This is a genomic window from Pseudomonadota bacterium (assembly GCA_011049115.1).
Classification (GTDB): Bacteria; Desulfobacterota; Anaeroferrophillalia; order Anaeroferrophillales; family Tharpellaceae; genus DSCM01.
The window spans coordinates 1-44,820 of sequence record DSCM01000083.1 but is presented as its reverse complement, the minus strand read 5'-3'; the positions used below and the strand labels follow the sequence as shown (position 1 = coordinate 44,820).

General features: G+C 54.0%; 49 protein-coding genes, 1 tRNA gene and 1 other RNA gene. 25 read left to right on the top strand and 26 right to left on the bottom strand.

Going from position 1 to position 44,820, the window contains the following annotated elements:
- From ENN66_07030 to ENN66_06945, 18 genes are all read right to left on the bottom strand, one after another.
- The coding region (locus ENN66_07030; GenBank protein ID HDS16352.1) for an NAD-dependent epimerase/dehydratase family protein at positions 1-249 on the bottom strand (249 nt) is incomplete at its 3' end.
- A 209-nt stretch (positions 250-458) separates the two neighbouring features.
- Positions 459-1,508: a glycosyltransferase family 4 protein gene (locus tag ENN66_07025; protein HDS16351.1), complete on the bottom strand. Its 1,050-nt coding sequence runs from the start codon at positions 1,506-1,508 to the stop codon at positions 459-461.
- Between the two features lie 50 nt (positions 1,509-1,558).
- Positions 1,559-1,756 (bottom strand): DNA-directed RNA polymerase subunit omega, encoded by a 198-nt coding sequence (locus ENN66_07020; GenBank protein ID HDS16350.1) that lies wholly within the window; start codon positions 1,754-1,756, stop codon positions 1,559-1,561.
- Positions 1,725-2,372 carry a guanylate kinase gene (locus tag ENN66_07015; protein ID HDS16349.1) on the bottom strand — a complete coding sequence of 216 codons (648 nt, stop codon included), beginning with the start codon at positions 2,370-2,372 and terminating at the stop codon, positions 1,725-1,727. The genes ENN66_07020 and ENN66_07015 overlap by 32 nt, the downstream gene beginning before the upstream one ends.
- Positions 2,362-3,309, bottom strand: coding sequence for a YicC family protein (locus ENN66_07010; GenBank protein HDS16348.1), 948 nt, complete (start codon positions 3,307-3,309; stop codon positions 2,362-2,364). The genes ENN66_07015 and ENN66_07010 overlap by 11 nt, the downstream gene beginning before the upstream one ends.
- A 29-nt stretch (positions 3,310-3,338) precedes the next feature.
- Complete coding sequence (locus ENN66_07005) at positions 3,339-4,406, bottom strand: hypothetical protein (GenBank protein HDS16347.1); 1,068 nt, start codon at positions 4,404-4,406, stop codon at positions 3,339-3,341.
- Between the two features lie 51 nt (positions 4,407-4,457).
- The gene (gene argH / locus ENN66_07000; protein ID HDS16346.1) at positions 4,458-5,864 is read right to left on the bottom strand and encodes an argininosuccinate lyase; all 1,407 of its coding nucleotides are present in this window, start codon (positions 5,862-5,864) and stop codon (positions 4,458-4,460) included.
- Between the two features lie 151 nt (positions 5,865-6,015).
- Positions 6,016-6,723: a YggS family pyridoxal phosphate-dependent enzyme gene (locus ENN66_06995; protein HDS16345.1), complete on the bottom strand. Its 708-nt coding sequence runs from the start codon at positions 6,721-6,723 to the stop codon at positions 6,016-6,018.
- 66 nt (positions 6,724-6,789) lie between these two features.
- Entirely contained in the window at positions 6,790-7,380 is a 591-nt protein-coding gene (gene maf / locus ENN66_06990; GenBank protein HDS16344.1) for a septum formation protein Maf, read from the bottom strand.
- A gap of 2 nt (positions 7,381-7,382) precedes the next feature.
- A complete protein-coding gene (gene lgt, locus ENN66_06985) occupies positions 7,383-8,147 on the bottom strand; it encodes a prolipoprotein diacylglyceryl transferase (protein ID HDS16343.1) in 765 nt (254 codons plus the stop codon).
- The gene (lspA, locus tag ENN66_06980) at positions 8,128-8,703 is read right to left on the bottom strand and encodes a signal peptidase II (GenBank protein HDS16342.1); all 576 of its coding nucleotides are present in this window, start codon (positions 8,701-8,703) and stop codon (positions 8,128-8,130) included. The genes lgt and lspA overlap by 20 nt, the downstream gene beginning before the upstream one ends.
- Before the next feature lie 12 nt (positions 8,704-8,715).
- Positions 8,716-9,927, bottom strand: a complete 1,212-nt coding sequence (locus tag ENN66_06975) for an argininosuccinate synthase (GenBank protein HDS16341.1) — start codon at positions 9,925-9,927, stop codon at positions 8,716-8,718.
- Between the two features lie 171 nt (positions 9,928-10,098).
- Complete coding sequence (argF, locus tag ENN66_06970; GenBank protein HDS16340.1) at positions 10,099-11,043, bottom strand: ornithine carbamoyltransferase; 945 nt, start codon at positions 11,041-11,043, stop codon at positions 10,099-10,101.
- Entirely contained in the window at positions 11,021-12,232 is a 1,212-nt protein-coding gene (locus tag ENN66_06965) for an aspartate aminotransferase family protein (protein HDS16339.1), read from the bottom strand. The genes argF and ENN66_06965 overlap by 23 nt, the downstream gene beginning before the upstream one ends.
- A gap of 73 nt (positions 12,233-12,305) precedes the next feature.
- Positions 12,306-12,620, bottom strand: a complete 315-nt coding sequence (locus tag ENN66_06960) for a YbaB/EbfC family nucleoid-associated protein (protein HDS16338.1) — start codon at positions 12,618-12,620, stop codon at positions 12,306-12,308.
- Positions 12,621-12,856: 236 nt separating this feature from the next.
- Entirely contained in the window at positions 12,857-14,809 is a 1,953-nt protein-coding gene (gene dnaX, locus ENN66_06955; protein ID HDS16337.1) for a DNA polymerase III subunit gamma/tau, read from the bottom strand.
- Between the two features lie 65 nt (positions 14,810-14,874).
- Positions 14,875-14,974: signal recognition particle sRNA small type (gene ffs, locus ENN66_06950), an RNA gene on the bottom strand.
- A 153-nt stretch (positions 14,975-15,127) separates the two neighbouring features.
- A tRNA-Ser gene (locus ENN66_06945) sits at positions 15,128-15,217 on the bottom strand.
- Between the two features lie 351 nt (positions 15,218-15,568).
- Here ENN66_06945 and ENN66_06940 point away from each other — a divergent pair.
- The 12 genes from ENN66_06940 to ENN66_06885 all read left to right on the top strand — a co-directional run bounded on the left by ENN66_06940 (position 15,569) and on the right by ENN66_06885 (position 26,704).
- Positions 15,569-16,252, top strand: a complete 684-nt coding sequence (locus ENN66_06940) for a nucleotidyltransferase family protein (protein ID HDS16336.1) — start codon at positions 15,569-15,571, stop codon at positions 16,250-16,252.
- Between the two features lie 129 nt (positions 16,253-16,381).
- The gene (locus tag ENN66_06935) at positions 16,382-17,431 is read left to right on the top strand and encodes an XdhC/CoxI family protein (GenBank protein HDS16335.1); all 1,050 of its coding nucleotides are present in this window, start codon (positions 16,382-16,384) and stop codon (positions 17,429-17,431) included.
- Positions 17,432-17,434: 3 nt separating this feature from the next.
- Entirely contained in the window at positions 17,435-17,935 is a 501-nt protein-coding gene (locus ENN66_06930) for a (2Fe-2S)-binding protein (GenBank protein HDS16334.1), read from the top strand.
- Between the two features lie 2 nt (positions 17,936-17,937).
- On the top strand, positions 17,938-18,807 hold the full coding sequence (locus ENN66_06925; protein HDS16333.1) for a xanthine dehydrogenase family protein subunit M: 870 nt from the start codon (positions 17,938-17,940) through the stop codon (positions 18,805-18,807).
- Positions 18,808-18,897: 90 nt separating this feature from the next.
- Entirely contained in the window at positions 18,898-21,195 is a 2,298-nt protein-coding gene (locus ENN66_06920; GenBank protein ID HDS16332.1) for a 4-hydroxybenzoyl-CoA reductase, read from the top strand.
- 34 nt (positions 21,196-21,229) lie between these two features.
- The gene (locus tag ENN66_06915; protein HDS16331.1) at positions 21,230-21,544 is read left to right on the top strand and encodes a hypothetical protein; all 315 of its coding nucleotides are present in this window, start codon (positions 21,230-21,232) and stop codon (positions 21,542-21,544) included.
- Between the two features lie 275 nt (positions 21,545-21,819).
- Entirely contained in the window at positions 21,820-22,644 is an 825-nt protein-coding gene (mutM, locus tag ENN66_06910) for a bifunctional DNA-formamidopyrimidine glycosylase/DNA-(apurinic or apyrimidinic site) lyase (protein ID HDS16330.1), read from the top strand.
- A 96-nt stretch (positions 22,645-22,740) separates the two neighbouring features.
- Positions 22,741-23,301 (top strand): isochorismatase family protein, encoded by a 561-nt coding sequence (locus ENN66_06905; protein ID HDS16329.1) that lies wholly within the window; start codon positions 22,741-22,743, stop codon positions 23,299-23,301.
- A gap of 87 nt (positions 23,302-23,388) precedes the next feature.
- The gene (locus ENN66_06900; protein ID HDS16328.1) at positions 23,389-24,189 is read left to right on the top strand and encodes a class I SAM-dependent methyltransferase; all 801 of its coding nucleotides are present in this window, start codon (positions 23,389-23,391) and stop codon (positions 24,187-24,189) included.
- 73 nt (positions 24,190-24,262) lie between these two features.
- Entirely contained in the window at positions 24,263-24,562 is a 300-nt protein-coding gene (locus ENN66_06895) for an ACT domain-containing protein (protein ID HDS16327.1), read from the top strand.
- A gap of 28 nt (positions 24,563-24,590) precedes the next feature.
- Positions 24,591-25,964 carry a PFL family protein gene (locus ENN66_06890; protein HDS16326.1) on the top strand — a complete coding sequence of 458 codons (1,374 nt, stop codon included), beginning with the start codon at positions 24,591-24,593 and terminating at the stop codon, positions 25,962-25,964.
- 56 nt (positions 25,965-26,020) lie between these two features.
- On the top strand, positions 26,021-26,704 hold the full coding sequence (locus tag ENN66_06885) for a TIGR00730 family Rossman fold protein (protein HDS16325.1): 684 nt from the start codon (positions 26,021-26,023) through the stop codon (positions 26,702-26,704).
- Positions 26,705-26,867: 163 nt separating this feature from the next.
- Here the strand turns inward: ENN66_06885 and ENN66_06880 are convergent, their stop codons facing one another.
- Together ENN66_06880 and ENN66_06875 are read right to left on the bottom strand one after the other, a co-directional pair.
- Complete coding sequence (locus ENN66_06880; GenBank protein HDS16324.1) at positions 26,868-27,071, bottom strand: CooT family nickel-binding protein; 204 nt, start codon at positions 27,069-27,071, stop codon at positions 26,868-26,870.
- On the bottom strand, positions 27,064-27,483 hold the full coding sequence (locus tag ENN66_06875; protein ID HDS16323.1) for a DUF3842 family protein: 420 nt from the start codon (positions 27,481-27,483) through the stop codon (positions 27,064-27,066). Before ENN66_06875 ends, ENN66_06880 begins: the two co-directional genes overlap by 8 nt.
- A gap of 418 nt (positions 27,484-27,901) precedes the next feature.
- On the opposite strand from ENN66_06875, the gene ENN66_06870 reads away from it, so the two are divergent.
- From ENN66_06870 to ENN66_06810, 13 genes are all read left to right on the top strand, one after another.
- Entirely contained in the window at positions 27,902-28,777 is an 876-nt protein-coding gene (locus ENN66_06870; GenBank protein ID HDS16322.1) for an ATP-binding protein, read from the top strand.
- A gap of 126 nt (positions 28,778-28,903) precedes the next feature.
- On the top strand, positions 28,904-29,506 hold the full coding sequence (locus ENN66_06865) for a nitroreductase (protein HDS16321.1): 603 nt from the start codon (positions 28,904-28,906) through the stop codon (positions 29,504-29,506).
- A gap of 142 nt (positions 29,507-29,648) precedes the next feature.
- Positions 29,649-30,035 (top strand): dinitrogenase iron-molybdenum cofactor biosynthesis protein, encoded by a 387-nt coding sequence (locus tag ENN66_06860; protein HDS16320.1) that lies wholly within the window; start codon positions 29,649-29,651, stop codon positions 30,033-30,035.
- Entirely contained in the window at positions 30,026-30,382 is a 357-nt protein-coding gene (locus ENN66_06855; protein HDS16319.1) for a dinitrogenase iron-molybdenum cofactor biosynthesis protein, read from the top strand. The genes ENN66_06860 and ENN66_06855 overlap by 10 nt, the downstream gene beginning before the upstream one ends.
- A 175-nt stretch (positions 30,383-30,557) precedes the next feature.
- Positions 30,558-30,842: a hypothetical protein gene (locus ENN66_06850; protein ID HDS16318.1), complete on the top strand. Its 285-nt coding sequence runs from the start codon at positions 30,558-30,560 to the stop codon at positions 30,840-30,842.
- A 123-nt stretch (positions 30,843-30,965) separates the two neighbouring features.
- Complete coding sequence (locus ENN66_06845; protein HDS16317.1) at positions 30,966-31,817, top strand: (4Fe-4S)-binding protein; 852 nt, start codon at positions 30,966-30,968, stop codon at positions 31,815-31,817.
- Positions 31,814-32,692: a (4Fe-4S)-binding protein gene (locus ENN66_06840; protein ID HDS16316.1), complete on the top strand. Its 879-nt coding sequence runs from the start codon at positions 31,814-31,816 to the stop codon at positions 32,690-32,692. The genes ENN66_06845 and ENN66_06840 overlap by 4 nt, the downstream gene beginning before the upstream one ends.
- Positions 32,693-32,799: 107 nt before the next feature.
- Complete coding sequence (locus tag ENN66_06835) at positions 32,800-33,099, top strand: DUF59 domain-containing protein (protein HDS16315.1); 300 nt, start codon at positions 32,800-32,802, stop codon at positions 33,097-33,099.
- Positions 33,096-34,055 carry a radical SAM protein gene (locus tag ENN66_06830; GenBank protein HDS16314.1) on the top strand — a complete coding sequence of 320 codons (960 nt, stop codon included), beginning with the start codon at positions 33,096-33,098 and terminating at the stop codon, positions 34,053-34,055. The genes ENN66_06835 and ENN66_06830 overlap by 4 nt, the downstream gene beginning before the upstream one ends.
- 29 nt (positions 34,056-34,084) lie before the next feature.
- A complete protein-coding gene (locus tag ENN66_06825) occupies positions 34,085-34,522 on the top strand; it encodes an iron-sulfur cluster assembly scaffold protein (protein ID HDS16313.1) in 438 nt (145 codons plus the stop codon).
- A gap of 23 nt (positions 34,523-34,545) precedes the next feature.
- Positions 34,546-35,022, top strand: coding sequence for an ATPase P (locus ENN66_06820; protein ID HDS16312.1), 477 nt, complete (start codon positions 34,546-34,548; stop codon positions 35,020-35,022).
- A 137-nt stretch (positions 35,023-35,159) separates the two neighbouring features.
- Entirely contained in the window at positions 35,160-36,380 is a 1,221-nt protein-coding gene (gene glgC / locus ENN66_06815) for a glucose-1-phosphate adenylyltransferase (GenBank protein ID HDS16311.1), read from the top strand.
- 134 nt (positions 36,381-36,514) lie between these two features.
- Complete coding sequence (locus ENN66_06810) at positions 36,515-37,795, top strand: phosphopyruvate hydratase (protein HDS16310.1); 1,281 nt, start codon at positions 36,515-36,517, stop codon at positions 37,793-37,795.
- A 74-nt stretch (positions 37,796-37,869) separates the two neighbouring features.
- Here ENN66_06810 and mqnC read toward each other — a convergent pair whose 3' ends face one another.
- The 6 genes from mqnC to ENN66_06780 all read right to left on the bottom strand — a co-directional run.
- Positions 37,870-38,916 carry a dehypoxanthine futalosine cyclase gene (mqnC, locus tag ENN66_06805; GenBank protein ID HDS16309.1) on the bottom strand — a complete coding sequence of 349 codons (1,047 nt, stop codon included), beginning with the start codon at positions 38,914-38,916 and terminating at the stop codon, positions 37,870-37,872.
- Complete coding sequence (gene mqnE, locus ENN66_06800) at positions 38,913-39,995, bottom strand: aminofutalosine synthase MqnE (protein HDS16308.1); 1,083 nt, start codon at positions 39,993-39,995, stop codon at positions 38,913-38,915. Before mqnE ends, mqnC begins: the two co-directional genes overlap by 4 nt.
- A 220-nt stretch (positions 39,996-40,215) precedes the next feature.
- Positions 40,216-41,046 carry an MBL fold metallo-hydrolase gene (locus tag ENN66_06795; GenBank protein ID HDS16307.1) on the bottom strand — a complete coding sequence of 277 codons (831 nt, stop codon included), beginning with the start codon at positions 41,044-41,046 and terminating at the stop codon, positions 40,216-40,218.
- A gap of 109 nt (positions 41,047-41,155) precedes the next feature.
- Positions 41,156-42,106 carry a TAXI family TRAP transporter solute-binding subunit gene (locus ENN66_06790; GenBank protein HDS16306.1) on the bottom strand — a complete coding sequence of 317 codons (951 nt, stop codon included), beginning with the start codon at positions 42,104-42,106 and terminating at the stop codon, positions 41,156-41,158.
- A 102-nt stretch (positions 42,107-42,208) separates the two neighbouring features.
- Positions 42,209-43,015 (bottom strand): phosphoribosylformylglycinamidine synthase I, encoded by an 807-nt coding sequence (purQ, locus tag ENN66_06785; GenBank protein HDS16305.1) that lies wholly within the window; start codon positions 43,013-43,015, stop codon positions 42,209-42,211.
- A gap of 6 nt (positions 43,016-43,021) precedes the next feature.
- A partial coding sequence (locus tag ENN66_06780; protein HDS16304.1) for a phosphoribosylformylglycinamidine synthase occupies positions 43,022-44,820 on the bottom strand: 1,799 nt, incomplete at its 5' end.

Genomic DNA, 44,820 nt, shown 5'->3' with positions numbered 1-44,820 from the left:
TTCATCGGGTTTTTCATGACTGATAATTTGCAGCACACTTCTGAAATCGTGAATTGAAGCCGACCTGAGACACACGTCATTCTTGATGCCCAACCTCTCCAGATTAGTAAAGCTCGCCCCGAATACATCACGTGAGACCCCGACAACCTTATAACCTTTTTTTATCAGAAAATCGGCCAGAAAAGTTCCATCCTGCCCCGACACTCCAAAAATAAGCGCAGTTCTTTTCACTTTCTGATCCTTACTCATTACTCTTTTTCCCTTTTCACCCATTCATATACTTTCATCGTCACAATGCGAAACTTGCGGACATGCATGTTGTAACTTTTCAACTAAGCTGAGCAATCAGTGGGCTCGCTCCCAATTTCCAGCATAACTCCGGCCAAGCCTCCTGATTTTTTGGTCTTTCACCTTTCTCTACAGGCTCAAATCAGCTACGCAGAATATTGAGATTCTCTTTATGAGATGTTATTCCTTCGGCTCAGCGCCATTCGATTTTTTACCCACCAGGCGTATCCCAGTTGTAACCCCAGGCAGGCTCCGATAGGGAGCATAATCTTATTCCCCGCCAGCAAAACCACCATCCCTTGAGTTATAGCCATGCCGAAATTCGTCATGGTTACGGTTCTCTGACTAAATCCACATTGCGCAAACTGCTGGTAAAGATGGCTGCGGTGAGCTTTAAAAATATTTTCCCGACGCGCCAGCCGTCTGACCAGAGTAAAAACCGTGTCAAAGATAAAATTAGCCATGAGCAGCGGCATGAGAATTAAAGCCGACACAGAATGGCTTTTACTCCAGGCGGACAGGCTCATGGTAGCCAGGATGAAACCAATACTGACGCTGCCGACATCGCCCATGAAGACTTTGGCCGGCGGAAAATTAAATGCCAAAAAACCCAGACAACCTACGACCAGAACAAAAGACAGGTATCCTAGATAATAGTCCCCCGTGCTGAACTGGACGATACCAAAAAAAAAGGCGGCAATCAGTCCCTGACCAGCCGCGATACCGTCTATGCCGTCCATGAAATTAACGGCATTGGCCAGGCCGACTATCCATACCGACGCCGTCAGCCAATAAAACCAGGCCTCAGGACAAACCCAGCCGCCGCCGTTCACCTGCCCGGTTCCGCCAAGCAGGCTGAGAAACAGCAGCGCCGCCGCAACTTGAACCAGAAGCCGGAACAACGTCGGCAGTTCCCTGATATCATCCAGCAGAGAAACCACGGCAACCAGCAGCAGCGGCACAACCATCGCGCTTAGCTCTCTCTGGCCGACCACATACCGTCCTCCCCAGCCCTGAGAAAGAAGGACCCCGGTAACGAAGCTCGTCACGATACCAACCCCGCCGCATTTGGGTGTCGCCTGAAAATGTGAAGAACGTTCATTAGGGTGATCCAGCAGGCGGACATAATATAGAATCACCCAAGTGATCGACAGGGACAGAAAGAGCAGGCCGCCCAACGATACAATTTGCAGCTTCAGAATATTCCAGTTGAAATTCACCGCATTCCCTCAAGCAGCAGCTGTTTCACGTGAAACCACAATCCTGGTTATCAATCCTGATTTATCACAGACCATACTCGCTTGGCGGCAATTTCTCGCAAAGCCATGACTATCGGACGATTTTTATAATTATCCAACAATGATTTTTTCTGCGCGACAATCTGTTTTGCCCGCTTTGACGCTAAAGATATAAGCTCGAAACGATTTTCCACATTCTCAAGACAATCTTCTACCGTTATTCTCGCCATAATCACACTCCTCAAACAGCCTAAAAAGCCTTACAGACCTGATTCTTTCCGACAAAACAATGGCTTGCATTTGCAACCTTGAGACGGAAAGAACATCATTGACCAAAATATAATCATACTCATGGGCATGGCGCAACTCAGTTTCCACCGCACCCAAACGGCGCTCAAGATCCTGCGGTTCATTCTGACCTCGAGCTTCCAGCCGGCGACGCAACTCCTTCATTGAAGGAGGCATAATAAAAAGAGAAACAATATCCAACCCGGCAAGATCCTTGATCCTTTTAAATCCCTGAACATCGATGTCCAGCACCACATCATTGCCGGTACGGATCAGAGCATCTACCGCCGCCTTGGAAGTTCCATAATAATGGCCATGAACACAGGCCCACTCAAGAAACATATCCCGATTACACATGTCGATAAATTGCGCCTCATCGACAAAAAAATAATCAATCCCCTCGGTTTCTGTGGCCCGAGGGGGGCGGGTGGTGTGTGAAATTGAATAAGACAAACCCGCCACATCCTGAAACAATAAACTTAACAAGGTGCTCTTGCCACAGCCGGATGGCGCTGAAACCAAAAAGATAAACGATTTGTGCGTTAAATCAAATAACATTCTGGACCTGCTCACGCATCTTTTCAACTTCATTCTTAGCTTCCAGCACCAACTTAGTAATTTCAAGACAGTTTGCCTTTGAACCAATCGTATTAACTTCACGCAACATTTCCTGCAACAGAAATTCAAGCTTCTTGCCTTTACGTAGAACCGGCTCGACAATTTCCGCATCGAATTGTTGCACATGCGATTTAAAACGGAGAAGCTCCTCGGCAATATCCGCCTTTTCGGCCAACAATGCCACCTCCTGATGCACTCTGAACGGATCAAGCTCCACGCCTTGGCCCGAAAGAATAGAAGTCAGCCGGTTATGAAGGCGCTCAAACAAAACCGCAGTCAACCCGTCTGCCCGATTCTCGATAGAAACTATAAGGTCGGATAAATTAGACAAACCACAAGCAAAAGACGCAGCCAGGTTTTTCCCTTCCGCCAATCGAGCCGCGGCCAGCGCCTGCAAGGCCTCATCAAAAACCAAAAGGACTTCTTCATGCGTCACCGGCAACGCCGCCTCGGAAGTATCATAAGCTTCGCGTCGAGAGAAAACGGAGCTGAAAAGCGCTGGCAAAAGGATATCAGTCTGTCGCTCACAACCAAGATCGGCAAGCACCGCCCGGGCCTCACGATAAAATCTGGAAATGTAATCCACATTCAGCAGTGAATAATCAACGGAAACCGCAAACGCATCAGAAGAGTCAGCCACAGCCTCATGATAAAGAAACACATCTACCTTGCCCCGTTCTAGACTCGCTGTGATCTTTTCCCTCAGCCTGGCCTCCAGCCCGGCAAAAGAATGCGGCAAGCGAAAACGTACATCCAGAAAACGACTGTTAACCGATTGCAAGACAAAACGAATTAAAAAACGATTAATCCTTCGCTCGGCTTCGCCGTATCCGGTCATACTGGCAAGAAAGGAAGTTCCCGAAGCTTGGTCCGTCATAAAATAATTACCGTCGCCACTTACGCAATCTAGCGCAAATCAACATTTACCTCATCCGTTGAAAGGCTTTCATTGCGCCGCATTGAATTATCGAACGCTGTCACCCTGTAAGAAAATTGCTGACCCTTCATAACCCGACAATCGGTAAAGGTCTTCACTCCCTGAGAAAGTACGGCGATACGGCTTTCAATGCCACTCGAAAGATCACGACGATAAACATTGTAACCTAAAACGTCCGCGGAAGAAGAAAGCGACCAAAGCAGTTGCACTGATCCTTCAAAATAAAAAGCGGTCAGACTTTCCGGAGGTTCGGGAGGAGTAAAATCTCCAGCGGCAACCATCACCGATTCGGAAAACCGACTCTCAAAGGAACTGGTACCCATGGTAATCAGGGCGGTGACCGCATAGCGGTATTGATCCCAGTCACGCAGACCGACATCGTAGAACCGAGGCTCGACCACCGGCTCTCGGCTGACGAGGGTGTAGGAGGATAAATCATCGGCTCCGGATGCACGATAAACCCGGTAAGATAGAGTTGCCGTCTCCGTCATCGGCAAAGCCGGCGGCCGCCAACTCAACTCAACCGACGAAGCCGAAGGCAGAACCTGAACCGACTCCGGCGGCATAATCTCAGGCAGATAAGCTGCAGCAACCTTATTTGAAAGCGGACCTTCCCAACCAGCCTGACTTCTAAGTAAAAGAGCGAAAACACCGACCGTATTAATTTCAAGCTCAGGTAACGGCAAACAGAGCGAGTTTCCCCTAACGAAAGCCGGAGCCGGAGACTTCACCTTCAGCTTCAGTATATCGGAAAAACCTTCATCACAAAACAAACAACCTTCCTGGCCGGTGTAAACCGTCTTTGCTTTAACAACGTAGATCAGCTCATCAGGAATATCGCCTGTCTTTAAAGCGGAAGGAATCGTCCAGGACAAAAGCCGCCGCCCCGGTAATACCTCAACCTGCAAATCTTCAATCTGCGGAGGGACAAAACTCAGAGCCGGCAACGGCTCAGCGCGCTTGCCGCAGGAAAGCAACAACATTCCGCCAAGCAAAAGCGAAAAAATCAAAGCAAATAAAAATGAGAAATTTTTCATATTCTTCAATTATATATCAATTAACCGATAACCTATGATCAATTCAACCTCTCAACGAGCCCCAAGAGATTGTATAAATCCTCTGACCCTGAGAATCTGCTCCTCAACCTGAGCCATGGCGGTTCCACCATAAATATTTTTTGCATTAACGGCATCGAGCGGCCCGAGATAATTAAAAATATCCGCTTCAAATAAATCACTAAAACTACGCCAATCGGAAAGTTTAAGCTCTGTAAAAGACAAGCCACGGGCCTCGCAAAAAGAAACCGAGCGTCCAACAATTTCATGGGCTTGACGAAACGGCAGCCCTTTACGCACCAGGTAATCCGCAATTTCGGTTGCGTTGGAAAAACCGGCGCCTGCCTGTGCAAGCATGACTTCCGCGTGGACCTCCATCTGCTGAATCATCGGGGTCATAATCCGCAAGCAAGCGACAACCGTATCAAGAGCATCAAACAGTGGCTCCTTATCCTCCTGTAAATCCTTATTATACGCCAAGGGAAGAGACTTAAGTGTCATCAACAGAGAAACCAAAGCGCCGGTCACTCGTCCGGTTTTCCCTCGGATCAATTCCGGCACGTCCGGATTCTTCTTCTGCGGCATGATACTGCTGCCGGTACAGAAACCATCGCTTAAAGTTACATACCTGAACTGGACCGAGGACCATAAAACCAGCTCTTCACAGAAACGCGAAAGATGGAGCATCAACAAGGAAAAAATAAAAAGCAGCTCGGCGACCCCATCCCGATCGCTGACCGCGTCAAGACTATTAGCCGTCAAACCGGCAAAACCGAGCTCCTCGGCCACCGCCTTACGATCGAGAGCAAAACTGCTCCCGGCCAAAGCGCCGGAACCCAAAGGAGAAACATTAAGCCGTGCATGACAATCTTCAAGTCGAGAAAAATCTCGCCGCAACATTTCCACATAAGCCAAAAGATGGTGCGCAAACAACACCGGTTGCGCGGTTTGCAAATGAGTAAAGCCCGGCATTACCACGGACTTATATTTTTCCGCTTGATCAACCAAACCGAGAATCAGGTCCAAGAGAAAGCGCTGAATCTCAGGAATTCGGCGCCGCATATACAACCGCAAATCCAGGGCTACCTGATCATTGCGACTGCGCCCGGTATGTAAACGTCCCGCAATCTCGGGTCCGATAATTTCCGCCAGACGGCTTTCGATATTCATATGAATATCTTCAAGTGAGGTCAAAAAAACAAACGTCCCCGACATGATTTCCCGGCGTATCTGTTCCAACCCCTCGATCAACCTTTGACTGTCATTTACAGAAATAATGCCTTGCTTTCCCAGCATCCGGGCATGAGCCATACTCCCATCTATATCTTCCTGAAAAAGCCTGCGATCGAATTCAATTGAGGCCGTAAACTCTTCCACCAACTCATCAGTGGGAGCATTAAAACGTCCACCCCATAGTTTTTTATTCCTGTTCTGCACCATCATAAAGCCCTAAGTTTATCGTACAATTAAACGCAATTATTTTCAGCCTGAATTTCAACGCTACAAGCAGAAAATGCTGAGAACCTACCTGATTTCTGCAGGGAATCGAATCGTGCCCTCAAATTTTCCGTGCCGACCGGATAGTTACAGTTCATCTTTCTCCAAATAGTAATGTGCCGATCCTGATAATTGTCGCCCCCTCGGCGATAGCCGTCATAAAATCGCCGGACATCCCCATTGACAAATGCCTGAAACCTGGGTCATCCGGATAATAAGCATTCCGGACCTCAGCAAAAAGACCTGCCAGCCTCCGATAACAAGACCTGGTCTCGACATCATCTCCGGTAATTGCGGGAATCGTCATCAGACCCTCGACCGAAAGACCGTCAACATATCGTAAACGATCCATAAAAGCAAGCAATAACGAAGGCTTAACTCCATATTTCGCCTTATCATGAGAGACATTAACCTGCACCAGAACCGATTGCCGATAGCCTCCGACAAGGGCCTGCCGGCCCAGCTGGCGGGCCAGCTCCAGCGAATCCAGGGAGTGCAGCATAAAAAAACGAGCATCAAAATACCTGGCCTTATTGCGTTGCAAATGACCGATAAAATGCCATTTAAGGGGTAAGTTCAAAACCGCGGCCTGTTCGATCTTCGGCAAGCAATCCTGCATGTAATTTTCGCCAAAATGCAGCTGCCCACATTGATAAGCATCGGCAACAACCGCAAAAGAAAAAGTTTTGCTAACCGCAACCAAAGTAATGTCCTCCGGTCGGCGTCCAGACTCAGCGCAGACTAGTGCGATCTGCCTTCGCACAGCTGCTAAACGCAGCGAAAATTGTGATGTTTCAAGCATAAATAACCTACTGAAGCAGCTAATTTATTCCCCGTTTATTCAGACATCCATAGACATCGAAATTCATCAAACCGCAATTATCTTGAATTCCAGGAGTTTGGATACCACCAACGGCAAGGGCAGGCCGATCACCGTCGTCGGCGAGCCCTTGATCCCCTCGACAAAAAAGGCTCCCAACTCCTGCATGGCATACGCGCCGGCCTTATCCATGGGTTCGCCGCTGCCGACATAGGCCGCGATCAAGGAGGGTGATAAAACTGAAAAACGGACCTGTGTCGCATCCGCGCATGAAAATTCAGAATTAAGGCTCAGATTATGCAAAGAGAAAGCAGTGATTACCTGATGCCAGTTACCGGCCAGAGCCTGCAACATGGAACAAGCCTCGTCCTGATCGCGCGGCTTGCCGAGAATCCGACCCTCCCGAACGACAATCGTATCGGCCGCCAGAACCCAATCGTAGACATAGTCACGGGCGACCATAGCGGCTTTTTCACCGGCCAGACGGAGGCAATAAGCCTCAGGCTCCTCAGACGGCAAGGGAGATTCATCAACGTCAGCCCCCTTTTGTATGAAATCCAAACCTAAACGCCGCAATAATTCAACCCGCCGGGGTGATTGGGAAGCGAGAACCAAAGGACGAATATTTTTAAAAAGCATGATCAACCATTTCGACTATGTTTACGAAAAAGATAAAGCAAAAAACAGCTTCCCACTCCGAAAAGAAAGACGCTGATCCACTGCGAGGTCGAAAACCCCGCAAAAGAACCACGTGGATCGCCGCGAAAACATTCAACCAGAAAACGAAAGAGGCTGTAAAAAACCAGGTAGAGAGCCACGGCAAGTCCACGCACAGGAAAACGTCGCGGAACATAAACCAAAAGCACAAACAACAAAAGATTAGCCAGAGTATGATAAATTTGCGTCGGGTGCAAAGGTACATGCAAAGGCGCATGGCTTAAAGGGTCGCTGAATTTAACCGCAAAAAACAAATCACAAGGTTTACCGTAACAGCACCCCGCGGAAAAACAGCCCAGGCGCCCGATCGCCTGCGCCAACGCCAGCGCCGGCGCCGCGATATCAAGAATTTCAAGCACCTTGTAGGATGATTTCCGTAGACGCTGGATAAAAACCGGAACCGCCACGAGAAAACCACCATAAAAAACCAAGCCGCCCTCCCACAATTTGAAGACGGCGAGAAGATCGTGCCTAAAGTAAGCAAAATTCAGGATTACATAAAATAACCGGGCGCCGATCAAGGCCGAGAGAATCACATAAAAAAAGAGATCATGAAAGATCTCCGGTTCGACTCCCCGCCTCCGCCCTTCCCGGGTAGTCCATAGTACCGCCAGCAAAAAACCCAGGGCGACAAAAAAACCGTAAGCATGCAGGGTCAGTGGCCCTACTTTAATCAAAACTGGATGCATTCTGTTTCCACATCAATAAAAGAACCTCGCATAACAACAACGACACCCCTATACTGATTGCGCAATCGGCGACATTAAAAGCCGGAAAATGATAGTCACCCCAATAAAAATCAAGAAAATCCACAACTTTATGATAACGCCAGCGATCGATTATATTGCCGAGCGCCCCACCGACAACCATAGCCAGAGCCAGACGACTAAAAAGTGTGAGGGCTTGATCATAAAAATAATAAATCACCACGGCCACAGTGGTTATCCCGGAAACTGCCAGCAACACCCAGGCTTTATAAACACAGTTAATCCCACTGAAGACTCCGAACGCCACCCCGGAATTCATGACCAAGGTTAATGAAAAAAAACCATCGATTACCTTTTGGCTGTAGACCGAAGACAACCGCTGCAGAACGATTATCTTACTCAATTGATCAATAAAAAGCACCCCCGCGACGATCAAAAACAAAAAAACCAGTCGACCGAAGGAAGAGTCCCGGAAAAAAGAGAAAAACCCTTTCCTCGGCGCAGCCGCCGGCTCACAAAGAATATTCCCCGCAGACATCACCACCGCCAGCTATCGCCCTTTCACAGCAGCCCGCGCCTTTAGGCGCAGGGCCTGTAAACGGATAAAGCCCTCGGCATCGAACTGATTGTAAACCTGATCCTCTTCAAAGGTCGCCATTTCCGGCTGATAAAGTGAATTATCTGATTTCCGGCCGACCACCATACAATTACCCTTATAGAGTTTGAGACGAGCGGTGCCGCAGATATTTTCCTGAGTTTTATCAACCAGGGCCTGCAGGGCGTCACGCTCGGGAGCAAACCAGAAACCATTATAAACCATACGGGCGTATTCGGGCATGAGTGAATCACGCAGATGCATGGCCTCACGATCCATAGTCAGCGATTCAACCGCACGCCGAGCATGCAGCAAGATGGTGCCGCCAGGAGTTTCGTAAACTCCTCGGGATTTCATTCCGACAAAACGATTTTCCACCATGTCGACCCGGCCGATACCATGGGCTCCACCCAGTTCATTGAGCCACGCCAACAGTGCAGCCGGGCTCAAACACTCACCATTAACCGCCACCGGATCACCCTTGACAAAATCAATCTCGACATATTCAGCCCGGTTGGGAGCCTGTTCAGGAGAAACCGTCAGTTGAAACATATCCTCCTTGGGCTCATGCCAGGGATCTTCAAGCACACCGCCTTCGAAACTGATATGAAGAAGGTTTCGATCCGAACTGTAGGGCTTATCCTTGGACACCGGAATTGGAATATTATGGCTCGCGGCGTAATTAATCAGCTTTTCACGAGAATTGAGCCCCCAGTTACTACGCCAGGGAGCAATCACTTTGATCTGGGGCTCAAGCCCATAAAAAGTCAACTCAAAACGAACCTGATCATTGCCTTTGCCGGTGGCCCCATGCGCGACGGCATCCGCCCCTTCCAGGCGAGCGATTTCGATCTGCCGTTTTGCAATCAGAGGCCGGGCTATGGAAGTGCCCAGCAAATAAACACCTTCATAAACCGCATTGGCGCGAAACATCGGAAAGACAAAATCCCGCACGAATTCTTCACGCAGGTCATCGACATAGATTTTTGAAGCCCCGGTCGCCAAAGCTTTTTCCTTGATACCTCCAAGTTCTGCTCCTTGGCCGATGTCAGCGGCAAAAGCAATGACCTCACAGTTATATTCTTCTTTCAACCAGGTTAGTATAACCGAGGTGTCGAGCCCCCCGGAATAAGCCAGAACGATCTTTTTTATATCACTCATCGTCAGAATCTCCCAACATCGCGAATTACAAATCAATTTTATAGCACCTCATCAGTTCATTTTCGGTTTTAAAAACAAGAAAATGTTCTGATAAGAGTACTTATTTGCGGGCCGTGAAGGCCCCCATTTTGGTTGCGGGATTACTCCCGCATTAGACAGGCTTACTTGCGATTTACTTCAATCAGCTGATCCCAGCAGGGTCAGCAACAAAGCTTTCTGGACATGCAGCCGGTTCTCCGCCTGGGTGAAAATAACATCCTGACAGCGCTCGAAAACAGCTGCCGTAATCTCTTCTCCCCGATGGGCCGGCAGACAATGCAACACCAGAGCCCCAGGGGCTGCGATCCGTAAAAGCTCGTCATTGATCTGGTAACCTTGAAAAACCCGGCGGCGGATCGCGGCTTCTTTCTCCTGCCCCATGCTCGCCCAGACATCGGTATTCAAAACCCGGGCTCCGGCGGCCGCCGCTGAAGCCTCGGTCAGAACTTCAACCCGACCGGCGCCGGCATCCTGGTTAAAGCGAGCTAGGACTCCGGCATCCGGCTCATAACCGCGAGGACAAGCGAGTTTCAGATGCAACCCAAAAATCCGGGCCGCATTGATCCAGGAATTGGCCATATTATTGCCATCTCCGATATAGGCGATGGGCAAGCCTTGCAATTCCTCATAAACAAGACCAAGCTGCTCCATAATCGTAAAAACATCAGTCAGTACCTGACAGGGGTGAACCAGATCGGTCAGACCATTAATCACCGGAATACTCGCATAGCGGGCCATCAACTCAACATCTTCATGCGCGTAGGTGCGCACCATGATGCCATCGACATAACGCGACAGCACCCGAGCCGTGTCCTCAAGGGGCTCGCCGCGGCCCACCTGAGTGGCCGCCGAACTCATAAAAATCGCATGGCCGCCAAGTTGAAACATACCGACCTCGAAAGAAACCCGGGTGCGGGTTGAGGACTTGGTGAAAATCATAGCCAGTGTTTTTCCAGTCAGCGACCGTGCATATTTCCGGGGATCAGATTTCAGCCGAACCGCAAGACTCAGAACCTCTCCCAGCTGCTCCCCGGACCACTGCGCCAGATCAAGAAAATGTTCAGGTCGCGGATTTTGTGACATCACTCAGCACCTCGGTCAAAATCGCAAGCAGGGATTCAAGTTCGACCTCCTTGATAATCAGCGGCGGGGTCAGACGCAAAGTATTGCTTCCGGCCGAGCCCACCAGCAGGCCACGCTGAAGACAGGCGCCGACCACCTCGGCAACCGGTATTTTGAGATCGACCCCGAACATCAGACCAAGTCCGCGTATCTCGCCCAGCAATTGGGGGAAAACGCCGCGCAGACGTTCAAGCCCTTTCCGAAGAAAGTCACCGCGTTCATTCACCCGGTCAATCAGACCGGTCTCCCGCAGGGTTTCCAGTACAGCCAGCGCCGCCGCCGCGGCCAGCGGATTGCCGCCGAAGGTTGAGGCGTGACTGCCGGGCCCGAAATGACTGATGATCCGGTCACCGGCAAGCATCGCTCCGATCGGAAAACCGTTACCCAGGGCTTTAGCCGTGGTCAGAATGTCGGGGACAATCGAGCTTTGTTGATAGGCGAAAAAGGTCCCGGTACGACCGACGCCGGTCTGCACCTCATCCAAAAGCAGAAGGATCTTGTGCGCGTCGCAGATTTCCCGCAGACAAACGAGATAGTCGGGAGCCGGAACAATGACCCCGCCTTCGCCCTGGACCGGTTCCACCAGGACCGCGCAGGTCTTTTCCGTAATCGCCGCCGCCACCGCCGCCGGATCATTAAAGGGAACGTAATCAAAACCATCAAGCAGGGGATTGTAACCGATCTGCACCTTTTCCTGGCCGGTGGCGGCAATCGTCGCCATCGTCCGCCCGTGAAAGGAGCGCTGCATGGTAATAATGCGCTTGGCTCCCTCACCCAAAACCTCATGCCCGTAGCGTCGAGCCAGCTTAATCGCGGCTTCGTTGGCCTCGGCCCCGGAGTTACAGAAAAAAGCCTTGCCTCCGAAGGCCATCTCTCCCAGAAGCCGGCCCAGACGGGCCTGAGGCTCGATATGATAGAGATTGGAAACATGGAGCAGGCGGCCAGCCTGTTCGACAATCGCAGCCGTCACGCGCGGATGGCAATGGCCCAGATTGCAGACCGCGATTCCGGCCAGGCAATCAAGATACTCCCGACCCTCGGCATCCCAGACCTTTACCCCCTCACCGCGAACCAGGGCCACGGGGAAACGGTTATAGGTCGGAGCAAGGTGTTTTTGGGTCAGCGCGAAAACTTCTTCCGATTTACTCATTATTTAATTCTCCCGGCCGGATTTACGACTCGGCACCGGTCAAACAAAGAGATAAAAATATGGGGTTAAAAAATCAAGTAAGTCCCGGAATCTTAAGACCACCGGTGAGTTTGCTCATTTCGTCGGCCATCATCGCTTGGGCTTCCCGCAGGGCCTGATTAACCGCGGCCAGAATCAAATCCTGCAGCATTTCGATATCCTCGGGGTCAACCACGGCCGGTTCAAGAACAATCGAAAGAATTTCCTGCCGGCCGTTTGCCACGACTTTGACCATGCCGCCGCCGGCCGCCGCCTCGACCTGACGCTTGCCAACCTCTTCCTGCATTTTCGCCATTCGCGCCTGCATCTGCTGCGCCTGCTTCATCAGGTTTCCCATCCCTTTAGCCATACGCTTTCTCCTTACGAAAACATTACCTTGATAACCGGCAACTACTCAGCCAACCCGGAATGTCCGAATTTACACGGTTCGATTCGAGCGGTTAATCACTTGCCTGAATAATTACGTTAACTGTTTAAATTGGGCGGCTTATCGTAATGCCGCCGGCTAATCTTAAAAAGCCCACAAAGGCAAGCGCCAAGAAATAATCCTGAAGCATCAAAAGCCTTCCGACCTCAGACAAAGGATTAAGGCCTGCGCGCCTTGATTTCAACGACTCGACCCCCAAAGCGATCGCTGATAAAACGAATGCTGGGATCGTTAAAAATCTCCTCCTTGCTCGGCAGGGGACGCCGGGAGCCACCGCCATTACGAACCGGGCCGGAAGTCTCGCCCCCCGGCTTTAACTCCAGCAGTTCGAGCTCAACGCATTCGGCGTGGCCCAGAAACTCAGCCCAGAGCGCCAGGAGGTCGGATCTTGCACCCGGGTTATCGAGCAACAGCCGGGCATGCGGCGCGACCTTAATCCGCAGACGCTCAGCCGCCCCAACTTCCCGTCGGGAGCGCTGCAGCAGAGCACCGAGTCGCGCCTCTCGCGCCGCCACGAAGACCAGGAAATCACGCCACTGCAACTCAAGATTCGCAGGGGGGACGGTCTGATTTAAAACCTGGGGCGAACCGAAATCTTTCCCCCCGGCCGAGCCGCTACAATCCCCGCCACCCACCGTTTCCGATCGAAACGAAGCCGGCGGCGCAACCGGATCAGGAGCGGCAATAAACCTTGACGGCGCCGCGGCCGGCGTGGGCCCGGCATCATCGGACACAGACGAACTCCGCGACAAATCATCATAGACAAAGGGCGGTGGTTCCGGGGGCATCTCCGGCGCCGCCGAACTCGGACGCGGCCCCCGCTCTCCGGACCAACTCCCGGCCCCCAGACGACCGGGCGCCGAAGCAGCTTTCCGCACTTCGGCTTTCGCCACCGCTTCTCTGACGCGCCGCGGTTCCGAAGACAAAACCGAGGGGTTTGCGGGCCGGGCAAAAGCGGAAGCTTGGGACAAATGACCTTCCAGACGTTCGAGCAGCGGGCCCAGAGGCTGCAGATCACGAGCCATGCCGAGTTCCACCAAAGAACTTTCCAGGGTCAGACGGGGGCTCTGCGAGGCCTTTATTTTAATATAGTGCGTCTGCCAGAGATCGAAAAGCTGCTGCCAGTAGGCCAGTGAACGCTCGGCCAGCAAAGGTTCGAGCCGGGCGATGTCATCCGCCCCGATACCCAGTAGTTTTTTGAGTTCGCCGGAAATTTTCAGAAAAAGAACATCCCGCAGATAAAAAAGAAAATCTTCGACAAATTTTTTCAGATCAACCCCGGCCCGCTCAAGTTCGTCGACCAGAAAAATCGCGCCGCCCAAATCTCCCTTGACCAGCTTTTCGAGCAGGCCGAAATTATGCCGGGCTTCAATCAAACCCAGGGCAATACGCAGATCCTCGACCGCGATCATATCCCCCGCATAAGAGCGAACCTGATCAAGCAAGCTCAGGGCGTCGCGCATGCTGCCCCGGGCCTCACGGGCGAGAAGCTCAACGGTTCCTGCTGCAAAGGTCAGATCTTCGCGCCGGCCGATCTCGGTAAGCGTTGCCGCAATCGTGGCGCCGGTTAAACGTCCGAAATCAAAACGCTGACAACGCGACAGAATCGTCATCGGCACCTTGTGAGCGTCGGTTGTCGCCATGATGAACTTGATATGGGCGGGAGGTTCTTCCAGAGTTTTTAAAAGAGCGTTGAAAGCCTCCGGGGTCAGCATGTGAACTTCGTCGATAATATAAATCTTGTAAGGCGAAGTCTGAGGCAGGTAGGTGACGTTATCGCGCAACAGACGAATCTCGCCGACGCCGCGATTGGAAGCGCCGTCAATCTCGATCACATCGGCGGCATTGCCGGCGGTTACCGCGAGGCAGTTTCCACATTGATTGCACGGCTCGGGGGCGGGCCCCCGGCGACAATTCAAAGCCTTGGCCAGAATCCGCGCCGCCGAGGTCTTTCCGACCCCCCGGGTTCCGGTAAAGAGAAAAGCGTGCCCGACCCGATTCGCTCGAATTGCGTTCTGCAGGGTTCGGGCGATATGCTCCAAACCGGCGAGTTCGGCAAAACGCTGCGGGCGCCACTTGCGCGCCAAAACCTGATAAACCGTTTCAGTCATGCAACCCCACCAATTGTTTTTCCTTCGCCGCTGCGCTTTTCACCCAAAAAGTTGTCCCCATGGGTGATAACCAGGCTACCCTGCGGCACACGGCAAGCGGCGCTACCGCTGCTTCCTTCCGGACCTGACGGGGTTCACGCCGTCGCCGTTGCACAGGACCTGGTTATCACCCATGGGGACAAAAATGGCGGCAGCCTTAAAAGCCGCTATCCCAAATGCCTAACTTTTTTGTAACCGTGCAGACAGCCCGCAAGATCTCCGCGGTTCAATTCGAGCAGATAATCACCTAGCTGAACAGTCACACTCTTCTTATGCAAATGGCGGAGAGAGGGGGATTCGAACCCCCGGTACGGTTTCCCGCACACACGCTTTCCAGGCGTGCACCTTCAGCCTCTCGGTCATCTCTCCGGACCGGTGAAACCGCTCCGATTAGCAAATAAAACAAGCCCTGTCAAGCTCTATAATCTCACGGCCCCTAAAATCGGCCTGTAGAAACCACATCTCGCCCCATTCCCGGAAAAGCCAATCGCCGACTTTCATCAACCCGGCACGGCTTTTGCGCGCATTCACGCCAGGTGCGAATCGTGATAATTTAGCGCTCTTCTTCGCGGACCGAAAAGCGGCAATGAGGTTGCGGGATTATACCCGCACCAGCAGTAACAGAAGAAGATGGAGCCGTTACGAAGCCATCCGTAACCAGTCACCTCGGTATCTTGCTTTACAAGCAGCGAAAAAGCCGCATGCCGGCTCAAGGAGAAAATGACTCAGCCCACGCTCCCCCGACAAATAAAAATTACGGCCTTGGTCCTAGCGGCCGGAGAAGCCCGGCGCTTCGGCCAGGCAAAGCAGCTGCTCCCTTGGGGAGCCGGAGAAACCATTTTAAGTCACGTACTCCGTCAACTAAGTGAAACACCAGGAATCGACACGATTAACGTCATTCTCGGAGCCCGGCTGACCGAAATTCGCAAACAGCTGAAATTAGCCTTGCAAACGGTCAACATTATCCCTAACCCAACCTGGCAAGAGGGCATGTTCAGTTCAATTCGCGCCGGCCTGGACTATTGCGCCGGACAAAACCCGGCCCCGGCGGACGGCATTTTGGTCCTGCTCGGCGATATGCCCTTTGTCAGTTCAGCCCTGCTTAAAAAATTCATCGGGGCGGCCACCAGGGAAGGCAGCACCCCGGTCATCGCCACGGAAAATGGCCGGCCGGCCCATCCCTACCTGCTGCGAGCCCGGCATATCGGTGAGATTTTATCCTTAAGCGGTGAATTCGGCATCCGACCCTTCATCCAAAAACATTTTGCCGAAGCCGTAAAAATCGCAGTCGACAACCAAGCCGGGCGCCGCGACATCGATACCTGGGAAAGCTATTTCACTCTGCGCCCCAGCGACTCAGCCGCGGTCATTTCAACCTATCACCCCGTAACACCACCCGAATAAATGGCCTATTAATTGCTTTATTCGAATCATTATGAATGTGGCAGATAAAAAACGCCGGCGAAGTTTTTTCAGGGCTGCGGCGCGGACCTGAAAATCAAGTGAGAACCCACAAATACAACTCGACTCAACATGGAATTTTGCTGGAAAGATCTGCTGCAGACCCTGGAAAAAGAAGGGCGGGCCGCCCTGTGCACGATTATCGAGCGACGAGGCTCCGTTCCCCGTGAGGTTGGAGCCCGAATGCTGGTGCGGCCCGACGGCTCGATCAGCGGCACCATCGGCGGCGGCATCGGCGAGCATGAGGTCATCAAAGCGGCTTTGCAAAATTTGCATCTCGGTTTAAGCCGGGAACTGAACTTTTCCCTGGCCGGTGAACAGGGGCTGGATTCAGCCGCGATCTGCGGCGGCAACTTTACGATTTTCATTGCTTGTTGGGAAAAAAATGAAGACGGAGATCTGGCCGCCGGCATCTGCGTTAACCTGGAACAAGGGAAAACACCCTGGCTGCTGGAAACCCGCCCACAAGGCGGGCCCGGAAAAACCCTTCGCGCTCTGTACAACCAGGAACACCGGCAAGCTATCACCACCTTCGGGAAGTCCGGCGTTCCGCCGCTCCACCTGAATCCGCCAACAATCGACACAAACCCTGAAGCGGCGGTTCGCCCGGTAGAAATCGCGGGCCTGGACTGCCTGCTTTCGCATATCATTCCAGCTCCGCAAATGATCATTTTCGGGGGCGGACATCTGGCCCGACCTTTGGTCGAAATGGCCGCATGGTGCCGTTTTGCGGTAACGGTTATCGACGACCGCCCGGAGTTTTCGAATCGCGAACGCTTTCCGGCGGCCGACCGCGTCCTGACCGCTGACATGGAAGATATCCGCGGTTTTCACCAACCCGGCCCCCAGGTCTATCTGATACTGATTACCCGGGAACATAAACATGATTATATTCTACTGAAACAACTGCTCGGCACTGAATATGCCTATCTCGGCATGATCGGCAGCCGGAGGCGAACCAGCCAGGTAAAACAACGACTGCTTGACGAAGGTTTCAGCGAAAACGAAATCAAAAGACTCTGCTCCCCGATAGGCCTTGAGATCGGAGCCCAAACCCCGGCCGAGATTGCGATCAGCATCATGGCTGAAATCATCTTGAAAAAACACCAACAAGGAGCCTGATAAATGAAAAAAGAGCTGATCACTCTCCACATCAACGGCGACGATTACGAGCTTGCGGTTTATCCCTGGCGCACCCTGAACGAAATTCTGCGCGACGAACTCCACCTGACCGGCACCAAACACGGCTGCGGCACCGGTGACTGCGGGGCCTGCACGGTGCTGCTCGACAATCAGAGCGTTTCTTCCTGCCTGACCCTGGCGATCGAGGCCGCCGGTCATAAAATCACGACGATCGAAGGCCTGGCCGGAAAGGAAAAAGCCGCCGACCCGGAACACCAGGAACTCCACCCGCTGCAGGAGTCATTTATCGCCAAGGGTGCGATTCAGTGCGGCTTCTGCACCCCGGGAATGATTTTGTCGAGCAAGTTCCTTCTCGACCATACTCCACTCCCGAATGAATCCGAGATTCGCGCCGGTCTCTCCGGTAACCTCTGCCGCTGCACCGGTTACAATAAAATAGTCGAGGCGATTGCCGACGCCGCCACTAAACTTCAGGAGAAATAACCTTGACTCTGCCCAAATTCAATTTTCTCGCGCCCACCACCCTGGCCGAAGCCTGCGCGCTTCTGGAAAAGCACCAGGGCCGAATCAAACTTAAAGCCGGCGGCACCGACATGCTGGTCCGTCTGTCGCACCGGGCCGTCAAACCCGATTACCTGCTCAGCATCAAACAGCTGCCGGGCTTGAATGAAATCAGCCATGATCAGGAAAACGGTCTGACCATCGGCGCGCTGGCGCTGTTACGCCAGGTTGAAAGTCATCCGCTGATTCTGGAAAAAGCCCCGATGGTAGCCCGGGCCGCACACGCCACGGCCACGGTCCAGATTCGCAACATGGGTACGGTCATGGGCAATCTCTGCAACGCCTCGCCCTCGGCCGACAACATTCCGACCCTGATGGCGATGAACGCCTCGATTACCACGGTTTCCGGAAAAGGGGCCCGGGAAATCCCCCTGGACGAATTTTTTCTCGGGCCGGGACGAACCGCCCTGGCCGCCGATGAAATCGCGACCGCCATCAAAGTTCCGGCGGCCTCTCTGCAAAACGGCGTCAGCTACCAGAAGATTTCGCCGCGCTCCAAGGTCGATATCGCGGCCGTCAATATCGGGGCGATGATTGCTCTCGACGCGGAAAAAAGATGTCGGGAGGTGCGTATCGTCATGGGCGCGGTCGGGCCGACGCCGCTACACGCGATGCAGGCCGAGGCTTTTCTGCCGGGCAAATTTCTCAACGAAGAAACCCTGGCCGAGGCCGGCCGTCTGGCGGCCGAAGACGCCGCCCCGATCTCAGATGTCCGAGCCAGCCGTGAATATCGTAAACTGATGGTCGAAGTTCTGACCAAACGGGCTCTGCTGGAAGCCGCGGGCCTGGCTTAGAAACAACGGACCGTCCAGATTACCAACCACCCGCGGAAAAACCCGGGATTTCCCGGCGAAACCGTGGTTTTAAACAAAAGGATCTACCTCATGAGTGAAAAACTTGATTATTCGGTGGTCGGCAAAAGCCTGCCCCGTTCCGACGCTAGAATCAAGGCGGTCGGCGCGGCCAAGTACGCGGATGACATTTTTCTCCCCGGCATGCTTTACGGCAAACTGCTGCGCAGTCCGGTAGCCCACGCCCGCATCAAAAGCATCGACACCAGCGCGGCCGAAGCCCTGCCCGGCGTCAAATGCGTGATTACCGGCCAGGATATTCCAAAAATCAAATACGGCAACTGGCGCCTGGTCCCGGAAAGCCAGGATGAATACGCCCTGGCCATCGACAAGGTTCGGTTTATCGGTGACGAGGTCGCGGCGGTGGCGGCCCTCGACAAGGACAGCGCCGAAGAAGCGATTCGCCTGATTCGGGTTGAATACGAAGAGCTGCCCGGAGCCTACTCGGTTGAGGAAGCTTTGGCCGCCGTCGCCCCGGTAATTCACGACGAATATCACCAGGACATTCCCAATATCAGTCTCGACCGGAAAATCGAATACGGTGATCTTGACCGCGCTTTCGCCGAAGCCGACCTCGTACTTGACGATGTCTTTACAGTGCACGCCACCAGTCACGCCTACATGGAACCCTGCGCCTGCGTTGCCGAATACGATCATGATGGCCGCCTGACGATCTGGACCTCGACACAGACCCCCTATTTTGTCCAGTGCCTGCTGGCCCTGACCCTGGAAATGCGGGAAAACGACATTCGCGTCATCAAACCTTTTGTCGGCGGCGGTTTCGGCGGCAAGATGGAAATGCGTCCCTGGGAATTCTGCGCCGCCTTCATGGCCCGCAAGCTTGGTCGCCCGGTCAAGTTCACTTTGACCCGGGAAGAGGAACTGGCCACTGGCCGGCGGCGCCACCCGATGCGGATTCACTCGAAGGTTGCGTTTCGTAAAGACGGCATGATTCTGGGCAAGGAATTCAACGTCTATCTCGACGGCGGCGCCTACAACAGCATGGGACCGACCGCCTGCTTTTTATGCGGAAATTTCGGGGCCATGCTCTACAATTATCCCAATTATCGTTACTACGGTGCTCATGTTTACACCAATAAGCCCCCGGCCGGCGCAATGCGCGGCTTCGGCGCGCCCCAGGCCCTGTTCGTCGCTGAAACCCAGATGAACATGGCGGCCGAAAAACTCGGTCTCGATCCACTGGATATTCGCCTGATGAACGCCATGGAAACCGGCGACGAAATCCCAGGCGTGGCCACGATTTCTAGCTGCGGCTTCAAGGAATCGCTGGAAAAGGTCGCGGAGATGACCGACTGGCGCAACAAACGCAAAAATCTTAAACCCGGGCAAGGTATCGGCCTGGGCTGTTACAGTTTTATTTCGGGCGGGGTTTTCAACTGGTTCAACACCCGCTACAACTTTACGCGGGCCGAGGTGCGCGCCTTTGATGACGGCACCGTCCACCTGTTGACCATGGCCTCCGACATCGGCCAGGGCTGCGATACGGTTTTACGCCAGATTCTGGCCGAGGAACTTGGCCTGCAGGTTGGTGATATCCGCCTGACCGCGGCCGATACGGCGGTCACGCCGCAGGCCGATCTCGGCACCTGGGGCAGCCGGGTGACCCTGATGGCCGGCAACGCCGTGCGCAAGGCGGCGCAGCAGGTCAAGGAAGAACTTTTCAGGGTTGTCTCCCTGAAATTCGATCTCAATGTCATTCATGATTTACGCTGTGGCGACGGCAAGATTTTCCCCGCCAACCGCCCGGATCGGGCCGTGCCTTTCGGCGAAGCCGTCAAGATGGCCCAGCGCGCCAATCGGGGTGAGCCGATTATCGGTTACGGCTCCTACACCCCGCGCAACAAGGGGCTGGTGACTCCGGCTTTCAGCTTCGGAGCCCAGGTGGCGGAATGCCAGGTGGACAAAGAAACCGGCGCCGTTGAGGTCAAATACATGACCACCGCCCACGACTGCGGCACACCGATCAACCCGATGTCGGTCGAAGGCCAGCTCGAAGGTTCGGTTCACATGGGTCTGGGTTATGCCCTGTGCGAACAGTTTATCATGAAGGAAGGCAAGACCCTGACCACCACCTTTCTCGATTACAAGATTCCCTGCGCCGAGGATATGCCGCCGGGGGTCTCGGTCCATATCGATACCTATGAACCGGACGGTCCCTTCGGCGCCAAGGAAGCCGGTGAAGGCCTGGTTTCGCCGACCGCGCCGGCGATTGCCGACGCCGTCTACAACGCCACCGGCTACCGTTGCATGGATCTGCCGATTACTCCGCAAAAGATTCTGACCGGCATCGGCCGCATCAGGGAAATATAAACCGGGGAAAACACTTCAGGAGATCATTAATCTTGTGAAAAAAAAGGAAGACCCGAAAAAGCTTACAAACGGCTTCAGGGTTATCCAGGCAGGCCGGCGACCGCCCTGCCTGGACCCCGGCTATGCCTTCTGCCGCGGCTGTTTCGGCTGGCAGAATATGATCGACGCCGCGACCGGCGAAAATCCCATCTGGCGTCGGGCCGAAATTCACTGCAGTGAAACCGGCTTAACGGTCCGCCTGGCCCTCGACAACAACAATCCGCATAATCCCACCGGCAAAAAAGAAAAACCGGTCCGCCCCTGCCCTTCCTCCTTTCCCATCAGCGCAGGAGCAACCTCGCGGCCATAACTTGAAAAGATAGTTTCGCCGCGAACGAGACGGCTTCAGACCGTTGCACTCTCGGGGGTTAACCGGGTTTTGCGCAATTTGACCGTCCGCAACCAAACGCCACCGCAGCCCAAGGGATGAAAACGCCCCGACTCAACTTTAGAAAACGCTTGTTAGTCGGCCATTAAAATGCTACACCTCGGGGCTGAAAATGAATACCAACAACGGAAAAGGCGGAAAAGGCGGAAAAGGCGCCGACCTTTAGCAGCACGACAACCATCCCCAAAGGAAAAATTTTGCCGGAACTTCCCGAAGTTGAAACCATCGCCGCGGCGTTGCGCGGCCCGCTGCCGGGCCGTCGCATCACCGACATCAAGACCCGCTGTCTACAACTGCGCCGGCCGCTGCCGCTGGCGGAACTGGCGAAGCTGGTCAACGAAACCATCCTTGCCGTGGAACGCCGGGCTAAATATCTGTTGCTGACCATCAGCAACGGACACGTACTGCTGCTGCATTTAGGCATGACCGGCACCTTACGCCTTGATCCCCCGACGGCTCTTCCCGGACGCCATGACCACCTGGATCTCGAACTTGACCGCAACCTGATTCTGCGCTTTCGCGACCCGCGCAAGTTCGGCCTGGTGGCCGTGGTTAAACCGAATCCCGATGGCGGCGTGCAGGAACTTGCAGCCCTGGCCCCGGAACCACTGAGCGCTGATTTTTCGACCGCCTATTTTTATGAACTCAGCCGCAAGCGAAACACCCCGGTAAAAAACTTTATCATGGATCAGCACCGGGTGGTCGGGGTCGGCAATATCTACGCCAGCGAATGCCTGTTTCGCGCCCAAATCCTGCCGAGCACGCCGGTCGGCAGGCTCAGCCGGGAACGCTGCCACGATCTGGTAAACAGAATCAAGGAGGTCCTGAGCGAGGCTATCGCCAGCGGCGGCACCACGATTTCCGACTTCCACGCCGTCGACGGCAGCGAGGGGGCCTTTGTCCGCAAACTGGAAGTTTACGGCCGCAACGGTGAAGCTTGCCTAAAATGTCAAAAACCGATAGAAAGAACGGTCATCGGCGGGCGCGCCACCTTCTTCTGCCCCCGGTGTCAAAAAGCCTAGAAATTGCCGGCCCGTAAAACGCGGGCCGTTTTATAAGGTCTTCACGAGAAAACCCCGGACAGCCCGGAAATTTTAACGCTTCTAAGGAGGTAAAAAATGAGTCGTTCATTTTGCCCGGTACAGGCCGACAGCGCCCTGATCATAGTCGATTACCAGGATGCGATCCTGAACACCTTTGCGGCCAAGATTCGCGAGCAGCTGCACCGACAGACCCTGCTCTGCATTCGTATGGCGCAGCAGCTGCAGCTGCCGATCATCGTGCTTGAACAGTATCCCAAAGGGTTGGGCGCCACCAATGCAGAAGTCCGGGAGCTTCTCGGCAAGGATTATCAACCTCTGGACAAAAAGGTTTTTTCCGGCGCCGGCCTGATTCAGGAGCGGCTGCCGGAGCTGAAACGCAACCAGCTGCTGATCATCGGCATCGAGACCCATATTTGCGTCATGCAGACCGCAGTTGACCTGCTGGACATTGGTTACGCGCTCTTTCTGCTGACCGATGTCGTCGGCTCCCGCTACACCCACGACTGGCGGGCGGGCTGTGATCTGATTACCCGGGCCGGTGGTCTGCCGACAACCCTGCAAACGGTTCTTTATAACTATCTGGGCGCGGCCGAGGGGCCGAATTTCAAGAATATGCTGCCGTTTTTAAAGCAGTGAAATGCAGTAAACCATAACTTGGGCTCTGCGGTTCAAGAACCAGCAAAGCTGATTTTATACTGAGCGACCTGGCTCGACACGGAAAGAATGATCATGGATGACGCGATAATCCGCAAAATCAAACAGGTGGTCTCCGCCAATTTCAACAACAGCTGCGGGCACTACCAGGATTTTGAAGAAAAACATGGTTTTTTTGCCGCCCTGACACTGAAACTGGCGGCGCTGGCCGGAGTCGGAAAAGGCTCGCAAGTGCTTGATATCGGCTGCGGAAATGGCGCCTCGGCCGCGATTCTGAGCCGAGAACTCGAATGCGAGGTTTTAGGCTTTGACCTTTCTCCCGGCATGATTGAACAGGGTCGACAGCTGATCCATGATTCCAGGGTCAGACTGGAAGTCGGTGACGCGGCCACCCCGGAGACGGTAACCAAAGGGAAAAAGTTTGATGCCGCCCTCTATAACGCGGCCATCTTCATTATTCCCGATGCCGAAAAGAGTCTCCGCGCGGCAGCGGCCTGCCTCAAGCCGGAAGGGTCACTGGGTTTTTCCTTCTACCCGCAGATCCTGGCCGCCGACGGCAGCGAACTCTTTCCCTTGTGTTTTGAGCGCTGCGCCTTGCCGAGACCCAAAGCCCAGGTGGTCACCAGTTATGAAAAAGCCTTGCAGGGGCTGCAACAATGTTGCCGGGAAGTCATCGAAGGCAGCTGGGAATTTCCCTATACGGAAAGCTTTCTTTGTGATTTCTTTTCAATTCCGGCGCAGTCCGCCTCACTTTTCCCCCGGCTTGACTACGAAGAGCGCCGTCAACTGGTGCCTAAGCTCTTTGCCGCCCTGCAAGCGGAAGCGGCGACAACCAGAATCGTCTGGCGTCTGGCGGCGGGCCGAATATAGAAGTCACCCCAAACGATGAATCGATAATCAGCAAGAACCGTAACCGGCCATTCTTGCAAAGGAAAGTTAAGCCATGGATTACAATAACAACCAAGCCGACAAGGATCTGGCCGTGGTCTTGGTGGTCGGCAGGGATCGCAGCGGCATTGTCGCCCAGATTTCCGATTTTCTCTGGAAAGAGGAAATCAATATCGAGGATATTTCACAGAAAATCATGCAGGGTATCTTCGTGATGGCAATGCTTGTTGATCTTGCTAACGCCCGCAGCGATCTCGGGGTACTGGCCCCCAAAATCGAAAAGCTCGGAGACAAAATCGGTCTTTCGATCCAGATTCAGCATCAGCGGATTTTCACGGCCATGCACCGGGTTTAGCGGGAGAAAAAGCGAAATGCCATTAGACGTGTCCCTGGAAGAAATTTACGAAACCTACCGCATGACCGAAAAGGAGCATTTCGATATTCGGGCCGTGACTCTGGGCATCAATCTGCTGCCCTGTACTGCGGACGACTTCGATCAGCTCTGCCGCCGGGTCGAGAAAAAAATCATAACGACCGCCCGGCAATTTGTTAAAAGAGCGGAACAGGTTGATGCCCGCTTCGGAATTCCAATCATCAACAAACGCCTGACGATTACACCGGCGGCCCTGGTTCTGGCCGGAGCCCTGACCGGGAATGCCGAAGAAGACCGGTTCCGAGTGGTGCGTTTTGCCCATTTGCTGGATCATTGCGCCCACGAGGTCGGGGTTGATTTTCTCGGCGGCTTTGGCGCCTTGGCGGAGAAAGGCATGACCTACGCCGATCAGGCTCTGGTTGACGCGATTCCGGAAGCCCTGGGCTCAACCGAAAAAATCTGCGGCTGCATTAATCTGGCCAGCAGTAAGTCGGGAATCAACATGCGGGGGGTCGCCAAAATCGGCTCGGTGATCCGGGATCTGGCCTTAAACAGCGAAAACGCCATCGGAGCCGCCAAGTTCGTCGTTTTCGCCAACGCCGTCAGTGATAATCCCTTCATGGCCGGTGGCTTTCATGGCGTGCAGGAAGCCGACAACGTCCTGAATATCGGAATCTCCGGCCCCGGCGTCGTGCGACGCACGGTAGAGGCCGCCCCGCGGGACCTGCCCCTGGATAAGATTGCCGAGCTCATCAAAAAAACCGCCTTCAAGATCACTCGGGCCGGCGAGCTCGTCGGGCGTGAACTGGCCCGCGACCTGGGCGTACGCTTCGGCTCACTCGATCTTTCCCTGGCCCCGACGACGGCGGTCGGCGACAGTGTCGGGCGCATCCTTGAAGCCATGGGCCTGGAAAGAGTCGGCACTCACGGTTCCACTGCGGCCCTGGCCCTGCTCACCGATGCCGTTAAAAAAGGAGGTCTCATGGCCTCCAGTCACATCGGCGGCCTGAGCGGGGCTTTTGTGCCGGTAAGCGAGGATATCGGTCTATCGGAAGCGGTCAGGTGCGGAGCGCTGACCATCGACAAGCTCGAAGCCATGACCACGGTCTGCTCCGTCGGACTTGATATGATTCCGGTCCCCGGCGACACCAAGACCACGACGATCTCGGCCATCATCGCCGATGAGCTGGCCATCGGAGTCATGAACAATAAAACCACGGCCGTGCGCCTGATTCCGGTGCCCGGCAAAAAAGCCGGTGATATGGTTTCCTGGGGCGGACTTCTGGGCGAGGCCTGGATTGTACCGCTGCATCAGGAAAGCAGCGACTACTTTATCTGGCGCAAGGGGCAGATTCCTGCACCAGTCACAAGTTTCAGAAATTGATTTCAACCCGCGCCGCGGACGCAGACATTTAAAAGGGCCGGAATGAGGCTGGTTGCATGATTAAAAACATTGATAAACGAGATCAGTATCTGATTGACGATTTCAAGCTGGAAGAAAGCTGGCGAATGTTTAAAATCATGGCAGAGTTCGTTGAAGGTTTCGAACAGCTTGCCAGCATAGGACCGGCGGTTTCGGTCTTCGGTTCGGCCCGAACCAGTCCCGAGCATCTTGATTATCGACAGGCCCTCTATCTGGGCAATCTCCTGGCCAAGGAGAAGATCACCGTGATTACAGGGGGCGGCCCCGGCATCATGGAAGCCGCCAACCGCGGCGCTAAGGAAGCCGGGGGCACTTCCATCGGCCTGAATATCACTCTGCCGATGGAACAAAAACCAAACGAGTTCACCTCTCGTCTGGTCTCCTTTAAATACTTCTTCGTCCGCAAGGTCATGCTCATCAAGTACGCCCGCGCTTTCGTGGTCTTTCCGGGTGGATACGGCACCATGGACGAAACCTTTGAAGCCCTGACTCTGATTCAAACCAACAAGATCAAACCTTTTCCCATCATTCTCTACGGTTCCCACTTCTGGCGCAATCTGACGGAATGGTTTCAGGATGAACTGGTGAGCGCCGGACTTATCGCGGAAGACGATCTCGATCTTTTTCAGGTCAGTGACGATGTTGAAGAAGTGGTCGACATCGTCAGACAGTACATTTTCGAAAGACCCGAGTACGAATAAAAAAACCTCGCCTCAGGCTTGGGGCCGCAAAAAAGGCGCAAGCCCAAGACTTCACTCGAATGCGGGAATAAGCCCCCCAACCCAAACGGCCTTGTCGGCCCGCACCTGACGGAGCTTCCGCTGGTCACAAAGAAGCACTCTCATCAGTTCATCTTCTTGTTTTTTAAACCGAGAATGAACTGTCAGGTACTAAAATGATTTTGTGCTCCATCAGGGAGATGCGACGGAGTGCGGCATCAACAAGTTTTTGTTCCCCGAAAATATTTTCCAGCAGAATCTTGCCTCCCTCGGGTTTCAGAATATAAACCCCCTCCATAACCAAGTTTTCCCGGCCATCTTGCTCAAGATAGGCATTTGCTTCACACATTTTTGCTCAGCTCCTCATTGATCAAAAAAATCAGATTATCGATCAGAACCGGCAAATGCTCCCTCTGCACCCCGACAACTTCGACATTTTCCTGATTCAGGGGAAGGAGAAATTTTTTCGCCGGCCCGGAGGCAATGGCTGTAGCCATGGCTGGAGTCAGTTCTCCCATCATGGCGTGGGCCATAATGACAGAAATCGTCCCGACCACGATATCCGCACGCCCCACGGAACGAACAATCGCGTTCTCACCGGTGGCTCCACGATTAGCCCGAACCTTCATCATGGCGGAAGTGGCTATCGCATTGGTTCCCAGTGCCCAGACCTCAACTTTTTCGCCATACTCCTCTTTCAGACGCCGGATAATCGCACTACCGATCCCTCCGCCCTGACCGTCTACGACCGCTACCCGCATCACTTAATGCCCTCATTGAATAATGTTGCCCGGGAAAAGACTTCCCGCAGACCACGTTTTCCTCATCCCGCGCCCGGCTTTACCTCAGGCAGCGCTATTGGTAATTCAGATCGGGTATCTTATGCCAGAGTTAAACTTTTCGCAACCTGAAAAACCAATAAAAATTTAGCGCACATTGTGGTTACAAAAGAACGTCGCAACCCAGAATCACGGCAACGGTTCGCGACGCCACATAAAGCACCTTCTCGAAAGCCATTCATTTCAGTTCAATCCAGTAATTTGCCTCTTGACAAGAAAGTTTTCAGTGCTATCTTATGTGAGGCCTCACGTTTTTAATGGTTTTATGCGGACATGATTTTTGAGTTCGTCTTTTTTTTGATGTATTTTTCTGTAATTTCAACAACCTGAGGATTTACTAATGAGTGAAAAATGTAGTGACGGCGCGACCTGCGGCAGCTGTAGCAGTTCCGAAAAATGTTCCGCGGAAGAAAAAAAAGCCCGTGAGGAAGAGGTTTTAAATTCCCGTCTCTCCCACATCAAACATCGCCTGGTGGTCATGAGCGGCAAGGGTGGAGTCGGCAAAAGTACGGTTGCGGTCAGTCTCGCGGTCTGTCTCGCCAGACAAGGATATCGAGTCGGACTGCTCGACGCCGACATTCATGGTCCCAATATCCCCAAGATGCTGGGCCTCGACAACAAACGCCTGCAAGCTGGTGAAAACGGCATTATTCCGGAACCTGCCATGGAAAACCTAACCGTGGTCTCGATGGCGTTTCTCCTTGAAAACCAGGATAATCCGATTGTTTGGCGCGGCCCGTTGAAACATACGGTCATTCGCCAGTTCGTCGCGGATGTGCAGTGGGGCGAACTTGACTTTCTGATTGTTGACCTGCCGCCGGGAACCGGGGATGAGGCTTTGAGCGTGGCCCAGGTGATCAAGCCGTTGGATGGCAGCATTATCGTCACCACTCCCCAGGACGTGGCCCTGCTCGACTCGCGTAAATCCGTGGTCTTCAGTCAGCAGATCGAGGTTCCGGTACTGGGCATCGTCGAAAACATGAGCGGCTTCAAATGCCCCCATTGCCGGCAATCCATAGATCTTTTTAAACAAGGTGGCGGCCGTAAGGCGGCTGGGGATCTTCAGGTACCTTTTCTGGGAGCGGTTCCCCTTGATCCTCAGGTTGTCATCCAGGGAGATGCCGGCAAACCCTTTGTCACGACCTTTCCCGACACCCCGGCAGCGGCGGTTTTCAAAGAGATCGTGGCGAAAATTGAAACCTCCGTCAACGCCTAAAGGCTTGCGGAAACAGTGACAAAAAGCTACGGTTGTTTTTCCCGCGAAAAAGGTTTATACTGCTTGTAAGAATTGACTCAATCAAGCCGTGTCACGACAAGTAAAATTACTGCAGGAGGTAACTGGATGGAAACTCTGGAATGCATCGCTCAACGTCGCAGTGTCAGAAAATTCACCGAACAGGAAGTCAGCAACCAGCAGCTCAAAGAGCTGATGCAGGCCGCCCGCCTAGCTCCCTCCTGGGCAAATACCCAGTGCTGGGAATTTGTTATCGTCAGAGACACCGCGACAAAGGCAAAACTGGCCGAAACCCTGCCCGAAGGCAATCCGGCCCGCAAGGCGGCCGCGAATGCCCCGGTGTTGCTCGTCGCCTGCGGCAAACTCGGCACCTCTGGTTTTTACAAAGGCCAGGCCGCAACCAGCAAGGGTGACAACTGGTATCTTTTCGATGTCGGGCTGGCGGTCCAGAATATCTCTCTGGCGGCTCATGCCATGGGGCTGGGTACGGTGATTCTCGGTCTTTTCGATGCTGAGGCGGCCGGCAACATCCTGAACCTGCCGGATTCAGTGAAGGTAGTTTCCATGGTGCCTCTCGGCTACCCTCTCAAAGAGGGGGGAACAGCCCCGACCCGCAAACCTCTGTGTGAGTTTGTGTTCAGCAATCGCTATGAAAACGGCTGGGTTTCCGGTGACGAACAGAATCTCTGCTTTCTGGGAGAAGACATGTAAGGATGCGGCGGGAATCCGCTCCCTAAAAAGATATTTTAACTCCCGAAAAAAGCGCCGCCTCTACTTGGGCGAACAATCCGAGGCGGAGCTTTTTTCGGGGACAAGAGTTAGCTAACCATAAGAACATCAGGAGGAACAAACAATGAAAAAGATTGCTCTCGCGGCCGATGACATGCTTGGCCTTGACGGAGAAATGAGCATGCACTTCGGCCGCTGTCCGGCCTATGTCCTGGCTCAGGTCGATGAAAACGGCGAAATCAAGGCCAGCGAAATCGTCGAGAATCCCTATTTCAAACAGCATACCCCGGGACAGGTTCCACGCTTTATCAACTCCCTGGAAGTCAATACCATAATCGCCGGGGGAATGGGACCGAAAGCCATTGAGATGTTTAATGCTTTTGGGATTGAAGTGGTCACCGGAGTCGGCGGTCGAGTCGGCAACGTTCTCAAAGCTTACCTTGCCGGCGAAATTTCAGGGGCCGCAGGCTGCAGTCACGATCATGACCACGAACATGGAGGATGTCAATAATGAAAGTTGCAATCAGCGTGACCAAGGCCGGAAATGATGCCACCCTGGAAATGCGTTTTGGCCGCTGTCCTTATTTTGCAGTTTACGACAGCGATACTCAAGCGTATGAATGGTTTGAAAACAGCGGTATCAAGGCCGCCTCAGGAGCCGGAACCGGGGCTTCACAGGCGCTGCTCGACCGCGGGGTCGAGGTTGTGATCAGCGGTCAGTTCGGCCCCAAGGCGGCCCAGATTCTGAACAGCGCCAAGGTCAAAATGCTGCTCGCTCCCGCAGATCTTCCTCTGGCTGAAACTATCGCTAAATGGCAGGCCGGAAACCTCAAGGAATACGCGATTCAGAGATATTAACTCCAGCGGTTCTCAGGAGGCCGGCCGCAAAAGGCCTGACGCCACATCAACCTGTTGAAACTGTTCAGCGTAGACGTGAACCTCAGGGAAAACTGTGAGTTGACCTGATTTCTGCGGGAAAACGGAGTCGGGTCCCCTGATTTTCCGTAACCTGTCAATAATAAAGGAGATCACCATGCCCGGATTAGATGGTAAGGGGCCTCTGAACCAAGGCCCGCAAAGCGGACGCGGCCTTGGTCGCTGCCGACCGGCGGGGAAGTCATCCGCCTCGCAAACAGCGGAGACCGTAAGCGATCAACTGATAAAAATAGACCCCGAAAATCTTGATAATTCAACCCCTGCTGACCGCGATGAAGAAATCATGGGACGTGGCCGTGGCGGCCGACCCCGCGGCTGCGGACGCGGCCAGGGCGGTGGCGGCGGAGCCGGTGGCGGACGCGGCCGGGGCACAAAACCATAAACTTAATTTGGGCCGGGGCGCCCTGAGGTTATCAGGAAAACTTTAACCTCAGAGTCCCGGGCTCAAATGCAGCCCAGAACTGCTCGACAGTTCCGTTTGAACATCAACCGCAAGGGATAATTTATGATTATCACGATTGCCAGTGGTAAAGGTGGAACCGGTAAAACCACTATCGCCACCAACTTGGCCCTGTCTGCTTCGAGCGCACAATATCTTGACTGCGATGTCGAGGAACCTAACGGCCATATGTTTCTCAAGCCCACCATCAGCGAGCGGCGCGAGGTCACCATCCCGATACCGGAGATTGATGAAAAACTCTGCGACCGCTGCGGACAATGCGCGAAAGCCTGTGAGTTCAACGCCCTGGCCGTGATTGGCGAAAAGGTAATGTTCTTTGCCGAGCTCTGCCACGGCTGCGGCACCTGCACTTACGTCTGCCCTAAAAAAGCCATCCACGAAGGCGGCAAAGAAATCGGCTGCCTGGAACTGGGACATGCCGGCCTACCAGGGGCCGAAAGCCTGCTTTTTGCTCAAGGAATTTCACAGATCGGCAACCCCTTAAGCCCACCGGTCATCAAACAGCTCAAAAAGCTGATCGACCCGGAGCGCTTTGCGATTCTGGATGCTCCCCCCGGCACCTCATGCCCCATGGTTCAGACCATGCTGGGCAGCGATTACTGCCTTTTTGTCACCGAGCCAACCCCTTTCGGCCTCAACGATCTGAAACTGGCCGTTGGCGTCGCCCGGCAGCTTCAAATCCCCTGCGGAATTGTCATCAACCGGTCTGACAGCGGAGATGATGAAGTCGTTAAATACTGTAACCGGGAGAAGCTGCCGATTTTACTTGAAATTCCTTTTAATCGCGATCTGGCCTTTGCCTACTCCCGGGGTCTAGCTGCGGTCATCAGCAATCCGGACCTGCGAAAAGCCTTTGTCGGACTTTACGAAAAGATTGTCGCGGAGGTGAGCAAATGAAAGAACTGACCATTATCAGCGGCAAAGGCGGCACGGGCAAAACCACCATAACCGCAGCTTTTGCAACGCTGGCTGAAAACAAGATTCTGGCCGATTGTGATGTCGATGCCGCCGATCTGCATCTCATTCTGGAGCCCGAGGAAATCTCCAGTGCCGATTTTAGCGGAGGTCGCAGCCCCGTACTGAATCAGGATAAATGCGTCGCCTGCGGTGAATGTCGGCGTCTTTGCCGTTTCGGGGCAATTGATTTCAGCGAAGCCACAGGTTTTACGATCAATAGCTTTGCCTGCGATAATTGCGGCCTCTGCGCTTACGTCTGTCCGGAAAACGCCATCGGCATGGTTGAAAGCATTAATGGCCGCTGGTTTATTTCAGCCACGCGGGCCGGGAAAATGGTTCATGCCCGTCTCGGAATCGGCGAGGACAACTCCGGTAAGCTGGTCACCTTGGTACGCCGTCAGAGCCGCAGGCTGGCCCTGCAGGAGGGCCTGGAACTCCAGATCAACGACGGCCCTCCGGGAATTGGTTGTCCGGTTACGGCCGCTATTACCGGGGTTAACCTGGTCCTGATTGTCACGGAGCCCAGCCTTTCCGGCATTCACGATATGGAGCGGGTGCATGAGCTTTGCCGACACTTCGACATTCCCGCGATGGTTTGCGTGAATCGGTTTGATCTGAACCTGCTCAACACGGAAAAGATCCGCGCTTACTGCACCAAAAATGAGCTCCCTCTGGTCGGCGAAATTCCGCTGGACACCGTGGTCAATCGGGCTCAGGTCGCACGCCAGAGTATCATTGAATATGACTGTGGCTTAATCAATCAGATTGTCCGCGAAATGTGGCGCAAGGTTGAAATGGCGCTGCAGGAAAAGTAATGTTTTTTGCTTTGAAAAGCTCCGCCTTCGGGTAGGCTGCCCCAAGCTCAAGAACCCCGACCGAGCAAAACCGCGCGGCATTGCAAAAACAAGATGAAGGACTCGCCATGACGACAACGGCTCAAAAGGAATTAAAACCCCACCTGCAAAAGGTGCTGGGTTCACTCCGCGACCCCTCGACCGGGATGCGCCTGGAAGACTTGCCCTTACTTGACGGCCTTGAGATTGATGAAAAGGGCATCAATCTCAGCCTGAGCCCCTCTTCAAACGTCTGCCCCTTGATTTTCAAGCTCGGCAGTGATATTAAGCAGGCCGTGCAGGAAGCAGCTCCCGGGGTGCCGATTCATTTTTTGATTAATAACCATAAACGCAAACAGGAGATCGAAGAGTTTCTCTCCGACACCTGAGTACACTACCTTTGAGTCCCAAATCATCCCATCTCTTCGGTCCGGTTCCATCCCGACGGCTCGGACTCTCGCTTGGCATCGACTTAGTCCCGTTCAAGACCTGTACACTGAATTGCATCTACTGCGAACTCGGGAAAACCGCCCAGCCAATGACCGAGAGGAAAGAATATGTTTCCTACGCCGTCCTGGAAGAAGAAATCAACCGATTTTTCGATCTCAACCCTCTGGAAAACCGAATCGACTACATCACCTTGTCCGGCTCCGGGGAGCCGACTCTTAACACCGCCCTGCCACAGGTGGTCGAGCTTTTGCGCCGAAAAACCACGACTCCGATCGCCCTGCTGACCAACGGCACCCTATTTTCAGATCTTGCTGTCCGCCAAGCGGCCCTTGGGGTCGATCTGATTTTACCCTCCCTGGATGCGGTCAGCCAGGAGATTTTCGCAAAACTTAACCGCCCCGCCCCTGAACTGGATAATGAAAAGATCATCGCCGGCCTGATCGCCCTGCGCCGTGAATTCAGCGGGCAGATCTGGCTGGAAATTCTCTTCTGCCGGGGATTTAATGACAACCCCGAAGAGATTTTCCGCCTGATTGCCGCCGCAAAACAAATTATGCCCGATAGGATTCAGCTTAACACCGTCGTCCGCCCCGGAGTGCTGAGCAGCGCCCAAGCGGTCAGCGCCGAATTCCTGGCCGCATGGGCCTCGCATTTTACACCGCCTGCGGAAATCATCGCGCCGTTTTCATACCCCGGTGCGCAAACCTGCGGCCTTGAAAAGAGTGAAAAGTTAATCATCGAAACCCTGAAACGCCGCCCCTGCACACTGGCGGATCTGGAAAAAGCCATGGGCCTAAAAAGGGTCGAGGTCCTGAAAATAATCTCGCTGCTGCTTGAGAAAAAGCAGATCAAGCCCCTCGATCATGAGGGCCGGCGCTATTACCAGAGTATTTGATCGGCAGGCCTTAACTTTCCCTTGTCCGGATAAAGCTACCGGAACCAACAAAAACGGAGACGGGTGTGAACGAAAAGGTCAAAGATTATTTTAAAAGCCAGCGCAACCTTGAGGTGATGCCCGATGCCACGGTCATGGGCCAGGGTGGCGACCCCGGCTGCGGCGACTATATCGAACTCTATCTGAAAATCAATAACGACCGCATTACCCGAGCCACCGCCATGGTGGCCGGCTGCCCTTACGCCATTGCCACGACCAGCGCCTTTACCGAATTAATTACCGGTAAGCCCCTGGATGATGCCATGCTGATTTCCGGGGACGATGTCGTCGAACATTTAGGCTCGCTACCTGAAGAAAAGATCCACTGTTCCCTGATGGGGCCCGAAGCCCTGCGCAACGCCGTCCATAACTATATCATGGCGCGAATCTGCACGCCTTTTTCGGTTCCGCGAAAACCAACCTTATAAAATCCTGAGGCAAAAAGCTCAAAATGAGTCTGGCTCTCGATATCCCCGGCGGCATTCGTCTTGAACTGCAAGGCCTGCTCTGTGACATGAACGGCACCCTGACCGTCGACGGCAGACTGGACGCAAGCGTGGCCGTGGGGCTGCGGCAACTGGCGGAAAGGCTGAACCTTTATATCATGACCGCCGATACTTTCGGCACGGCGGCTCTAACCTTCGCCGAACTGCCGGTAAAACTAATCGCCATGCCGGCTGGAGTTCCGGGCGCCGTCGCCAAACGCGACTTCCTGAGAACGCTGGGCGTCGCCACCCACGCCGTCCTCGGCAACGGCTATAACGACCATCTGATGCTGGCCGAAGCGGCCATCGGAATCTGTGTCCTCGGTCGCGAAGGAGCACACCGCCTGGCCCTGACGGCCGCCGACTTGCTGGTTCCCGATCCTGGTGCCGCCCTGGAGCTTTTTCTGCACCCCCGGCGTCTGCTTGCAGGGCTGCGCAATTAATAAATCCTTTTAGCCGAACCGCTATCCCGGCCCCACTTCTTCTTAACGCGAAATTCAACCTTGCATTTGCAGTCCTGCTTTGCTAAAAAATAATTCACGGTTTTTCTACATACCAGAATTGATTAAGGAGGACGTCGATGTTGAATGATCTTCTTGCCGTAGTCCTGGCCGGCGGTGAAGGTAAGCGTTTAAGCCCTCTGACCCAGGATCGAGCCAAACCGGCCGTCCCCTTCGCCGGGCAGTACCGGATCATCGATTTCTCCCTGAGCAACTGCCTCAATTCCCACATCCGCAAAATTATCGTTTTGACCCAGTACAAATCCGGTTCCGCCTCGCGCCATCTGGCGGCGGGTTGGAGTATTTTCAATCCCGAGCTGGGTGAGTTCATCTACGAAATCCCCCCGCAGATGCGAGTCGGCGAACAATGGTATCAGGGCACGGCCGACGCCATTTATCAGAATCTTTATTCCCTCGATATAATCAAACCTAAATATGTTGTGGTCTTGGCCGGCGACCATATCTACAAAATGGATTACGGCAAAATGCTGGCCTTTCACCAAGCCAACAACGCCGTCCTGACGATTTCCGCGATCACCGTTAAACGCGAAGAGGCCGACGGCTTCGGAGTACTTCAGGTGGATGAGAGCCAGCGGGTAATCGGCTTTCAGGAAAAACCGGCAACCCCCTTGACCATTCCCGGCAAGCCCGATCATGCCTACGCTTCAATGGGGGTCTATATTTTTAATTTTGCGCTGATGAAAGAAATACTTGAAGCCGATGCCCGCAACGAAAACAGCAGCCATGATTTCGGCAAGGATATCATTCCCGCCCTCTACCCGCAGGAACGTGTCTTTGCCTATCCTTTCGGCTGCGACAGCAATAAACGCGACGCCGATTACTGGCGTGATGTCGGCACCATCGACGCTTACTGGGAAGCCAACATCAGCCTGGCCGGGGTTGACCCGACCTTTAACCTCTACGATACCGACTGGCCCCTGCGCACCTATCAGGCCCAGATGCCGCCGGCCAAGTTCGTTTTCGCCAACGTCCGCGAGCAGCGCGTCGGCCGCGCCCTGGATTCACTGGTCTGCAACGGCAGCATCATCAGCGGCGGCCTGGTCGAGCGCTCAATCCTCTCGCCCGGGGTCCGGGTCAACAGTTTTTCACAGGTATATGAATCGATTCTCATGCACCAGGTGCAGATCGGTCGTAAAGCGCGAATTCGTAAAGCTATCATCGACAAAGGGGTGCAGATTCCACCCGGAGCCGAGATCGGTTATGATCTGGCAAAGGATCGGCAAAGATTTACGGTTTCTCCCGGCGGGGTAGTGGTGGTCCCCAAGGGAACCGTCTTTTAAGTCATATTTTTTTCGCATAAGCATCCCGCTCTGTCCGGTTACGGTCTTGCTGATTGTAAAAAGACGCTTTCTTGCCAGGCAAGCTCATGACCGGGCAACCAAAACCGCTGTTCTAACCTAAAGGAGAATGCCGCATGTCTTTTATTGTTGATGTAGAAGCGCTGGAAATTCTTGATTCACGGGGCAATCCCACCATTGAAGTCGAAGTTTCCCTGGAAAGCGGGGTCATCGGCCGGGCCGCGATTCCTTCGGGGGCCTCGACCGGTATCCATGAAGCGGTTGAATTAAGAGATGGTGATGAAGAGCGCTACCTCGGCAAAGGGGTGAGCTTGGCGGTTGACAATGTCAAAGGTGAAATCGCCGATCGCATTATCGGCCTCGACGCCACCCGGCAGCGCGAACTTGACCTGAGTCTGATCGAGCTCGACGGCACCGAAAACAAAAGCCGGCTCGGGGCCAACGCCCTGCTTGGGGTCTCCCTGGCCGCAGCCAAAGCCGCGGCCGAGGTCAGCAGACTGCCGCTCTACCAGTATATCGGCGGCGTCAATGCTCATCTGCTGCCGGTGCCGATGATGAACATCCTGAACGGCGGTCAGCACGCCGACAACAATGTCGACATTCAGGAATTCATGATCATGCCGGTCGGGGCCGAGAATTTCGCCGCCGCCCTGCGCATGGGCACCGAAACCTTTCACGCGCTGAAAAAGGTGCTTAAAAGCAAAGGTTACAATACCTCAGTCGGCGACGAGGGCGGCTTCGCCCCGAACCTTAAATCCAACGAAGAACCGCTGGAATTAATTGTCGAGGCTATCGCCGCCGCCGGCTTCAGGGCCGGCAAAGACATTGTCATCGCTCTCGACGCCGCCGCCAGCTCTTTTTACAAAGACGGCAGCTACCGGCTCTCGGCCGAGGGCAAGGCCCTGGATGCAACCGGAATGGTTGATTTCTATGCCGCCCTGGTAGCCAAATATCCGATTGTCTCCATCGAGGACGGCCTGGATGAAGATGACTGGGCCGGCTGGCGGCTGATGATGGAAAAACTCGGTAAAAAGATTCAGGTGGTCGGCGACGACCTGTTCGTGACCAATCCGCAACGCCTGGCCCGCGGCATCAAGGAAGGCTCGGCCAACTCGATTCTGATTAAACTGAACCAAATCGGAACCCTGACCGAAACCCTGAATACCGTCGCCATGGCCAAAAAGGCGGGCTATACCGCCGTGGTTTCACATCGCTCCGGAGAAACCGAGGACAGCACGATCGCCGATCTGGTGGTGGCCCTCAATACCGGCCAGATCAAAACCGGCTCGGCCTGCCGCACCGACCGCATCTGCAAGTATAACCAGCTTCTGCGGATCGAACGCGACCTCGGTTGCCAGGCCGACTTTCTCGGCCGTGAGGTTTTTTACAACCTGTAATAAAACGCCAAGCAAGCTGTAAAAAAGGGCCTTCCCAAAAAAAAGAAGGCCCTTTTTTACACGATTTATCCGGCTCAGAACGCCTTCAGCTCGTTATAAAGCGTATCCCTTTGCACCGGCTGAAAACCGGCTTCGCGAATCGTATCAAGCATTTCCTCCAGAGAAATAGAAAAATGAACCCCGGCGGCGGCGACGACATTTTCCTCGATCATGGTCGAGCCGAAATCATTGGCCCCGAAATAAAGGGCCACCTGGGCCATTTTCATCCCCTGCGTTACCCAGGAAGCCTGAAGGCTGAGGATATTATCAAGAACCAGACGGGAAATAGCCAAAACCCTGAGATAGTCAATCCCGGTGGCGGCCAGGGGCACCTCCTCCGCCAAAGCGGTATTAGACGGCTGAAAGCTCCAGGGGATAAAGGCTGTAAAACCACCGGTACGGTCCTGCACCTCACGTACGCGAAACAGATGCTCAATCAGCTCCTCCGGGGTTTCCAGGGAACCGAACATCATTGTCGCCGTACTTCTCAGCCCGAGATTATGAGCCGTCTCCATAACCTCCAGCCAACGCCGCCGGCCGATCTTGTTGGGACTGAGTCGGCGACGAACACGATCAGCCAGAATCTCAGCCCCACCACCAGGAATCGAGCCCAGCCCGGCGGCCCGCAGCCGCAACAGGGTCTCTTGCAGACCGAGACCGGAAAGGTCGGCGATATGGGCGATTTCCGGAGGAGAAAAGCCGTGAATATGAATCTGCGGAAAATTCTGTTTAATGGTCTGCAGAAGCCCGGTATAATAGTCGATCTCGAGATGCGGATGAAGTCCGCCCTGAAGCAGTATCTGCGTGCCGCCCAAGGCCAGGGTTTCCTCGATCTTGGCCTTAAGCGTGATTTCATCGATGACAAAACCTTCGGCGTCTTCGGGTTTGCGGTAATAAGCACAGAAACGACATTGACAAACACAGATATTGGTATAGTTGATATTGCGGTCAATCGCAAAGGTCACCCGTTTTTTCGGGTGCAGGCGCAGCCGCAGCGCCTGCGCCCGAGCCCCGAGATCGAGCAGATCGGCGTTTAAATAAAGCGCCAAAGCCTGCTCGCGATTCAATCTGCCCTCTTTCATGCAATACTCCCTGACACCGGTCGATAAAAGGTATCCCGTTCCACCGGCCGGCGTCCGGCCCGAATGATCTGGTTACGCAGATGGTCCTCACTTAACCCGGTCGCACTTCTGGCCCCGGCGGCATGGGTAATCCGCTCCCGGATAACCGTTCCGTCCAGATCATTGACCCCAAAGAGCAGGGCGAGCTGAGCAATTTTTTCACCGAGCATCACCCAGTAAGCTTTGATATGCTGAAAATTATCCAGATAAAGACGGGCAATGGCCAAGGTCTTCAGATCATCAATGGCACTGGTTTCGCCCTTTTTACGAATGTCGGTATTGGTGGCGTGAAAAGCCAGGGGAATAAAGACCTGAAAACCACCGGTCCGATCCTGCAGACAACGCAGCTCCTCCATATGATCGATGCGGTCGGCCAGGCTTTCCACATGTCCGTACAACATCGTCGCGTTGGTGGGGATTCCGGCCGCGTGGGCCTGGGCCGTGATCTCCAGCCAGCGGCGGCCGCTGATCTTTTCGGGACAGATACGGTTGCGTACTTCAGGATTGAAAATCTCGGCTCCGCCGCCGGGCATCGCCGCAAGACCAGCCTCCTTGAGCGCGGCCAGCACAGCACTGACTTCAAGTCCGCTGATGCGGGCGAAATAATCAATCTCGACGGCGGTGAAGGCCTTGAGAACAATTGTGGGGTGAACCTTTTTCAGGCTTTGTAAAAGCTCAAGATACCAGGCAAAGGGCCGATCCGGATGCAGCCCGCCAACGATATGAAATTCCCGAATGCCCGCGGCCTCGGCTTGCCTGACTTCGGAAAGAATCTCCTCGATCCGCTGTTCGTAGGCCCCGGCTTCGCCTTTGAGCTTGCTGTAAGCACAGAAACGACATTGATTGACACAGATGTTGGTCGGGTTAATATGGCGATTGATGTTGTAGTAAACCACGTCGCCATTGAGGCGTTGATTGATTTCCGCAGCGAGTTTGCCCAGAGCGAAAAAATCGCCCTCTTCATAAAGAAAAAGGGCGTCGGCCCGGCTCAGGCGCTCTCCGGCCCGGCGTTTTTCGGCGATTTTCCTAAAATTGTCCAAAAGCTTAATCCTTGACTACTTTACAAACTCATTCAGATACCGGCCGCGAGTGACCGTATAAACCATTACTAAAGGTTTACCAGACAGACCAAACCAATTCGTCTTCGTTATGCAGATTTACATCTGATTTTGAAACGATTCGACCATCCCGCATATTCTAATTTCCGCGTCGTCATACATGCCGAAATCAACTACGCTGAAAGTTAGCTGACTTTTTAGACTACGCTTCCAGCACGGCGCCGACACAGGCGAAAAAGAAACGCTCCGGCATGCGAGCGTAAAGCCTGGCCGCCGGCTCGAGTCCGGTGCAATGCGAGACGCCCAGTTTTTCGATCTGGTAGCTATCGATGACTTCCAGGGTCCGCTCAAACTGCAGAGGACTGGAAAAGCCAAGGTGAGTGCCGCCGATCACCGCGTAAATCCGCTCACGGTTGAATTTTTCCCGGACATAATCAAGAATATTGACCATTCCGGCATGAGCGCAGCCTAAAATAACGATCAGGCCCTGATCGGAATCCAGCACCAGTGAAAGATCATCGTTGATCGGATCGGGCCTGAGTTCCCGACCATCGGCAGTAACCGCGACCATGTTCTCATCACCTAGTTCAAAATCATTACGCCGGGGAATCTCTCCCGTCAGAAAAAGGCCGGGAGCCAGTTCCCGCAACTCCCGGGAAAAGCGAAAATCGGCCCCCAGGGACTCAAGATAATTGCGGCGAAAAGGAATCCCTATATCCCGTCGCAGCTCACCCCAGAAACGCTCGATAAAAATCTCCGGATGGGCATACACCGGAATCCGACCACACTGGCGCAGAACCTGGGGCAAACCGCCGGTATGATCATAATGTCCATGGCTGATCATAATCGCCCGCAACGAAGCCAGATCTTTTTTCAGAGCCAGGGCGTTTCCGGAAATTCCCAACCCCTGACCGGTATCAAAAAGATAGTTCCCCTGACCGGTTTCGATAAAACAGGAAAAGCCGTGCTCACCAACCCCGCCAAAGGGCATTCCCACTGAGTTTTCACATAAAACCGTAATTCTACACTTCATCAGCACCTTCTCCCCACCGGATGTAACCATGCGGATCTGTATCCACCGCCAACCCCGCCGCGGCTGCCGTCAAAATGACGCGGACAATTTTAAACTAAACTGGAGCTCGTCACATCAAACCGGCTTCCTTATAATATCTGACGGCCCCGGAATGAAGGGGGGCGGAAAGCCCTTCCAACATGTTTTCCCTGGTCAGAACCGAATGGGCCGGATGCAACCTTTTGAATTCTTCAAGATTAGAGAAGACTTCCTTGACCAGGACATACACTATCTCATCCGGAATATCGGCGGAAGTCACCAGGGTGGCCTTCACCCCGAACGTGGCGACCTGTTTCGTCTGATTAGCAGCCTTGGGATAAAAACTCATCGGAATACAGGTCTTGGCATAATAAGGGTACCTGGCAATCAGGGGCTGCACGTCGGCTATTTCAACTATGTGCACTCTGATCCGTCCCTCGGTGGTTTCCCGGACAGAGTCGTTGGGGTGACCCACCGTATAAAAAAAAGCGTCGATACGTCCCTCCTGCAAAGCACCAGCGGCCGCCTCCGCCTGAATATACTCAGCCTGGATATCACCTTTTTCATCCAAGCCCGCAAGCATCAGGGCGTCGCGTGAATTACCCAGCTGGCCCGAGCCCGGATTGCCGACCCCGATACGTTTGCCTTTCATCGCGGCCAGAGAATCAATGCCGCTGTCGTCGCCGGCAATCAAAGTAACGGCTTCCGGATGAAGACTGAAAACCGCCCGCAGTTTTTTCCGGGGTTCAGCTTCCCACTCATTTTTGCCGCTGACCGCCTGATACTGCCGATCCGACTGCGTCAGACCAAACTCAAGATCTCCATTAACAACGGCGTTGATATTGTAGACCGAGCCGCTGGTCGCTTCCACTGTAGCCTTAAGCTTATAATCTCCGGACTTTGAATTAATCATGCGGCAGAGGGCCTCTCCAGTCGGATAGTAAACGCCGCTCACAGCGCCGGTTCCGATTGCGACGAACTGCATTCGCGCCCCTGATTCATCCGGCAACACCATCAGGGCTGAGCCCAGACAGTAAATCATCAGAATAAAATTTTTCAATCGTTCTCTCCTTCGTCATTTTTTCGGAAGCGAACATTTAGTCCGTTTTTTAAAATCAGACCCGGAGCAAAACCAGGGTTTGACTCAAGAGAAATAACTTACGGCATTGGCAAAAATCACCTGGCCGGGCCCAGGTCCACGCCAGTCCAGTCCCGGATCCAACGCCGCCCGTAAAGGCCAGTCAGGTAAGTGGTTTAAACGAAAAGCTCTCTCCGGGTGCGGCATCAGCCCCAAAATCCGCCCCCGGGCTCCGCTCAGCCCGGCGATATCATCCAGAGAGCCATTGGGATTGACCGGAAAAACTCCCCGGGCCGGCTGTTGTTGATCATCCACATAACGCAACGCCACCTGACGTTGTGCCTGAAGTTCGGCCAGGGTTTCCGGGGCACAAAAAAAACGCCCCTCACCATGAGCCACCGGCAGAAACAGAGACTCAACCCCGCGCAAAAAAACCGAGTCCGACTCACCTTTCGCCAGGTGGACCCAGCGACACTCATAGCGAGCCGAGCTGTTGGCGAGCAAGGCAACGCGACGACTCCCGAAACTGGAGTCACCATCACCCGGCAGCAGACCCAGATTGACCAGCACCTGAAAACCATTACAGATACCCAAAACCAAATGATCCGCCGCGACAAAGGCCATCAGTTCTTCCCAGAGGGAATGCCGCATTTTATTGGCCAGTGCATTTCCCGAACCGGTGTCATCGCCATAGGAGAACCCCCCGGGAACGACAAAAATCTGGTAATCGGCAAGTTTTTCCGGGGCGGCAATCAGATCGTTGACATGAACAATCGCGGATTTAGCCCCGCAAGCCTGAAAGGCATAAGCGGTCTCCTCTTCACAATTGATCCCGTAACCGGTCAGCAATAAAACTTTCGGACACGCCATTATGTTCTCCTAAAAACCGGCAAAGGTCGAGCGATAGGCCGTGAGCAGGGCTTCAATCTCCGTAACGAAACAAAGCTCGCCCCCCTGCCGGATTGAAATTCGGTTCTCCGCCAGCACCTCTCCAAGAGCAAGACAACCACAATCAGCTAAATCATTCTCCAGGGCGGCACTCAACTCCGGAGCCAGACTGACTAGAAAACGACCTGGATACTCATTAAAAAGAAAGAGATCGGGACGCTCCGCCAAAGGAATTTCAAGCGCCAGCCCCAGGCCTTCAGCCAGGGCGCCCTTGCCGACAGCCAGAGCCAGCCCCCCCTGAGCCAGGGGATAGAGCGAGCGCAATCGGCCGGCTTCAAGCCAGGCCTGAAGCTTTTCATACAACGGCAACGCCGTCGCCGGATCAAACTCCGGCACCAGGCCGGAAGTCTCCTTCGCTACCAGGCCGCGTTCTCTTAACAGGGCCAGATATTCACTGCCGCCCAGAGCTTTGCCGCTGCGTCCGAGAAGATAGAGACGATCACCGGGCCGTACCAAGGCAAAGGTGCGCAGCCGGGCGACATCAGGAAGCACGCCGATCGAGGAAATCAAAATGGTCGGCGGCACCGAAATCGAAACCGCCTGCCCAGCTTCCGTGAAACCGCGAAAGTCATTATACATGCTGTCCTTGCCCGAAATAAACGGGGTTCCGTAAACAACTGCGGTTTCATAGCAGGCCCGGGCGCATTCCTTCAGCTGCCAGAGCCGTTCGGGCTCGTCGGAGGAACACCAGCAGAAATTATCCAGCAGGGCAATCTGGCCCAGCGGCGTACCCACCGCCAGCAGATTACGAACCGCAGTATCAATCGCCATGACCGCCGCAGCATAAGTATCCAGATCGCTGACCGCCGGATAAAGACTCTGCGACAGGGCAACCCCTTTTTCCGAATGCGGCAGGGGCTGAACCACGGTTGTAAAAGCGTCAATCTGGTTTTTCCCGAGCAGGGGTTTTAAAACCGTTCCGCCCTGAACTTCAAAATCATACTGGGTTGTGACATAAGCGTGCGAGGCCAGATTAAGGCGGCCGAACATGGCGATAAAAAGCTCAGGTAGCGGCAAAGCTTGCGGCAGGATCGCGGGCGCCAGGGCCCGAGGCCAGGCCCGGGTATGCAATTGTTTCCGAGGCAGGCCGTTATGGAGAAAATCAAGATCCATATCCATGACCATTTCCCCCGCGAATGTGACCTTACAACGACCACTGGCCGTAAACTCACCGATAACGGTCGCCTCGACCCCGCGCAGCCGTAACAAGGTCTCGAGCTCCGGCCATTTTTCCGGGGGCACGGCCAGGGTCATTCGTTCCTGGGATTCACTGATCCAGATTTCCCAGGGGGCCATGCCCGGATATTTAACCGGCACCTTTTCCAGATCAACCCGGCAACCACCACATTCACGCGCCATTTCGGCCACCGAACAGGAAATTCCCCCGGCTCCATTATCAGTAATACTGCTGTACAGATTGCGCTGCCGGGCCTCTTTCACGATCGCGTCGGTAAATTTTTTCTGCGTAATCGGATCACCAATCTGAACCGCAGTCGCCGGACTGCCGCCGGTCAGGGCCTCCGAAGAAAAGGTCGCCCCATGAATACCGTCAAGACCGACCCGGCCACCAACCATAACCACCAGATCTCCGGGACGGGCCGCCTTTTCATGACTTAAACGGCCGGCTTCGGTGCGCCGCGGCAACAAACCTACGGTGCCGACAAAAACCAGCGGTTTCCCTTTGTAGCCGGGATGAAAACATAAAAAACCCTGCGTTGTCGGAATACCAG

Coding starts and splice junctions, on each gene's coding strand:
- ENN66_07005 (HDS16347.1), bottom strand. CDS start 4,406: ATGAAAAATTTCTCATTTTTATTTGCTTTGATTTTTTCGCTTTTGCTT.
- ENN66_06895 (HDS16327.1), top strand. CDS start 24,263: ATGGATTACAATAACAACCAAGCCGACAAGGATCTGGCCGTGGTCTTG.
- argH (HDS16346.1), bottom strand. CDS start 5,864: ATGGTGCAGAACAGGAATAAAAAACTATGGGGTGGACGTTTTAATGCT.
- ENN66_06820 (HDS16312.1), top strand. CDS start 34,546: ATGAGTCTGGCTCTCGATATCCCCGGCGGCATTCGTCTTGAACTGCAA.
- ENN66_06795 (HDS16307.1), bottom strand. CDS start 41,046: ATGAAGTGTAGAATTACGGTTTTATGTGAAAACTCAGTGGGAATGCCC.
- ENN66_07015 (HDS16349.1), bottom strand. CDS start 2,372: ATGTTATTTGATTTAACGCACAAATCGTTTATCTTTTTGGTTTCAGCG.
- ENN66_06790 (HDS16306.1), bottom strand. CDS start 42,106: ATGATTTACTGTCTGGGCTCAGCCCTGATGGTGTTGCCGGATGAATCA.
- glgC (HDS16311.1), top strand. CDS start 35,160: ATGTTGAATGATCTTCTTGCCGTAGTCCTGGCCGGCGGTGAAGGTAAG.
- ENN66_06880 (HDS16324.1), bottom strand. CDS start 27,071: ATGTGTGAAGCAAATGCCTATCTTGAGCAAGATGGCCGGGAAAACTTG.
- ENN66_06840 (HDS16316.1), top strand. CDS start 31,814: ATGAAAGAACTGACCATTATCAGCGGCAAAGGCGGCACGGGCAAAACC.
- ENN66_07020 (HDS16350.1), bottom strand. CDS start 1,756: ATGGCGAGAATAACGGTAGAAGATTGTCTTGAGAATGTGGAAAATCGT.
- maf (HDS16344.1), bottom strand. CDS start 7,380: ATGCTTTTTAAAAATATTCGTCCTTTGGTTCTCGCTTCCCAATCACCC.
- lspA (HDS16342.1), bottom strand. CDS start 8,703: ATGTCTGCGGGGAATATTCTTTGTGAGCCGGCGGCTGCGCCGAGGAAA.
- mqnC (HDS16309.1), bottom strand. CDS start 38,916: ATGAAAGAGGGCAGATTGAATCGCGAGCAGGCTTTGGCGCTTTATTTA.
- ENN66_06875 (HDS16323.1), bottom strand. CDS start 27,483: ATGCGGGTAGCGGTCGTAGACGGTCAGGGCGGAGGGATCGGTAGTGCG.
- ENN66_06850 (HDS16318.1), top strand. CDS start 30,558: ATGCCCGGATTAGATGGTAAGGGGCCTCTGAACCAAGGCCCGCAAAGC.
- ENN66_06855 (HDS16319.1), top strand. CDS start 30,026: ATGTCAATAATGAAAGTTGCAATCAGCGTGACCAAGGCCGGAAATGAT.
- ENN66_06965 (HDS16339.1), bottom strand. CDS start 12,232: ATGAGTAAATCGGAAGAAGTTTTCGCGCTGACCCAAAAACACCTTGCT.
- ENN66_06860 (HDS16320.1), top strand. CDS start 29,649: ATGAAAAAGATTGCTCTCGCGGCCGATGACATGCTTGGCCTTGACGGA.
- ENN66_06920 (HDS16332.1), top strand. CDS start 18,898: ATGAGTGAAAAACTTGATTATTCGGTGGTCGGCAAAAGCCTGCCCCGT.
- argF (HDS16340.1), bottom strand. CDS start 11,043: ATGTCACAAAATCCGCGACCTGAACATTTTCTTGATCTGGCGCAGTGG.
- ENN66_06905 (HDS16329.1), top strand. CDS start 22,741: ATGAGTCGTTCATTTTGCCCGGTACAGGCCGACAGCGCCCTGATCATA.
- ENN66_06960 (HDS16338.1), bottom strand. CDS start 12,620: ATGGCTAAAGGGATGGGAAACCTGATGAAGCAGGCGCAGCAGATGCAG.
- ENN66_06810 (HDS16310.1), top strand. CDS start 36,515: ATGTCTTTTATTGTTGATGTAGAAGCGCTGGAAATTCTTGATTCACGG.
- ENN66_06935 (HDS16335.1), top strand. CDS start 16,382: ATGGAATTTTGCTGGAAAGATCTGCTGCAGACCCTGGAAAAAGAAGGG.
- lgt (HDS16343.1), bottom strand. CDS start 8,147: ATGCATCCAGTTTTGATTAAAGTAGGGCCACTGACCCTGCATGCTTAC.
- ENN66_06995 (HDS16345.1), bottom strand. CDS start 6,723: ATGCTTGAAACATCACAATTTTCGCTGCGTTTAGCAGCTGTGCGAAGG.
- ENN66_06885 (HDS16325.1), top strand. CDS start 26,021: ATGATTAAAAACATTGATAAACGAGATCAGTATCTGATTGACGATTTC.
- ENN66_06900 (HDS16328.1), top strand. CDS start 23,389: ATGATCATGGATGACGCGATAATCCGCAAAATCAAACAGGTGGTCTCC.
- ENN66_06940 (HDS16336.1), top strand. CDS start 15,569: ATGACTCAGCCCACGCTCCCCCGACAAATAAAAATTACGGCCTTGGTC.
- ENN66_06845 (HDS16317.1), top strand. CDS start 30,966: ATGATTATCACGATTGCCAGTGGTAAAGGTGGAACCGGTAAAACCACT.
- ENN66_06930 (HDS16334.1), top strand. CDS start 17,435: ATGAAAAAAGAGCTGATCACTCTCCACATCAACGGCGACGATTACGAG.
- dnaX (HDS16337.1), bottom strand. CDS start 14,809: ATGACTGAAACGGTTTATCAGGTTTTGGCGCGCAAGTGGCGCCCGCAG.
- ENN66_06835 (HDS16315.1), top strand. CDS start 32,800: ATGACGACAACGGCTCAAAAGGAATTAAAACCCCACCTGCAAAAGGTG.
- ENN66_06870 (HDS16322.1), top strand. CDS start 27,902: ATGAGTGAAAAATGTAGTGACGGCGCGACCTGCGGCAGCTGTAGCAGT.
- ENN66_07010 (HDS16348.1), bottom strand. CDS start 3,309: ATGACGGACCAAGCTTCGGGAACTTCCTTTCTTGCCAGTATGACCGGA.
- ENN66_06865 (HDS16321.1), top strand. CDS start 28,904: ATGGAAACTCTGGAATGCATCGCTCAACGTCGCAGTGTCAGAAAATTC.